This window comes from Leptodesmis sp. (genome assembly GCF_052746595.1).
In genome coordinates, this window is sequence record NZ_JBRAGO010000021.1 from 1 (window position 1) to 50071 (window position 50071).

The 50071-nt window shown below is 50.0% G+C and carries 40 protein-coding genes; 20 read left to right on the forward strand and 20 right to left on the reverse strand.

Annotated elements, in window-relative coordinates; all coding sequences use genetic code 11:
* The first annotated feature begins 154 nt into the window (after window positions 1-154).
* A complete protein-coding gene (locus tag ACUVQO_RS06670) occupies window positions 155-3997 on the forward strand; it encodes a PAS domain S-box protein (RefSeq protein ID WP_445925107.1) in 3843 nt (1280 codons plus the stop codon).
* On the opposite strand, the gene ACUVQO_RS06675 is transcribed toward ACUVQO_RS06670, so the two are convergent.
* A complete protein-coding gene (locus ACUVQO_RS06675) occupies window positions 3994-6039 on the reverse strand; it encodes a hypothetical protein (protein WP_445925108.1) in 2046 nt (681 codons plus the stop codon). The genes ACUVQO_RS06670 and ACUVQO_RS06675 overlap by 4 nt on opposite strands.
* 973 nt (window positions 6040-7012) lie before the next feature.
* On the opposite strand from ACUVQO_RS06675, the gene psaA reads away from it, so the two are divergent.
* The 3 genes from psaA to ACUVQO_RS06690 all read left to right on the forward strand — a co-directional run bounded on the left by psaA (window position 7013) and on the right by ACUVQO_RS06690 (window position 11798).
* Window positions 7013-9265: a photosystem I core protein PsaA gene (gene psaA / locus ACUVQO_RS06680; protein WP_445925109.1), complete on the forward strand. Its 2253-nt coding sequence runs from the start codon at window positions 7013-7015 to the stop codon at window positions 9263-9265.
* 24 nt (window positions 9266-9289) lie between these two features.
* The gene (psaB, locus tag ACUVQO_RS06685) at window positions 9290-11515 is read left to right on the forward strand and encodes a photosystem I core protein PsaB (protein WP_445925110.1); all 2226 of its coding nucleotides are present in this window, start codon (window positions 9290-9292) and stop codon (window positions 11513-11515) included.
* 112 nt (window positions 11516-11627) lie between these two features.
* Window positions 11628-11798, forward strand: a complete 171-nt coding sequence (locus tag ACUVQO_RS06690) for an element excision factor XisH family protein (RefSeq protein WP_445925145.1) — start codon at window positions 11628-11630, stop codon at window positions 11796-11798.
* On the opposite strand, the gene ACUVQO_RS06695 is transcribed toward ACUVQO_RS06690, so the two are convergent.
* Together ACUVQO_RS06695 and ACUVQO_RS06700 are read right to left on the reverse strand one after the other, a co-directional pair.
* Window positions 11719-13299, reverse strand: a complete 1581-nt coding sequence (locus ACUVQO_RS06695) for a hypothetical protein (protein WP_445925111.1) — start codon at window positions 13297-13299, stop codon at window positions 11719-11721. The two genes, ACUVQO_RS06690 and ACUVQO_RS06695, sit on opposite strands and share 80 nt — an antisense overlap.
* 83 nt (window positions 13300-13382) lie before the next feature.
* Window positions 13383-14600: an RNA polymerase sigma factor, RpoD/SigA family gene (locus tag ACUVQO_RS06700; RefSeq protein ID WP_445925112.1), complete on the reverse strand. Its 1218-nt coding sequence runs from the start codon at window positions 14598-14600 to the stop codon at window positions 13383-13385.
* A 638-nt stretch (window positions 14601-15238) separates the two neighbouring features.
* Here ACUVQO_RS06700 and ACUVQO_RS06705 point away from each other — a divergent pair.
* A complete protein-coding gene (locus tag ACUVQO_RS06705; RefSeq protein WP_445925113.1) occupies window positions 15239-15466 on the forward strand; it encodes a hypothetical protein in 228 nt (75 codons plus the stop codon).
* Between the two features lie 357 nt (window positions 15467-15823).
* Window positions 15824-16528 (forward strand): pentapeptide repeat-containing protein, encoded by a 705-nt coding sequence (locus ACUVQO_RS06710; protein WP_445925114.1) that lies wholly within the window; start codon window positions 15824-15826, stop codon window positions 16526-16528.
* Here the strand turns inward: ACUVQO_RS06710 and ACUVQO_RS06715 are convergent.
* The gene (locus tag ACUVQO_RS06715) at window positions 16525-19224 is read right to left on the reverse strand and encodes a PAS domain S-box protein (RefSeq protein WP_445925115.1); all 2700 of its coding nucleotides are present in this window, start codon (window positions 19222-19224) and stop codon (window positions 16525-16527) included. The two genes, ACUVQO_RS06710 and ACUVQO_RS06715, sit on opposite strands and share 4 nt — an antisense overlap.
* A 312-nt stretch (window positions 19225-19536) precedes the next feature.
* Here ACUVQO_RS06715 and ACUVQO_RS06720 point away from each other — a divergent pair, with 312 nt between their 5' ends.
* The 4 genes from ACUVQO_RS06720 (at window position 19537) to ACUVQO_RS06735 (ending at window position 23520) form a co-directional block, all read left to right on the forward strand.
* Complete coding sequence (locus tag ACUVQO_RS06720; RefSeq protein ID WP_445925116.1) at window positions 19537-20388, forward strand: hypothetical protein; 852 nt, start codon at window positions 19537-19539, stop codon at window positions 20386-20388.
* Between the two features lie 91 nt (window positions 20389-20479).
* Window positions 20480-21925 (forward strand): DUF2157 domain-containing protein, encoded by a 1446-nt coding sequence (locus ACUVQO_RS06725; protein WP_445925117.1) that lies wholly within the window; start codon window positions 20480-20482, stop codon window positions 21923-21925.
* Window positions 21926-21936: 11 nt separating this feature from the next.
* The gene (locus ACUVQO_RS06730) at window positions 21937-22566 is read left to right on the forward strand and encodes a GDYXXLXY domain-containing protein (RefSeq protein WP_445925118.1); all 630 of its coding nucleotides are present in this window, start codon (window positions 21937-21939) and stop codon (window positions 22564-22566) included.
* Between the two features lie 6 nt (window positions 22567-22572).
* Window positions 22573-23520 carry an XdhC family protein gene (locus tag ACUVQO_RS06735; RefSeq protein WP_445925119.1) on the forward strand — a complete coding sequence of 316 codons (948 nt, stop codon included), beginning with the start codon at window positions 22573-22575 and terminating at the stop codon, window positions 23518-23520.
* Between the two features lie 82 nt (window positions 23521-23602).
* Here ACUVQO_RS06735 and ACUVQO_RS06740 read toward each other — a convergent pair whose 3' ends face one another.
* Window positions 23603-24112: a TIGR02652 family protein gene (locus tag ACUVQO_RS06740; protein WP_445925146.1), complete on the reverse strand. Its 510-nt coding sequence runs from the start codon at window positions 24110-24112 to the stop codon at window positions 23603-23605.
* A gap of 172 nt (window positions 24113-24284) precedes the next feature.
* On the opposite strand from ACUVQO_RS06740, the gene ACUVQO_RS06745 reads away from it, so the two are divergent.
* Together ACUVQO_RS06745 and ACUVQO_RS06750 are read left to right on the forward strand one after the other, a co-directional pair.
* A complete protein-coding gene (locus ACUVQO_RS06745) occupies window positions 24285-24782 on the forward strand; it encodes a gamma carbonic anhydrase family protein (RefSeq protein WP_445925120.1) in 498 nt (165 codons plus the stop codon).
* 78 nt (window positions 24783-24860) lie between these two features.
* The gene (locus ACUVQO_RS06750) at window positions 24861-24977 is read left to right on the forward strand and encodes a photosystem II protein Y (RefSeq protein WP_445925121.1); all 117 of its coding nucleotides are present in this window, start codon (window positions 24861-24863) and stop codon (window positions 24975-24977) included.
* A 147-nt stretch (window positions 24978-25124) separates the two neighbouring features.
* Here ACUVQO_RS06750 and ACUVQO_RS06755 read toward each other — a convergent pair whose 3' ends face one another.
* From ACUVQO_RS06755 to ACUVQO_RS06765, 3 genes are all read right to left on the reverse strand, one after another.
* A complete protein-coding gene (locus tag ACUVQO_RS06755; RefSeq protein ID WP_445925122.1) occupies window positions 25125-25586 on the reverse strand; it encodes a hypothetical protein in 462 nt (153 codons plus the stop codon).
* A 224-nt stretch (window positions 25587-25810) separates the two neighbouring features.
* The gene (locus tag ACUVQO_RS06760; RefSeq protein ID WP_445925123.1) at window positions 25811-27298 is read right to left on the reverse strand and encodes a glycosyltransferase; all 1488 of its coding nucleotides are present in this window, start codon (window positions 27296-27298) and stop codon (window positions 25811-25813) included.
* Window positions 27299-27403: 105 nt separating this feature from the next.
* Window positions 27404-28795 carry an acyltransferase family protein gene (locus tag ACUVQO_RS06765; protein ID WP_445925124.1) on the reverse strand — a complete coding sequence of 464 codons (1392 nt, stop codon included), beginning with the start codon at window positions 28793-28795 and terminating at the stop codon, window positions 27404-27406.
* Window positions 28796-29448: 653 nt separating this feature from the next.
* On the opposite strand from ACUVQO_RS06765, the gene ACUVQO_RS06770 reads away from it, so the two are divergent.
* Window positions 29449-30864, forward strand: coding sequence for a tetratricopeptide repeat protein (locus ACUVQO_RS06770; protein ID WP_445925125.1), 1416 nt, complete (start codon window positions 29449-29451; stop codon window positions 30862-30864).
* Window positions 30865-30866: 2 nt separating this feature from the next.
* On the opposite strand, the gene ACUVQO_RS06775 is transcribed toward ACUVQO_RS06770, so the two are convergent.
* The 5 genes from ACUVQO_RS06775 to ACUVQO_RS06795 all read right to left on the reverse strand — a co-directional run bounded on the left by ACUVQO_RS06775 (window position 30867) and on the right by ACUVQO_RS06795 (window position 35981).
* Window positions 30867-31022, reverse strand: coding sequence for a hypothetical protein (locus ACUVQO_RS06775; protein ID WP_445925126.1), 156 nt, complete (start codon window positions 31020-31022; stop codon window positions 30867-30869).
* Complete coding sequence (locus ACUVQO_RS06780; RefSeq protein ID WP_445925127.1) at window positions 31019-32146, reverse strand: GspE/PulE/PilB domain-containing protein; 1128 nt, start codon at window positions 32144-32146, stop codon at window positions 31019-31021. The genes ACUVQO_RS06775 and ACUVQO_RS06780 overlap by 4 nt, the downstream gene beginning before the upstream one ends.
* 127 nt (window positions 32147-32273) lie before the next feature.
* Entirely contained in the window at window positions 32274-33233 is a 960-nt protein-coding gene (locus ACUVQO_RS06785) for a HetZ-related protein 2 (RefSeq protein ID WP_445925128.1), read from the reverse strand.
* A 364-nt stretch (window positions 33234-33597) separates the two neighbouring features.
* A complete protein-coding gene (locus ACUVQO_RS06790; protein WP_445925129.1) occupies window positions 33598-34464 on the reverse strand; it encodes a putative PEP-binding protein in 867 nt (288 codons plus the stop codon).
* Complete coding sequence (locus ACUVQO_RS06795; RefSeq protein WP_445925130.1) at window positions 34464-35981, reverse strand: PEP/pyruvate-binding domain-containing protein; 1518 nt, start codon at window positions 35979-35981, stop codon at window positions 34464-34466. Before ACUVQO_RS06795 ends, ACUVQO_RS06790 begins: the two co-directional genes overlap by 1 nt.
* Before the next feature lie 234 nt (window positions 35982-36215).
* Here ACUVQO_RS06795 and ACUVQO_RS06800 point away from each other — a divergent pair, with 234 nt between their 5' ends.
* Window positions 36216-36887, forward strand: a complete 672-nt coding sequence (locus tag ACUVQO_RS06800) for a ComF family protein (protein ID WP_445925131.1) — start codon at window positions 36216-36218, stop codon at window positions 36885-36887.
* Window positions 36888-36962: 75 nt separating this feature from the next.
* Here ACUVQO_RS06800 and ACUVQO_RS06805 read toward each other — a convergent pair whose 3' ends face one another.
* The 4 genes from ACUVQO_RS06805 to ACUVQO_RS06820 form a co-directional block, all read right to left on the reverse strand.
* A complete protein-coding gene (locus ACUVQO_RS06805) occupies window positions 36963-37319 on the reverse strand; it encodes an ArsR/SmtB family transcription factor (protein ID WP_445925132.1) in 357 nt (118 codons plus the stop codon).
* A gap of 134 nt (window positions 37320-37453) precedes the next feature.
* Window positions 37454-38407, reverse strand: coding sequence for a polyphosphate kinase 2 (gene ppk2 / locus ACUVQO_RS06810; protein ID WP_445925133.1), 954 nt, complete (start codon window positions 38405-38407; stop codon window positions 37454-37456).
* Window positions 38408-38437: 30 nt separating this feature from the next.
* Complete coding sequence (gene fabG, locus ACUVQO_RS06815; protein ID WP_445925134.1) at window positions 38438-39133, reverse strand: 3-oxoacyl-ACP reductase FabG; 696 nt, start codon at window positions 39131-39133, stop codon at window positions 38438-38440.
* A gap of 180 nt (window positions 39134-39313) precedes the next feature.
* Window positions 39314-40006 carry a response regulator gene (locus ACUVQO_RS06820; RefSeq protein WP_445925135.1) on the reverse strand — a complete coding sequence of 231 codons (693 nt, stop codon included), beginning with the start codon at window positions 40004-40006 and terminating at the stop codon, window positions 39314-39316.
* A 585-nt stretch (window positions 40007-40591) separates the two neighbouring features.
* Between ACUVQO_RS06820 and ACUVQO_RS06825 the strand changes: the two genes are divergently transcribed.
* The 4 genes from ACUVQO_RS06825 (at window position 40592) to ACUVQO_RS06840 (ending at window position 43495) form a co-directional block, all read left to right on the forward strand.
* A complete protein-coding gene (locus ACUVQO_RS06825; RefSeq protein ID WP_445925136.1) occupies window positions 40592-40960 on the forward strand; it encodes a hypothetical protein in 369 nt (122 codons plus the stop codon).
* A gap of 106 nt (window positions 40961-41066) precedes the next feature.
* Window positions 41067-42437, forward strand: a complete 1371-nt coding sequence (locus ACUVQO_RS06830; RefSeq protein ID WP_445925137.1) for a peptidoglycan recognition protein family protein — start codon at window positions 41067-41069, stop codon at window positions 42435-42437.
* Window positions 42438-42447: 10 nt separating this feature from the next.
* Window positions 42448-42945, forward strand: a complete 498-nt coding sequence (locus tag ACUVQO_RS06835) for an SLOG cluster 4 domain-containing protein (RefSeq protein ID WP_445925138.1) — start codon at window positions 42448-42450, stop codon at window positions 42943-42945.
* Window positions 42946-43177: 232 nt separating this feature from the next.
* Window positions 43178-43495, forward strand: coding sequence for a DUF7219 family protein (locus ACUVQO_RS06840; RefSeq protein WP_445925139.1), 318 nt, complete (start codon window positions 43178-43180; stop codon window positions 43493-43495).
* On the opposite strand, the gene wecB is transcribed toward ACUVQO_RS06840, so the two are convergent.
* Window positions 43453-44658, reverse strand: coding sequence for a non-hydrolyzing UDP-N-acetylglucosamine 2-epimerase (gene wecB, locus ACUVQO_RS06845; protein ID WP_445925140.1), 1206 nt, complete (start codon window positions 44656-44658; stop codon window positions 43453-43455). The genes ACUVQO_RS06840 and wecB overlap by 43 nt on opposite strands.
* Window positions 44659-44882: 224 nt before the next feature.
* Window positions 44883-45257 (reverse strand): hypothetical protein, encoded by a 375-nt coding sequence (locus tag ACUVQO_RS06850; protein WP_445925141.1) that lies wholly within the window; start codon window positions 45255-45257, stop codon window positions 44883-44885.
* Between the two features lie 599 nt (window positions 45258-45856).
* Here ACUVQO_RS06850 and fabG (ACUVQO_RS06855) point away from each other — a divergent pair.
* On the forward strand, window positions 45857-46618 hold the full coding sequence (gene fabG, locus ACUVQO_RS06855; protein ID WP_445925142.1) for a 3-oxoacyl-[acyl-carrier-protein] reductase: 762 nt from the start codon (window positions 45857-45859) through the stop codon (window positions 46616-46618).
* Between the two features lie 16 nt (window positions 46619-46634).
* Here the strand turns inward: fabG (ACUVQO_RS06855) and ACUVQO_RS06860 are convergent, their stop codons facing one another.
* On the reverse strand, window positions 46635-47228 hold the full coding sequence (locus ACUVQO_RS06860) for a MarC family protein (protein ID WP_445925143.1): 594 nt from the start codon (window positions 47226-47228) through the stop codon (window positions 46635-46637).
* A gap of 352 nt (window positions 47229-47580) precedes the next feature.
* On the opposite strand from ACUVQO_RS06860, the gene ACUVQO_RS06865 reads away from it, so the two are divergent.
* Window positions 47581-49776: an NAD-binding protein gene (locus tag ACUVQO_RS06865; RefSeq protein ID WP_445925144.1), complete on the forward strand. Its 2196-nt coding sequence runs from the start codon at window positions 47581-47583 to the stop codon at window positions 49774-49776.
* The last annotated feature ends 295 nt before the right edge of the window (window positions 49777-50071 follow it).

A 50071-nucleotide genomic window follows, 5' to 3' on the forward strand; every position in this document is an offset into this window, starting at 1 on the left:
ACTTGAAGCAACAGGTAGAAGCGACATCGAAGACCGTAGTTGACGGGCGATCTCGTTGAGTTTTCTCCAGGTTTGGGCAAACTAGCTGCTGAAAGCTATTACCGATTGGCTCAGGATTCATAGCACCGTCTACTCCTCTAACTGGGAAAAATTTATGACAATCAGACACAGGCAACTAGGGAATCAACTACCTCTGTCAGTAAAAGCAGGATTTATTCTAATTGCGGATCACCAGCGGACTAACCTGTCTGTACTTTCGGAGGTATTGGATGCGGCTGGGTTGTGCTATCGGAGCGTGACGAATGGGGAAAGTGTCCTGGCCTTGGTGGAGCAGCATCAACCCACACTCATTTTGCTCGATGTAGAAATGCCTGGGATAGATGGCTTTGAAATCTGTCGTCAGCTCAAAGCCAATCCCCTTACCCAGGCCATTCCAGTCATCTTGACTATGCCTCTGACTGACACAGCCAGTAAAGCCAAAGGCTTTTCTCTGGGGGCGATCGATTACCTTCCCAAACCATTTGAGCCAACGGAGGTAATAGCCCGATTGCGAGTCCATTTGCAGCTGCAGCAACTGACCCAATCCCCGGAAGACCAGATTCGTGAGTGTACCCTTACCCTGCAACAAACCTTGAGCGAGCGCCAGCCATTAGAAGCCGAACGCCAGTCCATCGAGATTGCCTGCCAGCAAACAGAGGTCAAGCTGCATCGATTAGCCACCCATTTGCCAGGAATGCTGTATCAGTTCAAGCTGAGTGCCGACGGCTCAATGTCGCTCCCTTATGTCAGTTCCGGTTGTCAGACGTTGTATGGCCTAGATCCAGTGCAGTTACAAAGAGATCCAAATCAGGCAATTGCCATGATTCATCCAGAGGATCAAGAAAGCTTCCAGCAGTCCGTTGCCCTTTCTGCTCAAACCCTGCAACCCTGGCAATGGACAGGACGATTCATCACCGCTTCTGGCCAACAAAAGTGGATTCAGGGAATGTCTAGCCCTGAACGATTGGAGAATGGAGATACTCTCTGGCACGGTTTTTTGCTGGATGTCAGCGATCGCAAGCAGCTAGAAGCCGATCGCAACGCCGCCCTCGCCGAACTGCAACAAAAGTTGCAGATGCTGGATGCCTGCAACGATGCGATTATGATTCGCGGGTTGGATGGCGTAATTAGCTACTGGAACCAGGGCGCACAACGGTTGTACGGCTGGACATCGGAAGACGCGATCGGTAAAGTGAGCCATACCCTGTTCCAAACCCAGTTCCCGCACCCCCTGGACACCATCATGGCGGAACTGGAACAGCATCAGCATTGGGAAGGGGAACTAACCCATATGACGCGAGATGGAAGGGAACTGATTGTGTTCAGTCGCTGGGCGTTGCAGCGGGATGACCAGGGCACCCTGATCGCGATCGTGGAAACCAATAATGACATCACAACCCGCAAACAGGCAGAAGCCGCCTTACGCACTAGTGAACAACGCTTTCGGGATGTCACCGAAGCAGCGGGAGAATATATCTGGGAAATAAATGCCGATGGCGTTTATACCTTTGTCACCGATCGCGCCAAAGATGTGAAAGGCTACAGCCCTACTGAATTGTTGGGACATACTCTATTTAAGTTCATGCCACCAGAAGATATTGCAGATGTGATGGCGATCATCCAGGCAGCGGCAGTTAGCAAAAGTCCCTTCACCCTGGAGCATCGAAATTGTCTGCCCAATGGTGAAGTGGTTTGGGAATCAGTCAGGGGTGTGCCACTCTTCAATGAACAGGACGAAGTTATCGGCTTTCGGGGCACTGGCCTGAGTATTACAGAGCGCAAACAAGCGGAAGCAGACTTGCAAGCCCAGGAGCAATTGCTGCGGAGTATGTACGAAGGGGTAGAACACAGCATCATCCTTGTGGATGTGTCGGAGACTGGTGAGTTTCGCCTGATGGAATGGAATCGTGCCGCCGAGAAGCTCACAGGTATTTCCAGTGCTGCGATCGCTGGGAAAACGCCAGAGGAGGTGTGGGGAGAAACTCAGGGGGCAATCATGCGGCAAAATTACCAGCGCTGTGTGCAGGCAGGCACGGCGATTACCTATGAGGAATGTGTCACGTTTCAGGCACGGACTATCTGGCGGTTAACCACACTCAATCCCCTAAAAGACGAACGCGGCCATATTTACCGGATCGTGATTACCGCCTTTGACATTACTGAGCGCAAAGCGGCTGAACAGTCCCAGGCAAGGCTTACGGCTATCCTGGAATCAACCTCAGACTTGGTCGGCACCGCTGATATGCAGGGGAATACTCTTTACCTGAACCAGGCCGGAAAACAATTATTAGAAATTCCGCCAGAGGAAGATGTGGTGGGTTTGCCCATCAGTACCACGGTGCCAGAATGGGCAAAACCGATCGTTTTGGGACAGGGCATTCCTACAGCTCTGCAAACAGGCATCTGGAAGGGAGAGGTGGCGATCGTCTCTCGTAGCGGCCAGGAAATTCCAGTGTCTCAGGTGATCATTGCTCACAAAGCGGCAGATGGTACTCCAGAGTATTTATCCACCATCATTCGGGATATCACGGAACAAAAACAGGCAGAAATATGCCTCAAACAACAGGCCCAGCGCGAACAACTGCTCAACCGCATTACCACCCAGATTCGCAGTTCTCTCGATTTCAATATGATTCTCACCACTGCCCTGGATGAGATCCGTCAATTCTTGCAGCTCGATGCTTGTATTTTCGCCTGGTGTCATCTGGATGCTGAAAAACCCTACTGGCATGCCATCAGCGAGTCTCGGGCGGCTGATATGCCCAGTTATTTGGGACGGTACCCCCTCTCTAGCTTCAGTACCCTGGGAGAAAGAATTCTTGGTTTAGAAATTATTCAGGTTGATGATGCCAGCGCCACAGATGATCCCCTAATCACGGCGACTCTTGAGTCCTTGGGGATGCAGGCTGCACTGATATTGCCCGTGCAGTTCAGCCCCACTTTGTTACAGATCGTTTTCTGTGGCAATCGTCAGGTGCGCGCTTGGACAACTGATGAGATTGATATTGTGCAGGCCGTGATGGAACAACTGGCGATCGCTCTCAATCAGGTCAACCTGTATGAACAAAGTCAGGCAAGAGCAACGGAACTGGCCGCCACCCTGCAGGAATTACAACGCACCCAGGCCCAACTGGTGCAGAACGAGAAGATGTCCAGTCTGGGGCAGCTAGTAGCAGGGATTGCCCATGAAATCAACAATCCGGTGAACTTCATTTACGGCAATCTGAATCACCTGGAAGCCTACAGCCAGGATTTACTCAGTCTGATACACCTGTATCGGCGGGAGTACCCCCAGTTCAACCCGGCGATCGCCACTCGAATTGAGGAGATCGATCTGGAATTCCTCAGCGAGGATCTCCTCAAAATACTGGATTCGATGAAAGTAGGCGCTGATCGTATCCGAGGGATCGTTCGATCGCTGCGAATTTTTTCTCGCCTGGATGAAGCCGAAGTCAAAGCTGTAGATATTCATGAAGGGATCGACAGTACGTTGATAATTCTGCAAAGTCGCCTGAAAGCCAACTTACACCGTCCAGCTATCCAGGTAATCAAAAATTATGGCTCCCTACCCCAGATCGAATGCTTTGCGGGGCAATTAAATCAGGTGTTTATGAATATTCTGGCTAACGCGATCGATGCCCTGGAAGAACGGATCCAGCAACAGACACCAGAAGCCATCCAACAGACCCCCAGTACGATTACGATCACCACTGCTTTAGACCCGGAGCACCAGGCGATTATTAAAATTGCCGATAACGGCATCGGGATGCCAGAGTCAGTGCAGCGGCGCTTGTTTGATCCCTTTTTCACGACTAAACCTGTAGGCCAGGGGACAGGCATGGGCCTTTCAATTAGCTATCAGATTATCACCGAGAAACATCAGGGTACTTTAACTTGTACCTCATCACCTGGGCAGGGTACCGAATTTGTGATTCGCATTCCCCTGAAACTGCACTAGTCTGGGCTGGTAGGAGATACAGGTTCCGGGGACGCAGGGGCTGTCAGGGTGGCAGGAGTTTTGATTTCTGCAGGAACATCTAGAACAGGAATAGTTGTAGATTCAGGCGCAGAAAGTTTCGGTGCTGGTTGGGTAACTTCAGATCGTGCTGGACGGCGGAAACGATCGCGCAACTTATTGAACTGAGAAAGAAACTCAGACCTTAGTTCCGTTGCCTTCTCCGTCACTTTTTCTTGGATTTCCGTGAGTGCCTTGCTGCCTTCCGACTGCGCTGGCTCCCGCATAACGGGACTGGGGACAGGAGTAGGCTCACCAGATGTTACTGTCTCAACCTCTTGAGCAGGTTTTGGTGAACTTAGAGATGGTTTAGCTGCCGGTTTGATTGACTCTGACGGAGCAAGTTTTGGCGGGAAGGGAGAGGGTGATGGTACCGAAGTTGGTTGTGGAGCCGCGATCGGTTGAGGGATAACTCGGACTGGTGGAGGTGTTTCAGACTTTTCAGGTTCTGCAACTGGCTCCGGCACTTTAATCACTTCTGGGGTGGGAGTAGGCTGCGGTAACGGCCTGATCGAGGGAGCCAGAGAGGGTTGGGGTGCGGTTGGTTTGGTCGATCGCGCTTGAGGTCGAAACCGATTCAGGAAATTAGTGATGGTTTCTTGAGGGGATGGCTTGGAAACTTCTTTTGCTGCAGGCCCCTCTGGTGCTGCAGGCTCCTCTGGCGCTGGGGATGGCACTGGTTCCGGTTGTTCAGTTTCCAGTTTCGGACGATCGCCAGGAGTTTCCTGCTCGGCCGGAGTAGGAATGGGTAGCACTTCCAGAGTTTTGGCAGGGGCAGGAGCGGGAACAGAACTGGCTTCAATCTGAGGTACTTTCACCTCTGGTTTGGCCGGGGCGATCGGAGTCGGGGAAGTCGTTGGGTTGGGACTGACGTTGGGTTCAGGACTAGAAGTCGCTTTAACTGCTGGGGGCGGCAAAACAGGTGAAGGAATGGGGACAGGAGAAGGTCTGTCAACAGGGGTTTCAATGGGTTCTGGCGAAGAAGTGGAGAGAGGTTTGGGAGCGAGTTTGTAATTCGGATCTACAATGCTGCGAGCTTCCTCAAGGGATAATTCGCCACGCATCAACTTTGCCAGGGAGTCCTGCCCTCCCGGTTCGTAAGTAATGATTCGAGCCGTGTTATTAAACACATTAGGCACTAGTTTGCCATCTTCATCCAGAAACTCAATCTGTACCCAGTTCTTACCCGGTTTGAAGCCTTTCAGGTAAATGGGCTGCCACTGATCTAAGAGAAAGCTTTTGCCGTTGACCGTACAGCGAATTCGCCAGTCGGCTATATCATCTTTCTTGGCTTCTCTGGCAACGAGATGCAGAGGGGCATTCGTCAGATAAAAATCCAGCAAAATGGGTTCTGCCCCATAACTGCCCTGGGGACGGCTATAGGTCAGGAGCGGCAGTTTGGGATCCGGGCTATTCTCTTGAGTTTTAGTCAAAATATGAAAGGTAGTCTGGGCATAAGCTCCTTCATTCTTAAAGCTTTCGTGCCAGGGCCGGGAGGCAAAAGCACGCAAGGTATGAGTACCCGGTTCCAGATTTTCAAAAACTAACGGTTGGCTAATATCGTAGATAGCCTGATAAGTGCGGTTATCAAGCAGAACATGCAGGTGCGGCCCCAATTCCAATTTTTTATCTTTAAAGATCGGCAGGTCTGTAACCTGAAATTGCACGGCAACTCTAGTGTCCTTTAAAACCTCCTGCGATCGCGGACTGACGATCTTGACCTGCGGCTGATACTTTTCTAGATCCTGCCGTAGTGCTTGCAAAATTTCTGGCGGAGCCGTTTCAGCAAGTTTACTGGACGCTTGAGAAGTGCCTTGGTTGGACTCTGGCACAGCCACACGACCTTTACGAATAGCCAGGGAAGGTTGAGTATTGATTGGGCTAAAGATTAGCAGCAATACCAATATTCCCGCAGTTAACACTCTGATTAGTTTTCGCCAATCCATCATTCTGGGCACCGAAACACACTCCATGTGGCTGTCCATAGGGAACTATAGCGGAATCTCTGACCCTCCAATATTTGTTTTTGTTTGCAGCAAAGCAGGAGCATAAATCTGGTGATGGTCTGGAAGAGTTGCCAAAATAGGCCTTCATCCTGAATCGCGATATATCAGGTTATTAATAGTTCTTAACTAAAATTGGCTGAAAACTCCCTGTTGCCCAATTTTTTGTATAGAAATATTGCAATAAGTCAATTGCGATCGCTCTATAGAAAGTCCCTTTGTAATCACCGTTACAGGCAACTGCAACGTCAATACCGAACCAATCGTTCAGAACTTAAATAAAAAATTCAATAGGTTTTAATAAGAAAATATCTATAGATTCCAGGGCTAGCCTTGAAGGCAGGATTATGGGCAAGTCGAAATTTACTTAACTCAAGAATTTCTCGACGCATCTTCGTGCTGCGCATGTATAGGATGAGGACGAAAAGCCTGTGTAAGCAGGATTACTATCTACTGCCACAAGTGAAAGCATATAACTCCATAAATGTAAATAACGCTTAGTGACATCAATGATTAAGGTATTAAATCTGCAACATTTGATGATTTTGTATTGTGTTATATTGTTTCATTTTTTTAACTTGGATAAATTAGAACTTGACTTTTGTCGGTTTCCTCAGATTCGCAACCCAGACACCATCCACCATTCGGGGGGTTTTTAATTATTGTTAACCGTCTCCATTCGGGGGGGTTGCGATCCTATAATGTCACGATGAGAACCCCAATCGGTTCCAAGTCGTTATCCACCGGACTTTTCAAAGTTCACGTGATGATGTCTCTGTTACAAGCCACCTGAATCTGGTCTGAATTGTTTTCCCTGCGGGCCTAGCCCTCTCAGGAATCATGTTTATCCTCGTTCGGGCCATCCTGTACCAATGGGTCAGTGAGGCTTGCAAGTAGCAGAGTGGATCTGAAAGGGGAATTCCCTCGTTCCTTGTACAGAGAGAGGAGAGTCTCAATGACAACTACCCCACAGCGGGAAGCAAAAGTGAGGGTTGTCGTCGATAAGGATCCGGTTCCCACTTCCTTTGAGAAGTGGGCACAACCCGGACACTTTGACCGCAGCCTTGCTAGAGGACCCAAAACCACGACCTGGATTTGGAATCTTCATGCTCTCGCCCATGACTTTGATAGCCATACTTCTGACTTAGAAGACGTATCTCGTAAAATCTTCAGCGCTCACTTTGGTCACTTAGCTGTGATTTTCATCTGGCTCAGTGGCATGTATTTCCACGGCGCTAAATTTTCAAATTTTGAAGCTTGGATGGCCAATCCCACTGGCGTTAAACCCAGTGCTCAGGTCGTCTGGCCAATTGTTGGTCAAGAAATTTTGAATGCAGACGTTGGTGGTGGCTTCCACGGCATCCAGATTACCTCTGGATTGTTCTATATGTGGAGAGGTGAAGGCTTCACCAATAGCTATCAGCTTTATTGCACTGCTATTGGCGCACTGGTCATGGCAGCCCTGATGCTGTTTGCTGGTTGGTTCCACTACCACAAGCGGGCACCAAAACTAGAATGGTTCCAGAACGCTGAATCCATGCTGAACCACCACCTGGCTGGATTGTTGGGTTGCGGTTCTTTAGGTTGGGCCGGGCACATTATCCATGTGGCTATGCCAACTAACAAACTGCTGGATTCTGGTGTTGTGCCCAAGGATATCCCCCTGCCCCATGAGTTCATTCTCAACAAACAGTTGATGGTGGATTTGTACCCCAGCTTTGCGAAAGGGTTGACTCCGTTCTTCACCCTGAACTGGGGCGCTTACTCCGATTTTCTGACCTTCAAAGGTGGTCTGAACCCAGTAACAGGTAGTCTCTGGTTGACGGACAATGCGCATCACCACCTGGCGATCGCTGTTCTGTTCATCATTGCAGGCCACATGTACCGAACCAACTGGGGCATCGGCCACAGCATGAAGGAGATTTACGAAGCTCATAAGGGTCCCTTTACTGGCGCAGGCCATAAGGGAATCTACGAGACCTTCACAACCTCCTGGCATATTCAACTGGCATGGAACCTGGCTGGCCTGGGATCTCTGAGCATCATTGTGGCTCAGCATATGTATGCCATGCCTCCCTATCCGTACCTGGCAACGGACTATGCTACCCAGTTATCGATCTTTACCCACCATATGTGGATTGGCGGCTTCCTGATCGTCGGTGCGGCAGCCCACGCAGCTATCTACATGGTGCGTGACTACGATCCCGTAATTAACCAGGACAACGTCCTCGATCGGTTTATCCGTCACCGGGATGCTATTATTTCCCACCTGAACTGGGTTTGTATTTTCCTCGGCTTCCATAGCTTCGGTCTATACGTCCACAACGACACCATGCGTGCGTTTGGTCGTCCTCAAGATATGTTCTCGGATACCGGGATCCAACTACAGCCCATCTTTGCTCAGTGGGTGCAGAATCTGCATACCTTAGCTCCTGGCAATACCGCTCCCAACGCGCTGGCCCCTGTTAGCTATGCGTTTGGTGGTGATGTTGTAGCTGTGGGCGGCAAGGTGGCGATGATGCCCATTGCGCTTGGCACCGCAGACTTCCTGGTGCATCACATTCATGCCTTCACGATTCATGTCACCTTGTTGATTCTGTTGAAGGGTGTCCTGTTTGCTCGTAGCTCTCGTCTGATTCCGGACAAAGCCAATCTTGGCTTCCGCTTCCCCTGTGATGGTCCAGGCCGGGGTGGCACCTGCCAGGTTTCTGGTTGGGATCATGTATTCCTGGGTCTGTTCTGGATGTACAACTGCATTTCCGTGGTGATTTTCCACTTCAGTTGGAAGATGCAGTCGGATGTCTGGGGTACAGTCAACGCGGATGGTTCGATCGCCCACATCGCAGGTGGCAACTTTGCTCAAAGCGCCATCACGATTAACGGTTGGCTACGTGACTTCCTGTGGGCACAATCAACTCAGGTGATTACTTCCTACGGTTCGGCTCTGTCGGCCTATGGATTAATGTTCCTGGGTGCTCACTTTGTTTGGGCCTTCAGCCTCATGTTCCTCTTCAGTGGTCGCGGCTACTGGCAGGAGTTGATTGAGTCGATCGTTTGGGCTCACAATAAACTGAAGGTTGCTCCATCTATCCAGCCCCGTGCGCTGAGCATTATTCAGGGTCGGGCTGTTGGAGTGGCTCACTATCTCTTAGGAGGAATTGCCACAACCTGGGCATTCTTCCTGGCTCGAACACTTGCACTTGGCTAAAGCGCGAGGAGAACAACTTAAGTTATGGCAACTAAATTCCCAAAATTTAGCCAGGACCTCGCACAAGATCCCACAACTCGTCGGATCTGGTACGGGATTGCCACAGCCCACGATTTTGAAAGCCATGACGGCATGACGGAAGAGAATCTTTATCAAAAGATTTTTGCTTCCCACTTTGGTCACATTGCCATCATCTTTCTGTGGACTTCTGGCCTTCTGTTCCACGTAGCGTGGCAGGGCAACTTTGAAGCGTGGACGAAAGATCCACTAAATACCCGTCCCATCGCCCACGCGATTTGGGATCCTCAATTCGGTAAAGCGGCGGTAGAAGCGTTTACCCAGGCTGGTGCTTCTTACCCCGTGGATATCTCCTACTCCGGTGTTTACCACTGGTGGTATACCCAGGGGATGCGGACTGCTGGTGATCTGTACAGTGGAGCCATCTTCCTGTTGATCCTGTCTGCTCTCTTCCTGTTTGCTGGTTGGTTACACCTGCAACCCAAGTTCCGTCCCAGTCTGGCCTGGTTCAAAAACGCTGAGTCTCGCCTCAATCACCACTTGGCTGGTCTGTTTGGGGTTAGCTCTCTGGCTTGGGCTGGACACCTGATCCATGTGGCAATTCCTGAGTCCCGGGGTCAGCATGTTGGCTGGGATAATTTCCTGACCACGCCTCCTCACCCCGCTGGATTAGCTCCCTTCTTTACGGGTAACTGGGGGGTCTATGCCCAAAATCCCGACACGGCTCAGCATGTGTTTGGAACTTCTCAAGGCGCTGGTACTGCAATTCTGACCTTCCTTGGCGGCTTCCATCCGCAAACCCAGTCTCTCTGGTTGACGGATATGGCTCACCACCACCTGGCGATTGCAGTCCTGTTCATCGTGGCGGGTCACATGTACCGCACGAACTTCGGGATCGGTCACAGCATCAAGGAAATGATGGATGCCAAGACCTTCTTCGGGAAGCCTGTTGAAGGGCCATTCAATATGCCCCACCAAGGCATTTACGAAACCTACAACAACTCCCTCCACTTCCAGTTGGGTTGGCACCTGGCTTGCCTGGGTGTGATCACCTCGCTGGTCGCTCAACACATGTACTCGCTGCCTCCATACGCTTTCATGGCGCAGGACTATACAACTCAGGCCGCGTTGTACACCCATCACCAGTACATTGCTGGATTCCTGATGGTTGGTGCCTTTGCCCACGGCGCTATTTTCTGGGTACGTGACTACGATCCAGAGCAAAACAAGGGCAACGTGCTGGCCCGGATGCTGGAGCACAAGGAAGCCCTGATCTCTCACTTGAGCTGGGTTTCCTTATTCCTCGGCTTCCATACTCTGGGCTTGTATGTTCACAACGATGTTGTGGTAGCCTTTGGTACTCCTGAAAAGCAAATCCTGGTTGAGCCGGTCTTTGCTCAGTTCATCCAGGCTGCTCATGGGAAACTGCTCTATGGCATGGACACCCTGTTGTCTAGCCCTGACAGCATTGCTACCACTGCTTGGCCTAACTATGGCAACGTCTGGCTACCCGGTTGGTTGGATGCCATCAACAGCGGTACTAACTCTCTGTTCTTGACCATTGGCCCTGGCGACTTCCTGGTTCACCACGCGATCGCGCTCGGCCTCCACGTCACCACCTTGATTCTCGTCAAAGGCGCTCTGGATGCTCGTGGTTCCAAGCTGATGCCCGATAAGAAGGACTTCGGTTATGCCTTCCCTTGCGATGGTCCCGGTCGTGGCGGTACTTGCGACATCTCCGCTTGGGATGCTGCTTACCTGTCTATCTTCTGGATGCTGAATACGATCGCCTGGGTTACCTTCTACTGGCACTGGAAGCACTTGGCTCTTTGGTCTGGTAACGTCGCTCAGTTCAATGAAAGTTCGACTTACCTGATGGGCTGGTTCCGTGATTATCTGTGGTTGTACTCCGGCCCATTAATCAATGGCTACAACCCCTATGGTGTCAACAACTTGTCAATCTGGGCATGGATCTTCCTGTTTGCTCACTTCGTCTGGGCACTGAGCTTCATGTTCCTGATCTCCTGGAGAGGGTATTGGCAAGAACTGATCGAAACGCTGGTTTGGGCGCACGAGCGCACTCCTCTGGCTAACCTGGTTCGCTGGAAGGACAAGCCCGTTGCTCTCTCCATCGTTCAGGCCCGATTGGTAGGTGTGGCTCACTTCGCAGTTGGCTTCATCTTTACCTACGCTGCCTTTGTGATTGCCTCAACAGCCGCGAAATTTGGCTAACGCTGGATCCGTGTCTGTAGGCGAATAACTAAAAAATCCCTCACTTTCAAGTGGGGGATTTTTTTATATGAAAAAATAGCTAAGCTTTGTTGCTCAGCGTGATTCCGAAAGAATTGCCGCGGAAGTTAAGAGATTTACGAATCCCCCTGCCATCTCCGAACTTCATACGGCTGTTGGTCAATATCTCAACTATTGGCTGTTCGTTAGCGAACTGTGCAGGCTTTGCGATCGCGATCGGAACCCGGTTCCTGCCAGGAATAGGCGAAATGACTCACAGACGTAATATTGGGAGCCAGATCTCGCAACACACTCATTTGGGTTTCTAGAGGCGGACGATTACCGATCGATTGTTGCCAGATACCCGCCAGTACAGGTTTCACTGCTGTTCCCGGAGGAGCCTTGCTGAGTACTTTCTGAATTTGCTGCATAATGCAACTGGTATTCCCACACACGCCATAGGCCATCGGGTGCCATTCCGCAGAAGTGGGAAACCGATCCCACAATTGTAACCGGGAATCATAGCCCTGACCGACCACGGCGTTGCCTTCTGGAAAAAAGACCAGCCCGATGGATGGACTCTGACTCCGCGCGGTATTAACTGCATGGTTGACAAAATCGATCACTCCTTGAGCGGCATGAGCAACGGCCAGTCGCCACAATTCTGATTGCAATACCATCGCTTGCTTAGCTGCTGGCAGGTTAGCAGGTAGGTTAGAGGTATCCACACCCTGCCATTGGGGCATCTGGGCCTTGAGGCTGTTCGTTTGCTGCAGATCGTCTGCCTTCAAGGAACCTTGTTGAAGAAAGCGACGCAAGAGTTCTACCGCATTAATGGAGCGTGCCCGCTGAAACAAGGTTTGTTGAGAGGCATCTCCGTAAATCCATAAGTCCTGTACTCTAGTGGCCACTGAGGCAGCTCCATTACCCCGTGGATAACGGATGTAGTCGAATAGTACACCATCTGGCTTCCGCTGCAACACCGCCTCAATCAGATCACTGTAGTCCTGGCGTACCTGGGGACTGTAAGGATCTACAAATGCCTCATCTGGATTTCTCAGGCCCCAATCTGTACTCAAGCCAGCGACAATATTAGCTGTCAGGCTCGTTTGTCCCCAACCATTGCGGGCTAGTGTTTGCTGGCGATCGTACCGCCGTGCATAGTTGGCACCAAAGTTCATGCCAAATAGCCAGGAGTAAACTTTTAGGCCCCGCTCACGACCTTTCCGAATGGCAAGCGCTAGCAGGTCAACGTTATCCGCACCAGAGCCTGCCAACATAGACAGCCAGGGAGTTGGATTTTGATTGGCTGGCAGCAGCACCCGACTGTTATAAAACGTTTCTATATAAACCTGGTTATAGCCGCGATCAACGATGCGATCGAGCACACTTTCTAAAACACCCGGTCGGGTATCGCAGGGGTAGAGGCGAATCCAGATGGCTTGATTTTGAGGCCAGGTAGTGCGGCGGCAGCGCTGCAGGCGTTCTCCGTGTTGGGCAATGATTGTGTTGTATTTCTTCTGAGCCTCCTGGTTCCCTTTCAGGGCTTCTTGTCGAGTTTTTTCTTTCTGGGCGATCGCTTCAGGAAATTGCTGACAGTAAGGTGTGAAATTGGACTGAGCCGCATACCCCGGCACAGCCTGCAGGAGCCAAACCGGACTGGCCGCGGCAATGGTCAATAAACTGCCCAGGATGGAGGAAACAACACCGGCCAAGCTGTGGGAGCTTGCGTGGGTAGAGGGGGAGGTGGGAATTGGCTCAGAGGAAACAGAACTGTCGAAGGTCATTAGACAGAAGGATAAAAAGAGATGCTAGCTGCCCTAATAAACTAATGCAGGATCGAAAACTTGAAACAAAAATTTGATCCTGTTTAACCCAACCAGCCTCTCAGACGTTCTGCAATTTGGGGCCGACGCAGCTTCCGCATGGCTTTACTTTGAATCTGTCTGACTCGTTCACGGGAGAGATTAAATAATCCTCCAACCTCTTCCAAGGTGCAGGGTTTGTTGGAACTGAGACCGTAGCGCAAGCTGATGATGTCCTTCTCCCGCTCGGTCAACACATCCCCTAGCACGTCCCAGATTTCCTGACGCAGCATGGTTTCACTCATTTGAGCTTCCGGAGAACGGGTTTCTGCGTCTTCCAACAAATCCACCAGCTCCGTATCCTCATCCTTGCCGATGCGGTAGTTGAGGGATAGTGATCTCCGATGTAGTTGCTGCAGGGTTCTCAGTTGTTCGGGGGTCGTTTCTAACGCCTCTGCCAATTCCAATTCAGTAGGGTTGCGATGCAGAACTCGCTTGAGTTCCCGTTGCGCCGATTTCAGCTTATTCAGTTTCTCAACAATATGCACCGGGAGCCGAATCGTTCGCGAATCATTGGCGATCGTGCGGGTAATCCCCTGACGAATCCACCAGTAGGCATAGGTCGAAAACTTATAGCCTTTGTCTGGGTCAAATTTCTCTGCGGCCCGGTTTAACCCCAGAGCTCCTTCTTGAATCAAATCCAGGAAAGGCACCCCCCGGTTTAAGTACCGTTTCGCAATAGAAACCACCAATCGGAGATTTGATCGAATCATTTTGCGCTTAGCCACCCGGCTGCGATGCAGGTGATGTTCTAACTGCCGCTCGGTCATACCTGTGGCAGCAGCCAACTCGGCTTTGCTAGGTAGATGGCCCAAGTCTTGAGCGAGTTGCGATCGTAATTCCTCAATCTCATAGAGGTAGCGGATGTGCCGTGCCAGTTCTAATTCCTCATCTGGCCTTAGCAGCGGATAACGAGCCATTTCTTTAAAGAAAGCTCCTACGGAATCATCTGCCAGGGTTTTACTATACCCGGAGGGACGTTCATCCGAGAGAGAGTCCCCTTTTACCTTGACTGCCACCAGTTCATCATCCGAAGGCTCTCCTCCGAGTTCTAGAGCATCTGTAAGACCCAGAACCTCTGAGTTAAGAGCGGTATCTGTCAAGTCCCCTTCTGCGAGTTGTTCCAGTGACTCCATCAGTTCAGCATCTGATAGGGGTTCCAACTCCACTAGCTCAAGGGGGCTTGTATTGCGATTTGGGGGATGAGACATTTCCTGGTACATAGCTTTATCAAATATGAGGACAGCAAACCATTCGCCCTGTTATCAAAACAATTCATCCAATTACTGATGTGAGCCAGGTATCTGCCTATGTTAACGAGATGGGCTGCAAAACACCTCAAACTAATGACAGAAACTGACCGAAGCCAACAAGCACTCTTCTGTACCCCTCAAGGTTCAGAAAACTTCTTATTTAGTTAAACTAGAGTTAAACTAACGGAACTTTGTCCATAGATTGTTCATATCGCTACAAACGGTGGTTATGGCCAAGATTTCAGAGTAAATTTAGATTTGCTTCCCTAGGGAGTCATTGCAAGTCTGTTCATGAGCAGAAAATCCGATGGGCTGATTGGTATGTCTGTGTGTGCTGACCCCTATATGAAGATTCGGCTCACCCCAGAGACAGTCAATATTTAGCGGTGCTATCTTTAGTTTAATCAGGGAATACTTGGCACAGACGTTAGTGTCCTGCTATGAGTTTCAATGGTTGAACAGGTGCTGCCTATCTTGACTATTTGAAACAGAGGACGCATACTGCGAAAGGCCAAGTTTCTGCGCAGTTAAGTTTTTCATTCTTGATTAGTTTAGTCGCTTAAGCTCCTTCACTATATTCAGCACTCCCTTACCCCTACTGATTCATCATGAAGATCCAACCAGAACATCTGCAATTCCCGGTCGGTAGCCGTCAACTAATGCACTCCATCAACTCAGGCTCGACACAGCAGGAGGGAAGAGCAGGTGTTTTGACTTCCAACTTGTCTGAGATTGTGACAGGCTTGCGGGAGTCCTTACCTGCCGATCTCAGTCCAAACAAAAGGGCGGTGGTTAATCGATTGATTACGCTGTGGGCTGAAGGCGCATTAGGATAATGCTTTTCCAGTTACTAGAGACGAAGGCTTAAAAATCTTAAGTTCCAGGGTAGGTTGAATTTTCAACCTATTCTTTGGCATTTTTAATAACTTTGCAGGAAGAGTTGTTTAAATCAGGGCAAAAGTCGGCAATATTAAAGTTAGTCACTGGCAACTGGTAGTCCTTTAGATATTTTTCTCTAAAATAGATTTGCCTTTCCAGGGGCTGCTGATTCTGGGAGCGATCGCCTACTTTACAAAAATTCGCCTGGTTCCATACATATTTTTGGTGTGACTTCAGGACAATTCTGAATTGGATGTGATTCTAGTGGTGTTCCCCATCGTGGCAAACCTATGGACCCTGGATCCATCCTATCTGTGCCTCCCTCTCAAATGACGAGTGACCCGTCTCTGCAAAAACTTCAAGCGCTAATTCAATTAGTCACAGAATCCAAAACTGACGACTTTTTTGAACTTGCAAAACTAGCTGGGTTGCGGCCTAAGGAAGATTTTTCGGGGGCCGATTTGAAGCGGGTGGACTTGCGATCGGCCCAACTTGCCAAAGCTAATTTCATTAACACCAATCTTTCTGGGGCCAACCTGACCAATGCAAATTTAGAAGAAGCCAGGATGATTGGTGCTCAACTAATGTCAGCCACACTGACGGGAGCAAATCTGGACTATGCCAAACTGGTCAATAGCAATTTGCTAGGAGCAAATCTGATTGGGGCTTCACTCAGTAGTGCTGACCTGACCCGTGCTAATTTGACTCAGGCTGATCTGAGCCATGTAGACTTAGGACGGGCAAACCTGACCGCAGCGATATTAGAACGGGCAAATTTAGGGGAAGCCAACCTCAGCCATGCCAACTTGCAACGGGCTGATCTGACCAGGGCTGACCTGAGCGGTGCCAGTTTCTACGGTGCAGATTTAAGTAACTGTGATTTGCGCTGGGCTAACTTAAGTGCGACGAATCTGGTAGGTGCGACTCTTAGAAGAGCCATATTTGCAGAAAATCCTGGGATCTCCAGAGAAGAGGCTTTAGCGCTTCAGCGAAGAGGGGCAGTCTTTTACCTGTATTAAGGTTGATCGAGCGGCAAGCGGGAGAGCGGAAGGGTAAACCAAAACCGGGAGCCGCATCCAGGCTGACTATGAACGCCTATCTTTCCACCATGAGCGCTAATAATTTGTTGACAGCGATGAAGCCCCAATCCGATCCCTGTTAAGTGCCGATTATCCAATCCGCGTACATACAGTTGAAACAGGCGATCGCATTGCTCGGGGCGCAGTCCTTCTCCATCATCCTCAACGGTACAGTAAAGAAAGGGCGCATTGTGCCTGTTACAGTGGTGATGGGAATCCTCGGCAGGCTTGATCTCAATTGCATTCAGGATCACGGTGCGTCCAGGTGGATTGTGTTGCATTGCGTTCAATAATAACTGCTCGAATACCTGCTGAAGTTTGATGGGATCGACCGTTACAGGGGGCAAGGCAGGGGAAATCTGGTTGATCACAGTAGAGCGATTTTTAGTCAGTTTGCAGGCCAGCGCAGCCAGCGCATTTTCTACTAGATGATGCAGATATACAGGTTGATAGCTACAGGGGAGAGGAGGTTTCGTATCTGTGTGATTTTCCATGAGGGAACTGAGTAAAGTCAGTTGCCGATCGCTACTTTCAATCATGCGATCCAGCATCGATCGCGGCACGGATACCATCTCATCTCCCTTATCCCGTAAGTGATTGAGTACCATCAACATACCCTGGACAGGGGTACGTAGATCATGGGTCACAGCATGGAGCAGGACATCTTTCACCTGATTGAGACTCTGTAGCTCCTGCATTCGCTGCTGCAGTTCCAGGGTACGTTCTTCCACCTGGCACTCCAAATTGGTCGCCATTGCTCTCAGTTGCTGATACAGTTGTCCCTGTTGAATGGCAATTTCCACTTGCGTGCCTAACCGCTTCAACAATTTCACCTCAAAAGGCTGCCATCGTCGAGGCGCAGAGCATTGATTGACAATTAAAACTCCGAAGAGATCACCATTCAGCAGGATTGGTACGCCCATTCCTGCCTTTACCTGACAGCGTTGATAGTGCTCCTGAAGGAATGGAGTTTGGGCGATTTCGCAAATGTCATGCACGGCCAGCACCGCATCGGATGTAAATAATTCCCGAATAATGGTTGCCGATCGGCTATCCACTTCCCAGCCCAGCATTGATTTCCACTGGGGATCTACTGATTCCGCGATTGTCCGACATCCACCCTCCGGATCCAGGTAGGCCACAAATACCCGATCGCTCTTTAAGAACTGGCGCACCTCTGCAACGGTGGTCTGCAAGATTTCTTCCAGATTCAGAGAACTGCGAATCCGTAATGCAATTTCAGCCATCAGGCGATCGCGATTCGCCGCCAGCTGCAGTTGAGCTTCAGCTTGTTTCCGTTCTGTAATGTCGTAAGCGGTAGCCAGGGCAGCGGGTTGTCCATTCAAGCAAGCTGTGCCGCCCGTGACATCCACCCAGCGTTCTTCTCCATTTTTCGTCACAATCTTGATTTCATAGCGGCGAGGAACTGACTCCCCTCGCTGCCGTGCTAATCCCCGTTGTCGCACCAGATCACGGTAATCGGGATGAGCCAGTTCCCAAAAAGGCATTTGCAGTAATTCTTCATAAGAGTAGCCAGTAATCTGCTCTGTTGCTGGATTCACGTAACGGAGGTGATTACCCTGATAGATTAAAAAAGCACAGGAAGTCGTTTCTGCAACGACTCTGAAGCGGGCTTCACTCTGTTGCAAGGCGGCTTCGGCTTGTTTGCGTTCAGTAATGTCTTCAAAAATGAGTCCTACACATTGATTGGGAAGGGGAAAGGCTTTACTGGTACAAATGCGAGCAGGATTGGGACGATCGCCAAAACACATTTCACCTAAATCTCGTACCTGTCCTGAGCGAATCACTTCCGCGTATAGATTAGGGAAGGCGGTTTCTAAAAGCTCAGGAAAAATAGTTGCCATATTCTGGCCGATGAAAGCCTGTCGTTCTGCCGTTACTTGTAAGATCTCACAAGCCGCAGGGTTACATTCAATCAGCCTGAAACTGGTGAGATTGTCCAAATCCTGCAACTGCCAGACGAGAATTCCCAGTTGCATCCGTTGGACAATATCTCTATACAGAGTGACGCTTTCCTGAGCCTGTTTGAGTTGGGTAATGTCTTCGGCCACCGCGATCGTGTATTTTGGATCGCCATTGGAGTGACGTACCAGGGAATTGGTCAAGCGCACCCAGCGTAGTTCTCCATCCTTGCGAATGTGGCGCTTGTCAATTTGATACGAGTCCCGATTTCCCGCAATCATTTCACTAAACAGTTCGTTATCTACCGCCAAATCATCGGGATGGGTAAATTCGGCAAACTTTATCTGAGTTAGCTCTTCACGGGTGTAACCTAGCATAGTCTGGAGCGCCGGATTACTTTCAACGATTGTGCCGTCTAAACTATCCAGCCCAATGCCGATCGCAGCTCCAGCAAAAATGTGTCGAAACTTTTCCTCATCCAATTTGCATTTCAGGATGAACATATGCAAGAGCCAGGCTGCTACGGCCAGACTTCCCAGCACTAGGGCCAGAAGCAAGGTTGGCAACAGCCAGCGATCGTCAGGGGAGTGAGTTAGATGGGAGTGGGTGATCAGGTAAGCAGTGGCAGCACTAAAAATGATTGCAGAACCACCACAGACACCGGCGATCGCACCCAGAGTTAACCAGTATTGGGCCGTTAATCGAAGCTTCATATTTCTAGAGTGACGATTTACCATCTAGTGTGCTTCACCCACCTGGATGAGTGATGGAGATTGCTTTGGAATCACCCATTTGAGGGATTGCAAGAGATTCTGGAGTCTGGATTTGCGATTTTGGCTGGGGAAACGGTGGATAGTCCATAGTGGCAGTGCATTTTGGATTGTAAAGGAATCAAGAATCTGGGGAATCAGGGGAACTCTAGGAACCAGATAAAACTCCTCTTGTTTAGCTTGGGTGCGACCTTCAACTCTTTTGCAAATACTTCCAGCAGGCAAACCTTGATTCTTAATTCATCTGTCTTTTCCATGTTCAACAAAAGTACCTTAGCCGTTACCAGTCTGGCGTTGATGACTGCAATCACGGCTCCCCTGCGGGCTGCAACTGTCCGATCTGAGGCTATGCGTTCAGATTCATTGGTCACTACGGGAACAGAGCACTCCGGCTTGGTCAATCATTTCAGTCGCACCAGTTCGTCAAAATGGTTGATAGCCGATAAGGATGATAAAGATGACAAAAAACGACACAAACGCGATCGGGATGATTGGGAATATCGCAGCAACCGGGTTGACTTGAATCGGGCAAAGAACCTGGCTCGTCAAGCGGCAGAAGCGGCCAATGGAGGGATTCGGGTCTACCGGGCAGAAGCTTCGATGCATGGGCCTGCTCAAGACTGTCCCTATGTGGATAATGGTGACTCCTGGACATTTACCTTTTTAGGGGGACGACCTGGCTCCAGTGTGATGACGACTGAAAGTGTGGTGACGGTTTACAAAAATAATCCCCGAGTCGTTATAGCTTACAATGGGGCAATTCGGCGGGCGCAACAAACCCGGATTTCCAGTTTTACCACCAACCAACGCACCGTGCTAGTGGATTTGCTGCGTGGCAACTGTGGCTGCAACTACTTGTTGACCAATGCGGTTCGCACCCAAATTATCAGTCAGGCCCGATCGCTGCCCCCCGGAATTCAAAAACGGTTATTGAAAGGCAAGGGGTTACCACCTGGAATTGCCAAGAAATGGGTCGTTCTACCCAAGCAAGTAAACACTTATGTCAACCTGCCTACCTATTATGATCTGGTGGTAATTGGCTCCAATCTGGTACTTCTGGATCAAACGACTGAAGTGGTGGTTGATCTGATTACCAATATTGTTTAAGGCCAGATTGCAAACTGTTATCCAGTTCCATAAGGATGGGATGTTGCACAGTATAGTGGTGACATCCCAATCCGGGTGGAGAGTTTGACCGATGGCCTCAGAAAAATTTCGCCGCCAATTGCGCCACGAATCTGAACAATGGTGGTCTGAAGGGTTGATCGACGCAGCCCTATATGAAAAACTGGCCGCACGCTACCAGTTCGATCGCTTAGAAAAAGAAGCCAGTCATCGTTTTGTTGCGATTTTAATTGGCTTAGGAGCGGTTCTGTTGGGACTGGGAGCCATTACCTTTGTTGCCGCTAACTGGCAGGTATGGCCCCGCGCCTTCAAAATGCTCCTATTGTTCAGTAGTTTCGTCGGTGTGAATGGGGTCGGGTTTTACCTCTGGCGCCAACCATCCACGCATGGCGGTCAGCAGCGGCTGGGACAGGGGTTACTGCTGCTGGGTGCCTTGTTGCTGGGTGCCAATCTGGGGTTAATGTCCCAAATGTTTCACCAGAGCGGGGAGTGGTATGAATTGTTGCTGGTGTGGGGATTGGCAGTCGCGGCGATGGCCTACAGTCTCCGACTCACACCTTTGGGAGTGCTGGCTCTGATTCTGGTGTCTTTGGGATATGCTGCCAGTTGGTCTGGTCGGTTGGTCTGGCAGGAATTTTCAGCTACGGCTCTGGTGATCCAGCATTTACCATTAGTGGTCAGTCTGGTGTTTGTGCCCCTGGCCTACTGGTGTCGATCGCGGATCATTTTTGGCCTCGGTGCGATCGCGATTGCCATGTCATTAACCTTTAATCTCAAACCCTGGAATGCCTGGAGTGTGGGATGGATTCTGGCGATCGCCTTTGTCTTACCTGCGGCTCTGTTGTGGGGCTATAGCACAGATTTGTGGCGAATTCCTGCCCAAAATCGGCCAAGGTTATCCGCTCGGCCTTTGCCCTCCGGAGGAGCCACTTCTGTTGATCCCTTTCAGCCGATCGCTCGCAGTTTAGCCCTCTGGTTTTTAAGCATTCTTTTCTTCATCTTTGCCTTTCGGGGATGGTGGATCACCAGCCCGACTGAGGCTATCGCACGATTACAGGATTGGCATTGGTTCCCACTCATTGATGCTGTGGTATTGGGAATTGTGGCGGCTTTGGGCTGGTTCCAGTTGAAACCCCAATGGCGATGGGGACAAATTCAGGAGCGGCAGATTAATAGTGGGACGATCGCGGCCTTTCTAATGGTTACGGCCCTGTTGTTTATCGCCCATACCCCTTTAGTTCAAGTGTCGGTACTATTGGTAGTTGCCTTCAATGCCATGCTGTTCCTGCTGGTACTAGGGCTGATTCGTGATGGCCTGGCTCTGGCTCACCGATTTACCTTTTGGGGTGGCATGGTGTTACTGATCCTGGGGATCATCAGCCGCACGCTGGAATATGACACTGGACTATTGCTGAAAGCGATCGTATTCACCGTTTGTGGTGTGGGTGGGATTGTTGCCGGACTCCGGTTTGAACGCAAAACTCACTCGTCGCGATCGTCCTTACCCCATTCCTCATAGGAGCACCAATTATGACCTCCCTCTCTCCTCTCGATCCATCCGCTCCCGCTCCACAACCCCTGCCAGCACCAACACAGGTCGCCGAGAAACTACCTGGGTGGCGATTCTGGCTGCCGCTGTTGTTTCAATCAGCCTTAATTCTGGTGATTCCGGCGCACAGTGCTTATACCTATGCCATGGGTAAAACTGTTGTATTGCAAACCCTGCCCGTTGATCCCTATGACTTGCTGCGGGGCTATTCCCAAACCTTGAGTTATCAAATCTCTGACTCTCAAACGTTGAGTAAACTCCCCGGTGGGAACCAAATTCATTCCGGTTCGTTTTATGTCGTGTTAGAAGCACCCGCCGATACCAATGCTCATCCTCCTGTTCCCTGGAAGCCTGTGCGGGTCAGCCGCGATCGTCCAACCAATCTCCCTACCAATCAAGTAGCGTTGAAGGGACATTGGGATGCCTGGAGATCGATCTATGGCCTGGAAACCTACTACATGCCCGAAGATCAAAGAGAGCAGGTGAATCAAGCCATCCGGCAGGCCCAGTCCCAATCCCCGCAAGCTTTTGTGGTGGAAGCGAAAGTGGATGCAGCCGGAAATGCAGTTCCAGTCAGTCTCTGGGTGCGCGATCGCAATTACCGCTTTTAACCCTGCATGCTGATTCCGTTCTATCGTCAATTAGCGAAATCTCTAACAGCAGGCCCGGTGGTTGTTGCCACGGTAGTCAGTACACGCGGATCCGTTCCCCGTGAGGTGGGAGCCAGGATGATGATCGATGCAGAGGGGCGCTCGCATGGCACGATCGGGGGTGGAGCCGGAGAAGCCAAAGTTATCGAGGCTGCTAAAACTCTCCTGACAACCGGGAACAAGCAATTGGTAGAAATCGATCTATCTGGTGCCCCCGATCGCGATACCCAGGGAGTGTGCGGCGGGCAGATGCAAGTCTGGTTAGAACGCTGGTCAGGGAAGGAGGCGATCGCCCTGGCCCAGCAAATCCTTGCCCATCTAGAGGCTGGGCAATCCGTAACGCTGGTAACGCCTTTTGAGCAGGAGCGATCGCCCTACCTGGAAGCGATACGAGGCCCCGATCCCCGATCTTCTTTCTCCGAACTCCTCCATCCCCCTCCTACCCTGCTGATCATTGGTGCAGGTCATTGCGGCATTCAACTGGCAAAAGTGGCTGATTTGATCGGGTTTCAGGTGATGGTTCAGGATCAGCGAGAAGAATGGGCGAACAGGCAGCACTATCCTCAGGCAGCTCGGATCTTTACTACCTCGATCGCTACCGCTCTCACTGAGCTGGCTCAGCACACCCAACTGTATGCTGCTCTACTGACTCGCGGCTATCAATATGATTTGGAAGCGTTGTCAGCCTTGCTGAAACGAGAAATTCCCTGTACTTACATCGGCATGATTGGCAGTCAGAAACGGGTCCGAAAAGTGAAGCGGACAATGGAGCAAGCTGGATTTACTGCGGAGCAGTTGCGATCGCTGCACGCTCCGATCGGCCTCAGCATTGGTGCCCTGACCCCTGAAGAAATCGCCGTCAGCATTGCTGCCGAACTGATTCAGGTACGACGGAGTGAGAGAATCAAGGAATAAAAAGCCTACTCACGTCTGCTTAGCATTCATTACATTCCATCTAACCTGCTGTGATTTAATCAATCGAATTCTACTGTAAAACTTATTCAAACAGCCTGAAATAAGGATAGCGGACAGGGACACCCGGTTCTTTTTCCAGGTCGAAGTTGATGACTTCCCAGCACGGGACTTCTTCTGGATCAGGACTGAATTCTACCGGAAGACCATATAGTCTCGGCTTTGGAGCTTCATTCTGGCCTCGCCAGGGGGTGCTGCGCTCCAGATAGGTACTGATCAGGTCTTTGTAGCGCCTGGCAATGATTACGCGCGTTGCCCGGTAGCCCTGAGTGTAAAGGCGATCGAGGGCTTCGTGAATTTCAAATCGAATGCCATCAGGATGGGTATGTTGACGATACCATTCCCCTTCCCAGCGCCGCCAATGTCGCCCAGACTGCAGGTGAATCAGTTCACTGGTCTTTGGGTTCGCTTCAAAAGCACCATGTCGTTGACAGAGATAAGTATCTGTCAGCGTGAGTGCCGGAATGGTCTGGCGACAGTGAGGGCACTGAATTTCCGGGCCAAAAATTGGGTACTGCAGGGCGGGGTTGATCATTGAGGGCGAATTTGCCTGTTCTCTACGCATCAGTGCCAATAGTTCTATTATATCGAGGTATATTGACTCCTCCATTAGGTAATTCTATCGGCACCCATAGCGACTTTTAGATACTGTGAACGATTTTAGCGACCAACAGATACAATCTTCATCTTTCTGGCCTCCTCCTGACTTGTCTCAAGCGGCCTTTGTCGCCCCCAATGCCACGATCGTGGGGCAAGTCACGATCGCCGAGGGGGCCAGTATTTGGTACGGGGCCGTGTTACGAGGTGATGTGGAAGCAATTGTGATTGGCAAAAGCACCAACGTTCAGGATGGGGCGATTCTCCACGGAGATCCGGGAAAACCCACGGTTCTGGAAGAATACGTCACGGTTGGTCATCGGGCTGTCGTTCATAGTGCCTATGTGGAGCGCGGCTCCCTGATTGGGATTGGCGCGATCGTCCTGGATGGAGTACGGGTGGGGACTGGCAGCATCATTGGAGCCGGAGCCGTAGTGACGAAGGATGTGCCGCCGCGATCGCTGGTGGTTGGGATTCCTGGAAAAGTTATCCGCCCAATATCCGAGGCAGAAGCCGATGAGTTAATTGAACATGCTCACCGTTACAAGCAATTAGCCTTAGTTCATGCCGGACGAGGGACGGATACAGGATTTTCAAAAAGAGACTAGGCATTCTAGCGAACTTACGATACATAATAAATATGAGAATCATTCAAAAATCTTTATTAACTGAGTAAGAGGTGTCTCATGGATTGGCGCTTACTAATCGTTCTGCTTCCTCTGGTTCTCGCTCTGGGTTGGGTTTTCAAGAATATTGGACAGCAAGCCTTAAAGCAAGGTCAGGATTTTATGTCTAAGCAATAATGTCAGATTATTAGTCTGCAACATAAATCAACATCGTCCTGCAGCAATGGAGGGCGATTTTTTATTGGTACTGTGATCGGATGCCAGGTCTTTTGTTTTGTATTTGCTAGAGAGACATTCCAGTGAAACTTTTCCCCTGTCCTCTTTTCAAATCCCTAATGCGGCTTTCAGTTTGGCGAGAGTGGCGGCTTCCCTGTCACTCACTTTCTGAGTACCAGAGCCAAATAGACCGCTTCCTGCAGCATTTGCTACTGCTTCAGCGGAAGTGTACACAAACTGTTTAAACTCGTTCACTTCCTCTGGAGTTGCTTTTGTTGATAGCAGAGAGATTGCTGAATTGATCGCCTCGATCGCTTTGTCAGAAGCATTTTCAGGTGTGATATCCTTGGGTACTTCCCCAGGTGAATTGTGCTTCAGAGCTACTTCCGAAAAAATGGATTGAATAATACTGTTGTTGGGGTAATTCCTGGTCGCTCCTACCAATTCCCTAGCTAAAGCAGACATTTCGATTGCTGTTGAGATAATTCCTATATCGGCGATCGCGACTGCCATTCCACTCATCATCACAGCTTGCACGACCGTTTTGGATTCATCGGCTGTATAGGTCATTTTCATATCCTTATAGAAAACTACTACAGCATACTACCAACCTGTTTCTTTTCTGCCCACTTTCATAATTTGTACGGAACTATCAAAGCCGGAGACTAAACGAAGCTGAACCCCTGATTCTTTTAGTGGCACTTTACAATGCTTAGCAACCTCAAGTTGTAAACTGGGTATCCGGTTATTTTTACAGATGCAGAAATAGAAGCCAGATTGCCCTGAGAATCGGGCTAAGGCAATAAAGGTTCTTCTGTAGAACCGAGGTCGGTAGTTGAACCCAACACAGCTCCAGCATCTGGTTGAACCACGGGAGTAGATTGTTTGCCACGGGGAGTCACCACCCAATTGTTCTGCCCATTCAAATGGTCATACAGTCCTACGGTTGAGATCATGTTTTTCAAGGTGGTGTAGAAGAAGATGAGAATTGCGTGCTGGGCAAAGTAACGGTTAGGATAACGAATCGCTGCTACTTTCATGGTTACAACTGTTTGATAGAACCCGCTGAATAAGGTAATTAGTGTACTGATCCACAAGTAGGCATTATCGGAAGGTGGCAAATAGCCGTGGAATAAAAGCATACTGAGAATCAGCGGCAGAATCTGCAAGGCACACAGGGAGTAAATGACGCAGTAGTAGAGCAGATATGTCCAGTAGATCTTCTGCCAGAGGGTGAAGTGGGGAGATCGCCAGACTCGTCGCTGATACTTAAAACTGACTTCCAGCCAGCCCTGTGCCCAGCGTTTGCGCTGAAACCAGAAGGAACTGAAATCTTCTGGCGCTAATTCCGTGGCAATGATACTGCGATCGTGAACGATCCGATAGCCATTCAGCAATGTTCGCATCGTGGCATCAATGTCTTCCGTCAGCATCGTGGGATTAAACCGGATTCTCTGCAAGGCGGAGGTGCGCCAGTAGCCATTAGAGCCACCAAAGATGGTGGAGTCGGTTAAGAAAGACTTAGCTGGATGACTCACGCCATACAGGGATTCAAACTCCACAGCGATATTCTGAGTTAACAGACTGTGGGCGTGATTGCGGATGACATTGCGCCCCTGTACTACGTCGTAGCCTTGTTCTAGCCAGCGCCATGCTCGGGCAAAACAGTCGGCACTGGGATGGTGATCAGCGTCCAGAATACAGGTGATCTTTCCGGTCACAATTTCCAGCGCGGCATTAATATTCTCCGCTTTAGAATGACTGCCCTCCACCCGCAGGAGTTGTAGTTCTGGATGAGCCTCGGCTAGCAGGTGCAGGTCGGTTTCGATCGGTAAATCAACCGGAGTGTTATAAGCCAGAATCAGTTCCAGGCCAGCGGGCGATCGCTCCACTGTGGCCAGAATGTGTTGCAGCGTTTCCAGAATAATGTTCTGTTCGTTTGGCAGGTAGGCCACTACGATCACAGAGCAGCGGGGTAAAGGGGTTTGTGGACGGAGACAGCGGCCCTCAATGCCAAAGGCTGATTTGAAGGATCGCCTGAGCCGCTTGAGAGGTTCTGGAGTTGGCTTTTCGGAGGTAACAGCATAGCGACGGAACAACGCATTAGACGATTCCACAATAATCATCAGGGAACTGACTAAGAAGAACGTTGAAATCGCTATGTGGACATCGATCAGCGTAAAGCCGCCTCGTCGCAGGCAGTAATAAAAAATCGTAGGTACCCCAATCAATACAATGTGGGTATAGATTAATTTGTGCAGATCGACTGACCACTTCTTCACGTCGGTTCTCCAGTCCTTAGGGTGAAACGTTGAATGATTGGCAAATGGCTCGTTGAGATTCCAGACCAACCTCAGCAAAACAAATCAGGACAACCTTCAGGCCACTCATGAAAGGCGTTGCCCAATTGGTTCTAGATCGTCCTCGTTGGCCCAGAGCGATCGCCGTCCATCACTCACCTGACAGAGGAAAAACTCCCGTTCATCTAGCAGTTTTTCTACCTTTAACACTGTCCAGCCTGCTTCCCCCCGGTACCGCACTTGGTCTCCCACTTGTGGATTCCAGAACCGTTGGGACAGAGTTGGGGTCGTCGCTAGAACATAGTCCAGATCCCGCGCTAATCCAACTAGAATGCGTTGAATTAGAGGACTGATGTACTCCACTAACATTGCCAAAATCAACGTGCCTCCCACTATCACGGGTAGCATCAGGACATACCGGGTCGGGTCGCCCTGAACAATTAACTGCAGTATTCGATCGGCCACCAGACCATGCAGCAGGAAGTAGGTATAGGTATAGGCTCCCAGCGTTACCATTGTTGCTGCCATCGGTTGATTGGCCAGAGCACGCAAGGCCACCATGATACACAGCCCTAAGCCGATCGGCAGTAATAAATCTGAGAACACCCATCCCCACAGGTAAAACTGGCAGAAGAAGCCGATCGCATAAATCAAAATTCCTACAATTAAAGCCTTGCGAACTGGCCAGTACACTGGGCCACGTCGCTGAGTAAATGCTTGTCCTACAACCATGCCTAGGACAAATGTACTCAGTTTAGACAGGAACAATGCGAAGGGATGCCAACCTGCCGCACTATCCCAAATTACGGAAGTTGGATGTCCGCCTAAACCGTAGACTGCCAGAGCGCGATAGCCGATGGTCAGGATTGTACTTACTAACAATAAGTTCATTCCTCCCCAACGCTGCATCAGCTTCCACAACCAGGGAGAGAGCACAGCAAAGCTTAGGGTTAGTGACATGAGCCACCACGGACCACTGGTGCCGACTAATAATTCACTGTCATAACTGAATGTCAGGGGATAGGTAATTCCAGCAAACAGATACCAGGGTTCAGGAAGACGGCTTCCGGTGGCGACTGCGATCGTCCAGAGCAGGGGCACAGCCAACCAAACCACCGTCCAAAAAGGTACAAGAATCCTTGACAATCGCCGTCGTAGAAACTGACCGACCTCCAGATATTTTCCCTGTAGGGATAGCACCAGGCTAAACCCGCTAACCAGTACCAGCACATCCACAAACTGAAATCCAAACCAGGCGGGTAGAGCCAGCAATTGCATCCAACTGCCCTGGCCCGGTAATTCTTCTGTCACCGCAATTAACTGGTTGAGATTATCTACCAATCCGGTTGGCTGGGGAGTATAGGCGTATCCCGTAAACCGTAACTGAACATGATAGAGGAGCAGCATCACCACTGAGAGGATCCGAACTCCTTCTAACCAGGCTAGACGCTGCGATCGTTCTGCCCTTTGATTAACCATTTACGTGTTGCTCTTTCTGCTGCTAAGTGAGAGGTGTGTGGAGGAGGAACAGCGAATTCACGAACCGTCAACAGGTTATTCTCTGAGCTTTAAAATAATGCTATCCTGGATTGAGCTTAAGGATGTCATCTCTGAATTGAACCCACAGTGAGTGGTACTGACATGAGGTGGAACAGCAAGGAACTTAAACAAGTGAAGGAATAGGTTGCCTTAAAGGTACGGTTGGGATCATACACTACAAATTTTTTCTATTAATAAAATTTGGTTAGGGATGCATCACCCTGATAAGTTGTTCGGTTATACAATCTTTCTCCTCCAGGATACATATTTCTTTATAGTTTAAAGAACTCTTTTTCGTCTGCCTCAAGCAGATCTTTCTCCGTGAAGGTCCAAAAGGATGGATATATGGGGGGACTGGCTGCAATAACCTCTTGTGAAAAAGAGATGTCTTTAAAGGGGGTGATTGAGGTTGACAGAAACGTCACACTTGCTCAAGCAGACCAATAGTACTCTGTTATTGAAAGCCTGCTTGTTGACGGTAGAAGGGGTAAGGGGAGTAACCCCCTTGTACTCTTTCGTTCTGAATGGGCATAAAGGCTATTAAGTACATCTACGAGCTTAATCAAACCACTACCTGTTGGGTGCTTCACACCATGCCCCGGATGTCGAACCTGGAAGTAGAACTTTTCCTTCAGCAGGGATTACAGCTAAGCCATGCTGGTGCCTTTGAAGGTGCGATCGCCAACTTCGATCAGTCCTTGCAACTTAATCCAAATTGGTACAAGCCCTGGTCCCACAAGGGCATTACCCTCTGCGAGTTGGGCCGTTATAGCGATGCCATCACTTGTTTCAACCAGGCACTGGATTTGCAGCCCAATTACCCAGAAGCCCTAAATAGCCGGGGAATTGCCCTCTATCATCTGGGAAGTTATGAAGCCGCGATCACCAGTTACGATCAGGCCCTGAAGTTACGACCATCCTTTCATCAGGTCTGGTATAACCGGGGGAATGCGTTGGATAAGTCAGGCTGTTACGAGGCGGCTCTGGAAAGTTACGACCAATCTTTACAACTGGAACCGGACTATTCCAAGTCCTGGTATAACCGGGCGATTATTCTGGACAAGTTGGGGCGCTATGAGGAAGCGATCGAAAGCTACGACAAGGCGATCGAATTCCGGCCCCATTACTCCAATGCCTGGTACAACCGGGCCAATATCCTGCACCGCTTACAGCGCTATACCGAAGCACTGACCAGTTACGAACGGGTACTGACGATCAAACCTGACTGGTATGGAGCCTGGTATAGCCAGGGCAATGTATTACACAAACTGGGACGATATGAGGAGGCGATCGCCAGCTATGACCAGGCACTCAAAATTAAGTCGGATCTGCATGAAGCCTGGTATAACCGGGGCAATGCCTTAGATGCGCTGGGGCGGTATCGAGAGGCAATCGACAGTTACAGTCAGGCGCTGCATCTCAAACCCGATCTGCGAGAAGCCTGGTACAACTGGGGAAGTACCCTTTACAAGTCTGGACGCTACGAGGAAGCCATCCGCAGTTATGAGCAAGCGATTCAATTAGATGCTCAATTCTCCCGAGCCTGGTACAGTCGGGGATCTGCTTTTCGTAAATTGGGGATGTATACAGAAGCGATTAGCAGCTATGACAAAGCCGTGGAGCATCAACCTAATCTGTATGAAGCCTGGTATGCCAGAGGTGTAGCCTTGGGACACCTGGGACAAAATGAAGCGGCGATCGCCAGTTACGATCACGCGGTGCAGATCAATCCGGATTTTTATCCTGCCTGGTATAGCCGAGGGGTTGCCCTTAGCCATCTGGGGGACTACGAAGCAGCGCTGGAGAGCTATGATCGGGCTTTGCAGCTAAAACCAGATTTTTTACAGGCTATCAGTCGCCGTAATCTGGCTCTGCAGCAGGGATGTCCGCCCGCGATCTCGCCGGATCAAGATAAGGAGCAGGAGGCTTCAGCCTTTCCAGACCTACCCTCTAATCCTGATGAACCGACTACCGAGTTGCAAAATCTGAATAAACGCGCTACCCGATAAATTTACTCTTCTTCAGCGGAGTCGTTAGGCTTCAGGGTCTGTAGGCTGGACATTTGGTAGCCAATGCGTTTCAGGATGCGATCAAGATTATAGTAAATCCATAAATGATTCGGCGGCTCCACAGCATAATCCCGACTGTAGGCGGCCATTTCATTCACTTTTTTTGCAGTTGCTGGGCAATCCCTGTGGCTTCTTGAGCCAGATTAACCAACTGCTGCTGCCGATAGAACTTGAGTGCAGCCCCACGCAGGACTTGTAAGGTTGCTTCTTCGCCGTACTTTCCGGGCATTAGTCGTAGCCGCAGTAATAAGCGACGGCCCTGGTACATTTTTTCAATTTCAACTTGCTTATTCTTGTGAACCACGGTTGTGGGTAAATTGGTTAATTGTTTTAGTTCCCGAATTACACCTTGCAGTGTAGCCGTAGGCAACTTTTCCAGCACAGCTTGCAAAACGCCATTCTGGCTCCACCAAATTCGGCCATGTTCAAGTCGTTGCTCTAAATACAGACGACCAATGCCCCATGCCAGAATGCGTCCTAGAAGCTCCTGGAGTAAAGTATCGGCTGGAAGAGACGACAATACGACTGGATCATCCGACAGGTGTTGAGGAGCAATTTCTAACTCAGCCGTTTGATCTGATGGTGCTGTGCTTTCAAAGGGTTCGCTGAAGATAGCCGTATTCTCATCTTCATGAACTCCCAGGGGTTGAGGAGCCAGCGATCGCTCGCTTTCTACAAGCTCGTTATCGGCAGGTGGGTTCGTACGAAAAGACGGTAATTCAGTCGGGCTATCTATCAGGAGCGTTGGACTGGCATGGGGATAGGGCGAATGCTCTGTTCCTGTATCGGAGGCTCTTTGGGAAGATTGTTCAGCCAGCTTTTTGGCAATCCGTCTAGCTACCGAAGGAGCCGCAGGGCTAACAGCCTTCTTTTGTTGGTCGGAATATTGCAGGTAAGCCGACAACGCAGCATAATGAACATCTGAAGCCAGGGGATGGGGCACCAGGGAGCAATTCATATAAGCCAGGATGCGACGGACATAATCCAGGGCCGCCATATCATCAATGTTCACCATTCCCAGTTTCAGTCGGCTCCCCTCCAGAGAGAGGGGCAAAATTTGGTGATACAAGCAAGCCTCGAAGGGAAGAATGCTGTCTACCAATCGAAAGGCTTGCTCGGCATCAATTTGATTCATCCAATCCGGTTTTGACTGTTGTGCCTGAGCAGTGCGTCGTGGTTCAGATTCTTGGAACTCGGACGGGGCACCAGGAGGAAACACCATAGGGAATTGCTCAGTAGGTCTGGACTACTATGCTAATCTGCCAGGGAAACTTAGATCCCTGATTAACCAACGACATAGCATAAACTCCATAGAGTATGAGACAAAAACCATCAAAACCTTACATTGTCTAATTCTGAGACTTGGGCTGGTTGCCTAACCAGGCGGCCACAAGATCGGCCTGGGTTTTGGAGGCAAATACTTTGACAGCATGGTAGCTCACCTTTTCTCGCAGGCGATAAATTTGCTTCACCTCCATATTGAGTTCCTTGGCGATCGCTTCTTGCGATCGCCCCTGGAGATACAGCCGTAGCCAGTTAACGGCCTGAGGATCCACATTCTTCTCGATCAGATAGGCTTCAAACCTTTGCTGTACTATATTTCGCAGTTCTTGCTGTTCCAGTTCTGCTTGAGTGTCCAGATACTCATCGACAGCACGGGAATCTAACAGGCTGACCGAGCCTTCCGAATCATCGGGTGAAATCTCTTCGGAAACCAGGCGGATGAAATCGTCGGTCGGCACCTGAGTCATTCCGCCTTTCTGGGTGCGACGCAGGTAATTTACGAAGCGGTAACACAACAGAGGTTGATTCCGAATGGGGCGCAGACAATACTCTTCGGTACTGGCCAATAACAAAGCATTCCGCAGGCGAGCATCACGGGTACATTGGGCAATCCAGGCTACCTGCTGTTGCATGTAGCGATCGTTCTGCAACAGTTCCTGAATTACTTCTTCCAGCACATCCACGACGGTACATTGGCGATCGCGAGATAGGGCGATCCAGGTACGAACTTTATTGCGAATCAAAAACAGATTGCTGAGCCGTTGGATCAGTCCTTTATAGGCTTTTTCTGGCGACATTCCCAGATAGCGCTGACGCAGAATCCGGTAGCGGTAATCCATTGCCTGCTCGATAATTTGCCGCTGCATGGCATTCAGGCCATCAAAGCGAGAGGTGTCTTCCCCAACTAGCCAGCGCACAATGCTGTTACGGGCCGCAAAACTGTGCTCAGGTAGTTCTTCCTGCAGTCGTGCTTGCCATTCATCGGAGATTGTTTCAGCCAGTGCCATTTTTTCAGCTAACATCATAGGTTGCTGTCCCAACGGTTGTAAGTACCCTTGTTTTAGAATCTGCCTTACAACCCCCAGCCAGCGCACTCACCCTCATGGGTCAAATTTGATCCTCGCCCCAAGTCCAGAATTAGTGGTTGTTCTGCGGAGAAACGCTGCCGTTTTCTACCGGACTTCGTTTAGAGTATAGACTAGCATTGTCATTCCATCCATTCCCTGGAAGATTTGAAAGTTCCAGAAGCGCTGAAAGTTGAGTGGTGAGTGCTGAGAAAAATTTCAGCAGATCCTGGAGTCCTTTGCTCTTCACGATTTCTTTGTAATATCAGAGGGAAATTTATCCTACTTACTGGGCCACCAGGGGTTGGAGATGCGTCAAAACGCCTTATAGATAGTAGCGAAAGCGAGTTTCTGCCTGGACGATCGCGGCCTGAGTACGCTCCACTGCATCTGGAACCACAGAGATGGTATCAATTCCCCACTTCACTAAATCCTCAATTAGATCGAGATGGCGGGAGGGCGCTTCACCGCAGATAGAACAGGGAATTCTCAGTTGCCGAGATTGCTGAATCAGATGGGCGATCGCCCGTCGCACGGCTGGATGGCGTTCATTAAACACGCTGGCTAGTTCAGGTTGATCTCGATGCGCTCCTAGCAGCAGTTGGGTTAAATCATTGGTGCCAATGGAAATGCCCTGCACTCCCGCCTCCACAAACTCTGGCAGAAGCAGCAACACAGCAGGAACTTCGGCCATGATCCAGAGTTGAAATTCTGGCGATTGCATGAGTCCGGCCTGTTCAACATACTGACGGCAAACCGTGAATTCTTCCACAGCCCGCACAAATGGCAGAATCAGCCGCACATTGGGATAGCCAGCCTGTTGTACCTGCGCGATTGCTGCCAGTTCTAGTTGAAAGAGTTCGGGAGCAAGCTGGTAACTGAATGCTCCTCGCAGTCCCAGTACTGATGCCTCCGAGTGCGGCATCTGAGCTACCGCACCTTGCCATTCGTGAGGTCGCAGATCCAGGGAGCGGTAGAACACAGGGCGCGGGTGGAATGCCTGAGCAAATTGCTGAATTGCTACTGCCATCTGCTGAATAAATTCTTGCTGGGAATGGTGTTGTAACCAGTGATCAGGAGATTGGGCATCTAGCACTGACAGAGCCAGCAATTCCGATCGCAAGAGGCCAACGCCATCCACAGGTAACGCCGCTATTTGTCCCAGGCGGGTGGGTTGGCTCAAATTCACCATCAACTGAGTGCGTCGGGGCGATGGCTAACCGCCTGAGGGAATGGCTGCTGCAGAGGCAAAGCCATTTCTAGATGAACCCTCCGCTCAGAGGGGGTAGGCAGGGGTGAGTGAAGGGGTTTCTGGCTGGGTTTGGTAATTCGGTAAATTCTGCCGCGATCGCCATCGACCCATAGCAACTCGCCAGATTGGATTTGCTGGGTGACGTTGGAAACTCCCAGCACCGCAGGCACCCGCAACTCCCGGGCCAGGATCGCACAATGACTGGTCATGCTGCCCTGTTCGGTAACCAATGCCGCGGCTGTTTCAATCCAGGGCAACCAATCCAGGGGTATTGTCGGTGCAACCAACACAGTATGGGGGGAAATATCGGCTGGGATGCGATCGGAGGCAATTACGCTGGCCCTGGCAAAGACCTGTCCCCCGGATGCAGCCAATCCAGTGCCAATTAAAACCTGCTGATTGGTGGTGCGCTTATAGGGAGCCTGTCTGGTTGGGAGATTACTTACCGCTCGAGAGGGGCGATTGTTCTGTTCGCTAACTCGTGTCTCTCGGTGATTGCCTGTGGGTAGAACATGGGTGAGATACAGTTGGCGAGTCCCATTAGCCTGCTGATGCAACAGCCATCCCAGAGACAAATTGGCACCCAAATCGGCCATCACCTGTTGTACCAGATCCACAAGGTGTTCCAGGTCAATGGCTTGCAGGGTGTGTCGCTGTTGCTCCTCGTCTGAGAGGGGAATCGCTGTTAGCAGAGACGTTGACTCGGCTGGGGGAGCCGCTAGATGATAGGCGATCGCCTTCCAGCCCAGGTGTTTCGCCTGCACCGTGCCCGTTTCCAGTTGAATCTGATAGGTGTCGGGAACCACTTCTCCCCGGTCGATCGCCATTCCCAAACCCGGAGTCGCCTGAATCTGCAGCTGGGATGGTGTGGTCATGACTGTACCTGCCGCGATCGCATCTTGCATGGATTGCACCAGGACGGCCAATCGTATGTTTTGTAGGGGAATCCCCGATCGTTGCCAGTAAAACAAACTTTTAGCGCTGAACAGGTTGGCCCAAACGACTGGCAAAGTTTTTGCTAATGAGGGCAGGTTCGCTGCACAAATCTCCGCGTTAAAGAGTCCTCCACCGCTGCCTGTAGCTAACCCAACAGGGTCAGCAAGGGTTGCTTGAGAAATGTTATTCACTCGCAGCGAAGGCCGCAGAATCAAGCTTGTCGCGGGTAACTCCGCCATCCTGACCTCAAGTTCCTGCAGCAGGGAATTGGGCAACGGGGAGGTCGTGATGGAGTGACGTAACTGAGTGGCGATCGCCTGCAGTTGCGCGGGATTGTCGATATCAACCCGCAGAGCAGAACTGGGAAAATCAGCAAACAAAGGCTGATCCCAGGCGATCGAGTGCAGAAAAGACCACAATGCCTCTGCCGTAACCACAAACCCTGGCAGCACTGGATATCCCTTCTGCAAAAGCTGACTGAGGTGGAATGCCTTGTATCCCACCGATGTTACAGAAGGCAAGGGAGCCTGATTCAGTGAGTAGAGGAGAGGATCCACAAAGGCGGACGTATAGACACGGCTCGATCTTAGCCGTCAATCGTTGAGCAGGTGTCCCTTCCTCACAATAAATGAAGGATTATCACAAGTTCGGCTCAATCCCTGGGCACACTTCATTGGGGTTGGGGAGCAGGGGCGGGAATTGGGGATTAGGGGTTGGTGATTGGCTGTACTGTATGCGAGTGAGAAGTGCCAGCAATGAAAGGTTTGAGAAGGTTACTGGATCGGGGACTGAAGGTGCTTTTGGAGTCGCCCTGTCCACTTTGTCAGCGATCGGCTCCGACTGAGATTTGCAACACCTGTCAGCGGCGGATTATGGCTTGTCAGGTGACACCAACCTGGGACATGGCGGAGAACCTGCCAGTGTTTGCCTGGGGGGTATATAGTGGTGCGTTGAAACAGGCGATCGCCGCTTTGAAATATGACAATCAGCCTCATCTGGCTTATCCGCTAGGAGCCTGGATGGGAAGTGCCTGGAATTGTGCCCATCCTGTTTTGACTCCCGCGATCGTGGTTCCCATTCCCATGCACATCAGCAAACAGCGAGAACGAGGGTTTAATCAGGCGGCGCTACTGGCTCGTTCCTTTTGTCAGGCCACCCGCCTCCCCTTGAAAGTAGATGGCTTGGAACGCCAGCGAGCAACAGCAGCCCAATTCACACTGTCGAACCTGGAACGGCAACAGAACTTGCAAGCTGCTTTTTGCCTGGGGCGAGCCTTACTCCATCAGCGACCCTCTCAGCCTATTCTGCTGCTCGATGACATTTACACAACTGGAGCAACTGCTCAAGCCGCTGCCAAGACCCTCCGCGATCGTGGCTTTCAGGTGAAGGGGATTGTGGTGCTGGCCAGAGCAATGAGAATAAGATGACGGGGGATGATGAGAAATGATGAGAAGGCGATCGCCTCATCCCGTTACGTCATTTTCTGTTATCTCGTCATTCCATCATCGCGTCATCACTTCGGGTCGCCGCAGGCTTTCCAATTGTTTGAGTTGTTGCGATTGTTCTTCTAAGCGGAAGGACAGGCGATCGCTCACCAATTCACACAGATCGAAAATAAACGGTTCGGCAATTTCGTAGTACACACTCACGCCTTTGGGAGTACGAGACACGATTCCAGCCTGAGCCAGGATCTTCAGATGCTTGGAGACATTAGCCTGCCCTAACCCTGTCTCTTCCATAATTTCCGTTACGTTTTTAGAACCCGATCGCAGGCAGCAGAGTACCTGCAAACGGCTCAATTCAGACAGGACTTTGAAGTAATCGGCCACATGGGCCAAGGCAACGGGAGGTAGGGGCATAATTTTGAGGTTATTTGGGGTTATTTTTAAGCATAATTCTTCTTGTATTCTAACAGTTGGAGTATATTCTCATGCAGTAATTTTTGTGTTCTTAGAACTTAGAGTTCTTTAAAAACTCTGAATTCTCCAACTCGCTAATACACTTGGGGCACGAAGAACTGTTCGTTGCGGGGTGCCCGTACGTAGTCTTCACAGATGACACGGGGAGAGAGTTCTAGAGGTGGGGGTACCATATCTTCGTAGGGAACTTTGCTCAAGATATGGTGGATGCAGTTGAGCCTTGCCCGTTTCTTATCGTCAGCTTCGATCGTGAACCAGGGAGCCTCTGGAATATTGGTATGGGTAAACATTTCATCCTTGGCTTTGGAATATTCTACCCAGCGGTTTCTGGATTCTAGATCCATAGGGCTGAGTTTCCAGCGGCGAATTGGATCCTGGGTACGCGCTTGAAAGCGTCTTTCCTGTTCTTCGTCACTGACGGAAAACCAGTATTTCAGCAACACGATCCCCGATCGCACCAGCATCCGTTCAAACTCTGGGCAGGACTGCATAAATTCCTGATACTGCTCATCGGTGCAAAAGCCCATCACTCGCTCTACTCCTGCCCGGTTATACCAACTGCGATCGAACAACACAATCTCCCCAGCTGAGGGTAAATGTGCTACGTAGCGCTGAAAATACCACTGGGTTTTTTCAATATCAGAGGGCGTTCCTAGGGCCACCACCCGGCAGCCACGAGGATTGAGTAATTCAATAATCCGTTTGATAGTACCACCCTTACCCGCAGCGTCCCGCCCTTCAAAAATAATTACTACCCGATAACCTGTGTGCTTGATCCAATACTGCATCTTTACTAATTCAATCTGCAGCTTCTTCAATTCTTTCTCATAAAACTCAGTAGAAAGTTTTGTAGAAATATCTTCTGCGCTTTCATAAAGTATTTTACTCAGTTTCTTGTCAGATTTTTTAGACAGTTTATTCTTGTTTTTCTTCTTTTTGATTTTATCTTTTTTCTTTTGCTTTTCTTGATGATCTTCATCTAAACAGAGTAAGTCATTGTCATTACTGTTATTTTTCGAAGTTTTCATGCTATCCTCCGAGAGTTTTGCTGATATTCCTTAAACGTCTCCATACACAGGTACTGCTGCACCTCGAAGATCACGAGCAGCTTCAGAGGCTAAAAAGCAGATGACCTGAGCCAGCGATTCTGGTTTTACCCATTGGAAGGCATTCTCTGCTCCCATGGCTGCTCGATTGGCAGGCGTATCAATAATGCTGGGGAGGACGACATTGGCTGTGATATTGGTGCCTTTCATTTCATCGGCGATCGCCCGAGTTAACGCCACCACTCCAGCCTTAGATGCACAGTAAGCGGCCAGTTGTCCCCCTGGTTCCACCGCTGCCCGTGACCCTACTGTGACAATCCGGCCATATCCAGAAGCCACCATTTTCCGCAAGCTATGCTTACAGGCCAGAAAGGTTGTGGTCAAATTTAGCTGAAAGTCAGCCTGCCATTGTTCCAGACGATACTCATAGGTTTTGCCCATCGAAAACCCACCCACCAGATGAATCAGTACATCCACCTGCCCCATCCCATCCACTAGATGCTGAACTGAGGGTTCATGGGTTAAGTCCGTTGCGACAAATTGAATTCGGGCAAAATCTGCAGGAGCTAGAAATCCCTTTAACCGTTCTACCTCTTTGGGATTGTGATAGGGAATAGTGACATTGGCTCCCTGAGCTAAGACAGCGGGTGTTACCCCCAGTCCTAAACCACCTGTGCCACCAGTTAACAGAACTTTTTTGCCTTTCATGAGTACTCGATCGTGGAGAGTCAACAGCCTGCCATTGAACTGTGCAGTCAATAGCCTAACTCTTCGATCCAGAGTTGTCCCCGAATCCCTATTTACTTTTAAAGATTCACCTGATCAACTTGCTCACCCTCTCGTGGAGGCGTTTTGCCAGGATATCTCTACCAATTCCTGATTCCTGATCTATTCCTTTGTCAGCCCATGTTCTAGGGCGTACCGCACCAACTCGGTACGGCTGTTGGTACCTGTTTTGACAAACAAACGGCTGACGTATTTCTCCACATTCCGCACGCTGGTTTCCAGGCGACGGGCAATTTCCTTGTTCATCATGCCATCGACTACCAGGTTCAGCACGCTTTGCTCCCGCGGGGTGAGGTCAAGTTTGACCGGAGTAGTGCTCTGGGCGATTGCCCCTCTCTGAGTCAGTAAGGCCCGAATTTCGGCAATCTGCCGCGCCATATCAGCAATGTTATGTACCTCATCATCGCCTCCACTGCGAGCCGCAGCTTGTTTTTCCAGTAAGTTCTTGATCACTGCGACTAATTCATCGGGATCAAAGGGCTTGGAGATATAGGCATCACATCCGGCGTTGTATCCCTGAATGCGATCGGCAGTCATCCCTCTAGCAGTGAGGAACACGATCGGGAGGGTCTTAAACTGAGGCTCTTCGCGCAACTGCTTCAAAAACTGATAGCCATCCACCTGAGGCATCATGATATCCGTAATCACCAGGTCAGGCAGTTTCTGTCGAGCCAGATCCAACCCTTCACGGGCATTACTGGCTACATCGACGGTAAAGCCGCTATCTTCCAGGTAGGCTTGCACCGCTTCTCGCAGTCCTGGTTCATCATCGACCAGTAACAGTTGACCTGCCATTTTGGCTATTAGCTCCTAATCTTTTTCTACTCATTCTAATCATAGCCGTTGATATAGCAATCCTCTGAGAATGGGCAGGCACCCTTCCTCGGGGAAAATTGATTCTAACTCCCTGATTCATTAACTATTTAGGACTACGCAAGAGCACTGCAATGAGTAGGAAAGCATGATCCACCAAATAGAAATAGGGTATGACATTATAGGATGAAATCTGGCGACTAATGAATAAGATTGGGGTGACTCCCCTCCGGTGTTGCTATCATGCTTCTTAAAGATTGGCTTCCTATTCTGATTTCTGCTATTTCACTGGTGGTTAGTTTGACTGTTGCCTATAAATCTTTTTTTCTCAGGCTTTGCAGGTCAAGTCTTTCTGGGTAACTGCAAGTCGCTTCTGAGGCTATCCTGGGACTGAGGTAGAGGTGGGCATATATTCTGATAAGTTTACTGACATGTGGGGACTAAAATTGAAGAGCAAAGCTAGACAATCAAAATAAAGGCTGAGGAACTCTGGCTTTTAAGGCTAGATGCCGTTTTAGCTCTTCCGTAAGGAAGTATCGCTTTGTGGCGTAAACTTAATAAATCTATATGGAATCCAACATTGTTGTAACGAGCAATCAGAACATTGTCGTCAGTGGGAGATTTCGGGACGGAACGATCGCAACAACAACTGGTAACGTCGCCAATGAGCCTACTCCAACAGAAATTAAGCCAGAAAAGGGAACCGCGAATCTTGTTAAGCTGCGGGATATGCTTGAAAGTCGCTTCAATCCGCAAGAGTTATCAGTTTTAGTATTTGACTTAGGGGTTGATTATGATGCCTTGTATGGTCAGTCTCGTTCTCAGAAAACAGGTGATCTGATTTATGAACTAGTTCGTACCGATCGCCTGGGTGATTTGATAGAAGTCGGGAGGCGATTACGTCCAGATGTTCCCTGGGACAATGTGATTAGTTAGCTTTCCTGTTTCAGGCGCTGTCTAGCATCCCGATTCTTGACTTTGTGCTGATTTGGGGCAAACTGGTTCTTGCAGGGAAAGCTCTCGTGTTCAGGCCAATTAACTTATGCTTCAGGTTACTCAGGCTCCCCAAGCGCCAGTTCTAGTCCAGCAACGATTCTCCATTCTGGGGATAGCCTCAACGACCTATGCAGGGAGAACGTTGCGGTTAACGGTTGATGGGTTTTACACCACCAATGGCCCGGTCATCAAACCCGATGGCACCTGGCAAGTTGATTTTTTGTTTCAGCAGACCGGCAACCGCCGTTTGCGAATCGCTGTTGGCACGGACAGCACAGAAATTATCATTCCTGTTGTGGATAGTGTGCCGCAGACGCGACAGTTACGGTTTACCCAGGTTCCTACCCGGTTGCAAATTGGACAGGCAGCCGTCATTGAGGGAACAGCCACCAATTTTCCTGACGGGTCAGCGTTGTTTTTGCGGGCAGATGGCCAGTTTGAACTGGCTCGCCCGATTGTGCGATTAGGGAAATGGCAGGCGACGATCGGGTTTAACCAGTTGGGAAAACGTACTCTAGAGATTATTAGTTCAGATGGTAAAAATCGGGCTACTGCCGAAGTTGAGATCGTTGCGGCTCCACCCCGTCCACCCCGGTTAAGTTTTACAAATCCTCCTCAACAGGCCAAGGTTGAAGAAACCATTTTGTTAACCGGGACTGCAGAAAATTATAATGACGGCGACCAACTGGTACTGCGGGTCGATCAAAAAGTGGAACTGGCTCGTCCCCTGGTCAGGGCTGAGCAGTGGCAAGCACAAACCCTATTTCGACAGACAGGCAACCGTTTAGTAGAAATTATTGGTTCCGAACAAGACAAAGCCCAGACCATCATTCAGGTTGTGCAGGGAGATACAGGTTTTAAGGTGCTGCCCCGCAGTACCTGGACTGGTACGCCCACGCCAACCAGTCTGCCCAATCTGCAACCCAAAGGAATCACCATCCACCATACGTTTCTGGGTAATGCGCTCTCTCCGAATGCCGCGATCGCCGATGAAGTCGCCCGGATGCGGGTGATCTGGAATGGTCATGTTAACGGTAATGGTTGGTTAGATATTGGGTATCACTTCATCATCATGCCCAGTGGCCGGGTGTATGCTGCCCGCTCGGAAACAAAACGGGGATCACACGACGTGGTGAATGATGGGTTAGGAGTTGCCTTTGATGGTATCTATAGTTCGGTCATGATTAATTCGCAGATGTACAATGCTGCTGTAGCCCTCTGCACCATTCTGTGTAAACGCTATGGCATTACGGATACTGTAACGCCCATTCCCACCCCCACGGCAGACTTTGGCACCCGCAATCTGCCTCGCATCATGGGCCACCGCGATCGGGTCGCCACCGAATGCCCTGGCAGTGAAGGAGGTCGCACAGTCCGGCTACCTGAGATCCGGCAAGCGGTGAATGCTCAGATTTAAGAACTTTGCCATGCAAACAATCATCGGGGTCATGGGGCCAGGGGAGCAGGCGACGGCAAGGGATATGCAGGTCGCTTATGAACTGGGTCAGGCGATCGCCACGGCGGGATGGGTTTTGCTGACAGGTGGTCGGCCAGTCGGGGTGATGGCGGCGGCCAGTCGGGGAGCAAAAGGTGCAGGAGGATTAACGATCGGGATTTTACCCAGTAAGCACCGGGAGGATGCTGCTGATGCGATTGATATTGCGATCGTGACGGGGATGGGTAATGGCCGCAATATCATTAATGTTCTCTCCAGTTCTGTGATTATTAGCTGTGGTTTGGGAGCCGGAACTGCTGCCGAGGTGGCTTTAGCGATCAAAACAGGCAAACCGATTGTGCTCCTAAATCTCTCGGAAATGGATTGTCGGTTTTTTCAGAATTTAGCCAGTTATCCGTTAGGAATTGCAGGCCATGTTGAAGATGCGATCGCCCTGGTGCATCAGTTTCTGTCGTTAACCTCTGGATAGAGGAAAACTAAGGTGAGATGGGGGAAGATGAGAAGGTGAAAGAGTGGGAGAGGCCATCATTTAGAAAATATTGAAGGGTTTGAATACCCGGTGGGGACAGGAGCCTATACCTGTTCTGCGAGTAGATCAGTATGATCAAAATGGTGCAGGCGATCGCCATGGCCTCTTCCTTGAATCAAAAGCGGCTTGAACTGTTGGCCGGCCTATTGGACGCAGACGGCAGGCAATCGCCATGGCCTCTTCCTTGAATCAAAAGTCCTTTCGTGTAGAATTTTTTGCCGTGGCAGACAGTCCTGAAAGAGAAAAATTCTTGTACCCCATCGGTCGGTATCACGGAAGCTTTACTCCTGAACAGCTTGTGTTCAATGCCAACTTGCAGGAGTTTGCCCAGCGGGTATCGCTGATTTGTGGCCTGGAAACGGGTGGCAAAATTAGTACTGAGGATGCTTATAGACAGATTAAGGAGTTGTGGAAGACTTTGAAAAAGTCAAAGAAGGAACTGCTCGATCAGCAGAAGCTACCTCCTCCAGAGTTACTAGAAGATGAGTGAGTTGATTCCCTACTCGCGATTCCCTCAAAATAATCTGTCACAATTTGCAAAATGCGATCGCTGGCATGACCATCTCCAAAGGGATTGATTGCTTTGGCCATCGCGTCATAGGCCAGTGGATTGTCCAGTAAGTTGGCGGCAGTCTCCAGGATGCGATTTGGGTCTGTACCAACCAACCTGGCAGTTCCGGCCACAATTGCTTCCGGTCGCTCGGTGGTTTCTCGCAATACCAGAACGGGTTTTCCTAAACTGGGGGCTTCTTCTTGCAGGCCACCAGAATCCGTCAGTAATAAATAACTGCGCTGAATAGCTCCCACCAGTTCAGCATAATCCAGTGGCTCGGTTAAGAACACACGGGGATGATTGCCCAAGGTAGCCTGCAACGGTTCTCGCACAGTCGGATTGCGATGCAGGGGCAGGAGCAGTGCCGTATCGGGAAACTTATCCAGCACCTTTAAAAATCCCATTGCAATATCCTGCAACGGCTTTCCCCAATTTTCCCGCCGATGCACGGTGGCGAGGATGACGCGGTACTGATTCCAGTCCAGACCAAGCACCTCACACCGGGGATGGCGAGCGGCTACGGACAGCAAGGCATCAATCACTGTATTGCCCGTTTGATGGATTTCTCCTGGTACAGACGATCGCTGCAAGTGCTCAACGGCCAGGGAAGTGGGGGCAAAGTGCAGCCAGGTGAGCTGGGAAATCAAGCGACGATTGGCTTCTTCGGGATAAGGATTATAGAGATTATCGGTGCGTAACCCCGCTTCTACGTGGCCGACTGGAATTTGCTGATAGAAAGCGGCCAACGCGGCAGCAAAGGCTGTTGTGGTGTCTCCCTGTACCAGCACTAAGCAAGGTTGCAGCCTCTGAAATAAAGTTTCTAGACCTTGCAAACTGCTACAGGTAATACTAGTCAGGGTTTGCTTCGGTTGCATGATCGCTAGATCCTGATCCGCCGTCAGATCGAACAACTCCATCACTTGATCGACCATTTCCCGGTGCTGCCCCGTTAAAATCACCTGCGTGGTAAATAATCGAGAATCGCGAAATTTCTGGATCACGGGAGCCATCTTAATGGCTTCGGGACGGGTGCCAACAATAATGCTGATGGGGATGGGCGATCGAGACATTGCCATAAACCACAAAACGGCTGAACACATGAAAACTTTCCCTATCCTAATGGCTCCTGGTTCATTGGTCAGCACGCAACAAAAAACCCGGTTAAAAACCGGGTGGGTGGGGAAACATCAACAAAGCAAGTTGTCCGCCTTGTAAGTTTCAGATTTTGTCAGGGGCTGGCATTTGGATATTTAGATGCCTGCCACTAAAGGTAAAATCATTTGCCAAATGCCGCGCCCCTACTAATTGCTAATGCTTTTGACAGCTATTTTTCAATTCCACACGTTAAAGGGCAAGAGGCAAATACAGAAGTATGTCTGGGGTTTTCTTCACCTTGCAACCAGCGCAACCAACTTACCTGCTCAGGATCAACCCCTTTAAAGGTGAGCACACCAGCACCGAATAAAACAGCCACAATATTCAAGCCAATAATGCCACTTGCAACCAGTAACACTGAACTCATGGGAATAACGGCCTGCAAAATAACGGCGAGGAGAGATCCCACAGTAACCATCAAAATGACGAGCGGAAACCCTACAACCAGCAGGCAAACTGCTAAGGTAAAGCTCCAAATCAAAAAGCTTCTGATCATCAACAAACCATAAACGCTTCTAAAGCTTGGACTGTGAGAGAGTGCCATGCCTTCCTCCTAGAGTTTTTAAAGGAATTGAATTTAGTGAAATATCTACAGGTGATCCCCACCACTCAGGATCGAGTGAAAATTAGTATAGGGAATATACCGATGGAAAATAAGGGTTTGTTGGATAAATTTACAGATTTTCTTATCGATCGCCCCTTGACGAAATATTTTCTGATGAAGTAGAAGGCTTGAAACGTCCATTTTGCAAACAGCAATTTTTCGCCCCAGTTCTTACTAGATAAGGCTTTGCATTTGATCCCCACAGGAGATCACTGATTTGAATTGTAAAGAGACGTGTATGTGAATAAATTGCAAGAATTGCTCTTAATATATCTTCTAATTTCTCTCATTTAAGGACTGTCTAGCCTGCGTTATCTAAATCAATGCTAGATAGAGATCAGTGCCAGATAGAGAACGGTCGTTTTCCGATCAGAGAAACTACGGTTCTGGACTGGGATAGAGTTTATCTATTGGCGTAGCTGGTTAAGGCTATAGCTTATCGATGATACTACCGCTCCGGATCCTCCTTTCCCGTATGATGATTGAGCAGAGTATGCAACCGTTTTGGGGACGCAAGGAATTTGTTAGAGGAGAAGACTATGGCATCTGCAGAGGGCGCACAACGGCTCAAGGACAAGGTGGCGATCGTCACAGGAGCCTCCCGCGGTATTGGACGGGCGACAGCGTTAGCGCTGGCCAGTGAAGGAGCCAATGTCGTCGTTAACTATGCCAGTTCCCAGGAAGCGGCAGATAAGGTGGTGGCTGAAATTACGGCAATGGGCAGTCAGGCGATCGCGCTGTCAGCGGATGTCTCCCAGGCGGATCAGGTGGATAATCTGGTTAATGCGGTGATGGAAAAGTGGGGCCGGATTGATGTGCTGGTGAACAATGCCGGAATTACCCGCGATACCTTACTGCTGCGCATGAAATTGGAAGAGTGGCAGGCTGTGATTGACCTCAACCTGACCGGAGTGTTTCTCTGTACTCGGGCCGTTAGCAAGATCATGTTAAAGCAGCGCTCTGGACGGGTTATTAACATCACTTCGGTCGCTGGACAGATGGGCAATCCCGGACAGGCCAATTACAGTGCAGCCAAAGCTGGGGTGATCGGCTTTACGAAAACAGTTGCTAAAGAGTTAGCCAGTCGCGGCATTACTGTGAATGCGGTGGCTCCGGGATTTATTGCCACCGATATGACCTCCGATCTGAACGCTGAAGAGATTCTCAAATTTATTCCCCTCAACCGTTACGGTCAACCGGAAGAAGTGGCTGGCATGATTCGTTTCCTGGCGGCTGACCCCGCTGCGGCTTACATCACGGGACAGGTGATGAATGTTGATGGTGGCATGGTGATGGCTTAGGGGTAACTCTTGATATTTACAGTCCAAATAATTCCCGGATACCTTCACTACCAATTTCCACCGCTAACGCAGCCAGCAGAAAGCCCAATACCTGGGTCACAATGACGGCGCCCTGCACACCAATCCATTTATCGATGTGGGAAGCCTGACGAACAATGATCCAGGTGACGAGCATGGCAGAAATGATGCCAGCGACTACACTCAATTGAGCCTGGGGGGATTCGGTCATGACCACCATCACGGTAGAGAGCGTTCCAGGGCCAGCCAGTAATGGGAGCGCTATAGGGGCAATGGCTACGTCCCGTTCTTTCTCTACCAGGGGGGTATCCATCTCGCCGCGCAACATATCTAAGGCAATCAGCAACAGAATCAGTCCACCGGATACCTTTAAAGCTGCCAGACTGATGTGCAAATAATCGAGAATGGCCTGTCCGGCAAAGGCAAAGGCCAGAATGACCAGGGTGGCAACAATACTGGCTCGATCGAACACCCCATTACGCTGATCCGGCTCCATGTCCTTCGTCAGCACCAGAAACATGGGGGCATTGCCCAAGGCATCGGCCATGATAAAAACGGCGGTAAAAGTGCGAACAAAGGTTGGAATATCCACGTTATGCAGGAGCGATCGCTTGACGAAAAGATTTCAGGGCTTGCTTCTAAATCATACAAAGCAAAATTTCCCGTGTGTTAGCCCATAATTGTTTGCGCGGCGATCATTCCCACCCTGAAGCCATCCAATTTCGGCAGCCAATGAACTCAAGGAGCAACTTTTACTGCCTGCAACGGTTTTGAGGACAGATCAACAGATGAAAGGATTTCCACGGTTGTCCGGACGTGAAATGTGATGTGCAAAACCAGCATCCCCTATCTTCTGCCGATACAATTTTCCTATCTAGCGCCATCAATCATCCAACCAGTAATGTCAAGTCCGGAATCCATCTTACCGGGCTTTTTCATCACTCGTGAATCTGCCGGATCTGGAGCCATTGCTTTCTTCGTCGCCTCTAGTCGGAGGTGATCACTTCATTGTGTGTGGGTTGGGTCGGTTGGGCCAACATTGTGTGCTGGCGCTGAAATCCTTTGCGCTGGATGATTTCGAGATCAAAGTGGTGGCAATCGATCGTAAGCATCCTGATGATTGGGAGATTGACCAGTTACCGGAGCTATTAGCCAAGGAGATGGTAACGGGAGATTGTCGGCAGGATACGATTTTGTACCAGGCAGGTATTCAGCACTGTCGAGCAATTTTGATTGTGACGAGCGATGAAAATGCCAATATTGAGACGGCGATCGCAGCAAGACGATTAAACCCGGATGTACGCTTGATTGTGCGGTCTGGTAAGCACAACTTGAATGAGTTGTTGAAACAGAAACTGGGTAACTTTGCCGCCTTTGAGCCGATTGAACTGCCAGCCGCCTCTTTTGCCTTGGCCGCATTAGGAGCAGCGACCCTGGGATTGTTTAAGGTGGGCGATCGCCAGTTGCGCGTGATCAAACACCAGGTTGCAGGTGGAGACGATCGGTTTGAAAACCTGCCCATCCACAAACTCCATAAAGAAAGTGGTCGGCTGCTGCAATACCATCCGGCTGATCCCGCTGATTCGGCACCACTGGACAGCCAGCTATCTCTCCACGACAATGGTTTTACCTCCAAGGCTCAAGCTTCAACCCTGGCAGCATCTGTCATTTCCAACTCTGAATCGATTTTTTATCAATGGCCTACCGATACTCGTATTCGGCCCGGAGATACGCTGATCTATATTGAGCAAGTCGAATCCTCCAAGATACCCCCTTCCTCTACTCAAGATAAAAGAAACTGGCAATGGCTGGGACAACATGTGCAGCGGCTAGCTCCAGGAAATTGGCGGCTGGCTGTGACTCGTGCCTGGAACTGGATCAATCGGGAACGCACCCGCCGCCTGACCGGCCTGGGTTTTCTCTTGGCTTTCCTACTGGGGATTCTGGGGGCGGTTTTGCTCAAATTGACGGTGGAGGGAATGACTTGGCAGGCAGCCATCTCCAGTGCTGTGATCCTGCTGCTGGGAGGATATGGGGATGTTTTTGGTGGGTTAGAGGTCATAGTGCCGATTCCCTGGTGGGTACAGGTGATTTGTTTGCTAATTACGGCGATTAGCATCTTGTTCGTGCTTAGCGTGTTGGGGCTGTTGGCCGATCGCCTGTTAAGCACCCGCTTCGAGTTTTTACGGCGGCGACCTCCCATTCCCCAGGCCAATCATGTCGTGCTGGTGGGGCTGGGTCGGGTGGGCCAGCGGATTGCCGCCTTGCTATATGAATTTCGGCAACCCTTTGTATGCCTGACGCATCTCAAAGAGCAGCAAGACTTGATGCCGCAAGTCCCCCTGGTTTACAGTCCGATTACCCAGGGGCTAGCCAGTGTTAATCTGGCCCAGGCCAAAAGTTTGATTGTGGCAACGGATGATCAGATGCTAAACCTGGAAGTGGCATTGACGGCTCGGAATGCTGCCTCTGAGATCGATCGCACCCTGAATTTAATCATTCGTGCTCAGGATCAGCGGTTTTGCAATCATCTCAATGGCTTACTGCCCGATGCCAAGGCCCTTTGTGTCTATGCCTTATCGGCTGAAGCCTTTGCCGGAGCTGCTTTTGGGGAAAACATCCTAAGTTTATTTCGGCTGGCCAATCAAACTATTCTGGTGACGGAATACCATATTGAGGCAGCCGATACCTTGCATGGCAAACTTCTAGCCCAGGTTGCTTACGGCTATGACGTGGTGCCGATCGCTTACCAATCCTATGCCGATTCCCATCTGAAACTGATGCCTGCTGATGAGACTCGGCTGCAAGTGGGTGATCGCTTAATCGTTTTAGCCACCATTCAGGGACTGCAAAAAATTGAATGGGGAACAATCACCCCTCCCCGACAGTGGCAATTACAGGCCTACAGACCCTTGAATGCTGGAGCTACCTATTACGCTGGAAATGTGCTGGAAAATATTGCTGGCTGTGAACTGAGCAAAGCCAGAGCCTTCATGGATCATTTACCGGAAAATTCCGATATTCCCGGTGTGATAGAACTCTCTCTCTATGACCATCAAGCGGCTCATCTGCTCCGCAAACTTCGCAAATTATTGCCGGTGCGGTTGATTCCGATCGGGCAACAACTAGATCCTCCGTAACCCTCCTCAAAAAGGCTAGTGGGTACACACATCTCGGTAAAGCCCAAAGTTTATATCCGAGGGACTCTCCCTAGCCCCCTGAAAAAGAGTAGGGCTGATTCTTTGATGTTGACAAATAATCTGTACCGACAGAAATATGATGAAGCGGAAACTTTGCTTAGTTGGTTTAATCTACTGGACATTAAGATCGCTTTGATACTGAAAACCTAAATAAACTCAACTCTATATCTCAAAAGCACTTATAGAGAATATTGTAAACAAATGTTAAAATTATATCACTAAGACGTATTTTCAG

What these genes read in the sequence shown, in the direction of transcription:
- ACUVQO_RS06670 (WP_445925107.1), top strand. Translation starts at nt 155, where the DNA reads ATGACAATCAGACACAGGCAACTAGGGAATCAACTACCTCTGTCAGTA.
- ACUVQO_RS06675 (WP_445925108.1), bottom strand. Translation starts at nt 6,039, where the DNA reads ATGGACAGCCACATGGAGTGTGTTTCGGTGCCCAGAATGATGGATTGG.
- psaA (WP_445925109.1), top strand. Translation starts at nt 7,013, where the DNA reads ATGACAACTACCCCACAGCGGGAAGCAAAAGTGAGGGTTGTCGTCGAT.
- psaB (WP_445925110.1), top strand. Translation starts at nt 9,290, where the DNA reads ATGGCAACTAAATTCCCAAAATTTAGCCAGGACCTCGCACAAGATCCC.
- ACUVQO_RS06695 (WP_445925111.1), bottom strand. Translation starts at nt 13,299, where the DNA reads ATGACCTTCGACAGTTCTGTTTCCTCTGAGCCAATTCCCACCTCCCCC.
- ACUVQO_RS06700 (WP_445925112.1), bottom strand. Translation starts at nt 14,600, where the DNA reads ATGTACCAGGAAATGTCTCATCCCCCAAATCGCAATACAAGCCCCCTT.
- ACUVQO_RS06705 (WP_445925113.1), top strand. Translation starts at nt 15,239, where the DNA reads ATGAAGATCCAACCAGAACATCTGCAATTCCCGGTCGGTAGCCGTCAA.
- ACUVQO_RS06715 (WP_445925115.1), bottom strand. Translation starts at nt 19,224, where the DNA reads ATGAAGCTTCGATTAACGGCCCAATACTGGTTAACTCTGGGTGCGATC.
- ACUVQO_RS06720 (WP_445925116.1), top strand. Translation starts at nt 19,537, where the DNA reads ATGTTCAACAAAAGTACCTTAGCCGTTACCAGTCTGGCGTTGATGACT.
- ACUVQO_RS06725 (WP_445925117.1), top strand. Translation starts at nt 20,480, where the DNA reads ATGGCCTCAGAAAAATTTCGCCGCCAATTGCGCCACGAATCTGAACAA.
- ACUVQO_RS06730 (WP_445925118.1), top strand. Translation starts at nt 21,937, where the DNA reads ATGACCTCCCTCTCTCCTCTCGATCCATCCGCTCCCGCTCCACAACCC.
- ACUVQO_RS06735 (WP_445925119.1), top strand. Translation starts at nt 22,573, where the DNA reads ATGCTGATTCCGTTCTATCGTCAATTAGCGAAATCTCTAACAGCAGGC.
- ACUVQO_RS06740 (WP_445925146.1), bottom strand. Translation starts at nt 24,112, where the DNA reads ATGATCAACCCCGCCCTGCAGTACCCAATTTTTGGCCCGGAAATTCAG.
- ACUVQO_RS06750 (WP_445925121.1), top strand. Translation starts at nt 24,861, where the DNA reads ATGGATTGGCGCTTACTAATCGTTCTGCTTCCTCTGGTTCTCGCTCTG.
- ACUVQO_RS06755 (WP_445925122.1), bottom strand. Translation starts at nt 25,586, where the DNA reads ATGACCTATACAGCCGATGAATCCAAAACGGTCGTGCAAGCTGTGATG.
- ACUVQO_RS06765 (WP_445925124.1), bottom strand. Translation starts at nt 28,795, where the DNA reads ATGGTTAATCAAAGGGCAGAACGATCGCAGCGTCTAGCCTGGTTAGAA.
- ACUVQO_RS06770 (WP_445925125.1), top strand. Translation starts at nt 29,449, where the DNA reads ATGCCCCGGATGTCGAACCTGGAAGTAGAACTTTTCCTTCAGCAGGGA.
- ACUVQO_RS06780 (WP_445925127.1), bottom strand. Translation starts at nt 32,146, where the DNA reads ATGGTGTTTCCTCCTGGTGCCCCGTCCGAGTTCCAAGAATCTGAACCA.
- ACUVQO_RS06785 (WP_445925128.1), bottom strand. Translation starts at nt 33,233, where the DNA reads ATGATGTTAGCTGAAAAAATGGCACTGGCTGAAACAATCTCCGATGAA.
- ACUVQO_RS06790 (WP_445925129.1), bottom strand. Translation starts at nt 34,464, where the DNA reads ATGGTGAATTTGAGCCAACCCACCCGCCTGGGACAAATAGCGGCGTTA.
- ACUVQO_RS06800 (WP_445925131.1), top strand. Translation starts at nt 36,216, where the DNA reads ATGAAAGGTTTGAGAAGGTTACTGGATCGGGGACTGAAGGTGCTTTTG.
- ACUVQO_RS06805 (WP_445925132.1), bottom strand. Translation starts at nt 37,319, where the DNA reads ATGCCCCTACCTCCCGTTGCCTTGGCCCATGTGGCCGATTACTTCAAA.
- ppk2 (WP_445925133.1), bottom strand. Translation starts at nt 38,407, where the DNA reads ATGAAAACTTCGAAAAATAACAGTAATGACAATGACTTACTCTGTTTA.
- fabG (WP_445925134.1), bottom strand. Translation starts at nt 39,133, where the DNA reads ATGAAAGGCAAAAAAGTTCTGTTAACTGGTGGCACAGGTGGTTTAGGA.
- ACUVQO_RS06820 (WP_445925135.1), bottom strand. Translation starts at nt 40,006, where the DNA reads ATGGCAGGTCAACTGTTACTGGTCGATGATGAACCAGGACTGCGAGAA.
- ACUVQO_RS06825 (WP_445925136.1), top strand. Translation starts at nt 40,592, where the DNA reads ATGGAATCCAACATTGTTGTAACGAGCAATCAGAACATTGTCGTCAGT.
- ACUVQO_RS06830 (WP_445925137.1), top strand. Translation starts at nt 41,067, where the DNA reads ATGCTTCAGGTTACTCAGGCTCCCCAAGCGCCAGTTCTAGTCCAGCAA.
- ACUVQO_RS06835 (WP_445925138.1), top strand. Translation starts at nt 42,448, where the DNA reads ATGCAAACAATCATCGGGGTCATGGGGCCAGGGGAGCAGGCGACGGCA.
- ACUVQO_RS06840 (WP_445925139.1), top strand. Translation starts at nt 43,178, where the DNA reads ATGGCCTCTTCCTTGAATCAAAAGTCCTTTCGTGTAGAATTTTTTGCC.
- wecB (WP_445925140.1), bottom strand. Translation starts at nt 44,658, where the DNA reads ATGTGTTCAGCCGTTTTGTGGTTTATGGCAATGTCTCGATCGCCCATC.
- ACUVQO_RS06850 (WP_445925141.1), bottom strand. Translation starts at nt 45,257, where the DNA reads ATGGCACTCTCTCACAGTCCAAGCTTTAGAAGCGTTTATGGTTTGTTG.
- fabG (WP_445925142.1), top strand. Translation starts at nt 45,857, where the DNA reads ATGGCATCTGCAGAGGGCGCACAACGGCTCAAGGACAAGGTGGCGATC.